General features: G+C 63.2%; 41 protein-coding genes and 1 tRNA gene. 26 read left to right on the top strand and 16 right to left on the bottom strand.

Going from position 1 to position 42,172, the window contains the following annotated elements; genetic code table 11:
* The first annotated feature begins 158 nt into the window (after window positions 1–158).
* Entirely contained in the window at window positions 159–1,538 is a 1,380-nt protein-coding gene (locus K0F86_RS09905) for a sodium-dependent transporter (RefSeq protein ID WP_219134219.1), read from the top strand.
* Here K0F86_RS09905 and K0F86_RS09900 read toward each other — a convergent pair whose 3' ends face one another.
* From K0F86_RS09900 to K0F86_RS09870, 7 genes are all read right to left on the bottom strand, one after another.
* Window positions 1,539–2,153, bottom strand: a complete 615-nt coding sequence (locus K0F86_RS09900) for a M15 family metallopeptidase (protein ID WP_219134218.1) — start codon at window positions 2,151–2,153, stop codon at window positions 1,539–1,541.
* Window positions 2,153–3,055: a LysR family transcriptional regulator gene (locus K0F86_RS09895; RefSeq protein WP_219134217.1), complete on the bottom strand. Its 903-nt coding sequence runs from the start codon at window positions 3,053–3,055 to the stop codon at window positions 2,153–2,155. The genes K0F86_RS09900 and K0F86_RS09895 overlap by 1 nt, the downstream gene beginning before the upstream one ends.
* Window positions 3,056–3,138: 83 nt before the next feature.
* Window positions 3,139–3,939, bottom strand: coding sequence for an N-acetylmuramoyl-L-alanine amidase (locus tag K0F86_RS09890; RefSeq protein WP_219134216.1), 801 nt, complete (start codon window positions 3,937–3,939; stop codon window positions 3,139–3,141).
* Between the two features lie 30 nt (window positions 3,940–3,969).
* Window positions 3,970–4,917: an N-acetylglucosamine kinase gene (locus K0F86_RS09885; RefSeq protein ID WP_257572069.1), complete on the bottom strand. Its 948-nt coding sequence runs from the start codon at window positions 4,915–4,917 to the stop codon at window positions 3,970–3,972.
* Window positions 4,918–5,011: 94 nt separating this feature from the next.
* The gene (locus tag K0F86_RS09880) at window positions 5,012–6,673 is read right to left on the bottom strand and encodes a glycoside hydrolase family 10 protein (protein ID WP_219134214.1); all 1,662 of its coding nucleotides are present in this window, start codon (window positions 6,671–6,673) and stop codon (window positions 5,012–5,014) included.
* Window positions 6,674–6,764: 91 nt separating this feature from the next.
* Window positions 6,765–8,063: an MFS transporter gene (locus K0F86_RS09875; RefSeq protein WP_219134213.1), complete on the bottom strand. Its 1,299-nt coding sequence runs from the start codon at window positions 8,061–8,063 to the stop codon at window positions 6,765–6,767.
* Between the two features lie 45 nt (window positions 8,064–8,108).
* On the bottom strand, window positions 8,109–8,990 hold the full coding sequence (locus K0F86_RS09870; RefSeq protein WP_219134212.1) for an N-acetylmuramic acid 6-phosphate etherase: 882 nt from the start codon (window positions 8,988–8,990) through the stop codon (window positions 8,109–8,111).
* A 186-nt stretch (window positions 8,991–9,176) separates the two neighbouring features.
* On the opposite strand from K0F86_RS09870, the gene K0F86_RS09865 reads away from it, so the two are divergent.
* Together K0F86_RS09865 and K0F86_RS09860 are read left to right on the top strand one after the other, a co-directional pair.
* On the top strand, window positions 9,177–10,235 hold the full coding sequence (locus tag K0F86_RS09865) for a helix-turn-helix transcriptional regulator (RefSeq protein WP_219134211.1): 1,059 nt from the start codon (window positions 9,177–9,179) through the stop codon (window positions 10,233–10,235).
* A 142-nt stretch (window positions 10,236–10,377) separates the two neighbouring features.
* Window positions 10,378–11,511: a nuclear transport factor 2 family protein gene (locus K0F86_RS09860; protein ID WP_219134210.1), complete on the top strand. Its 1,134-nt coding sequence runs from the start codon at window positions 10,378–10,380 to the stop codon at window positions 11,509–11,511.
* A 2-nt stretch (window positions 11,512–11,513) separates the two neighbouring features.
* Here K0F86_RS09860 and K0F86_RS09855 read toward each other — a convergent pair whose 3' ends face one another.
* Window positions 11,514–12,254, bottom strand: a complete 741-nt coding sequence (locus K0F86_RS09855; RefSeq protein ID WP_219134209.1) for a GntR family transcriptional regulator — start codon at window positions 12,252–12,254, stop codon at window positions 11,514–11,516.
* Window positions 12,255–12,584: 330 nt separating this feature from the next.
* On the opposite strand from K0F86_RS09855, the gene K0F86_RS09850 reads away from it, so the two are divergent.
* The 11 genes from K0F86_RS09850 to K0F86_RS09800 all read left to right on the top strand — a co-directional run bounded on the left by K0F86_RS09850 (window position 12,585) and on the right by K0F86_RS09800 (window position 25,358).
* The gene (locus K0F86_RS09850; protein ID WP_219134208.1) at window positions 12,585–13,871 is read left to right on the top strand and encodes a D-amino acid dehydrogenase; all 1,287 of its coding nucleotides are present in this window, start codon (window positions 12,585–12,587) and stop codon (window positions 13,869–13,871) included.
* Window positions 13,872–13,942: 71 nt separating this feature from the next.
* Window positions 13,943–14,392 (top strand): YchJ family protein, encoded by a 450-nt coding sequence (locus tag K0F86_RS09845; protein WP_219134207.1) that lies wholly within the window; start codon window positions 13,943–13,945, stop codon window positions 14,390–14,392.
* Window positions 14,393–14,432: 40 nt separating this feature from the next.
* Window positions 14,433–16,055: a carboxyl transferase domain-containing protein gene (locus K0F86_RS09840; RefSeq protein WP_219134206.1), complete on the top strand. Its 1,623-nt coding sequence runs from the start codon at window positions 14,433–14,435 to the stop codon at window positions 16,053–16,055.
* A 13-nt stretch (window positions 16,056–16,068) separates the two neighbouring features.
* Window positions 16,069–16,857, top strand: coding sequence for an enoyl-CoA hydratase/isomerase family protein (locus K0F86_RS09835; RefSeq protein ID WP_219134205.1), 789 nt, complete (start codon window positions 16,069–16,071; stop codon window positions 16,855–16,857).
* A gap of 45 nt (window positions 16,858–16,902) precedes the next feature.
* Entirely contained in the window at window positions 16,903–18,243 is a 1,341-nt protein-coding gene (bioA, locus tag K0F86_RS09830) for an adenosylmethionine--8-amino-7-oxononanoate transaminase (RefSeq protein WP_219134204.1), read from the top strand.
* A 1-nt stretch (window position 18,244) separates the two neighbouring features.
* Window positions 18,245–19,441 carry an 8-amino-7-oxononanoate synthase gene (gene bioF, locus K0F86_RS09825; protein ID WP_219134203.1) on the top strand — a complete coding sequence of 399 codons (1,197 nt, stop codon included), beginning with the start codon at window positions 18,245–18,247 and terminating at the stop codon, window positions 19,439–19,441.
* A complete protein-coding gene (gene bioD, locus K0F86_RS09820) occupies window positions 19,431–20,222 on the top strand; it encodes a dethiobiotin synthase (RefSeq protein WP_219134202.1) in 792 nt (263 codons plus the stop codon). Before bioF ends, bioD begins: the two co-directional genes overlap by 11 nt.
* Before the next feature lie 33 nt (window positions 20,223–20,255).
* Complete coding sequence (gene bioB, locus K0F86_RS09815) at window positions 20,256–21,302, top strand: biotin synthase BioB (RefSeq protein WP_141171161.1); 1,047 nt, start codon at window positions 20,256–20,258, stop codon at window positions 21,300–21,302.
* A 159-nt stretch (window positions 21,303–21,461) separates the two neighbouring features.
* The gene (locus tag K0F86_RS09810) at window positions 21,462–23,489 is read left to right on the top strand and encodes an acetyl/propionyl/methylcrotonyl-CoA carboxylase subunit alpha (protein ID WP_219134201.1); all 2,028 of its coding nucleotides are present in this window, start codon (window positions 21,462–21,464) and stop codon (window positions 23,487–23,489) included.
* A gap of 11 nt (window positions 23,490–23,500) precedes the next feature.
* Window positions 23,501–24,433, top strand: coding sequence for a glyoxylate/hydroxypyruvate reductase A (locus tag K0F86_RS09805; RefSeq protein WP_219134200.1), 933 nt, complete (start codon window positions 23,501–23,503; stop codon window positions 24,431–24,433).
* 1 nt (window position 24,434) lies between these two features.
* A complete protein-coding gene (locus K0F86_RS09800; RefSeq protein WP_219134199.1) occupies window positions 24,435–25,358 on the top strand; it encodes a hydroxymethylglutaryl-CoA lyase in 924 nt (307 codons plus the stop codon).
* Window positions 25,359–25,527: 169 nt separating this feature from the next.
* On the opposite strand, the gene K0F86_RS09795 is transcribed toward K0F86_RS09800, so the two are convergent.
* Window positions 25,528–25,604, bottom strand: a tRNA-Pro gene (locus tag K0F86_RS09795).
* A gap of 166 nt (window positions 25,605–25,770) precedes the next feature.
* Here K0F86_RS09795 and K0F86_RS09790 point away from each other — a divergent pair.
* A complete protein-coding gene (locus K0F86_RS09790; RefSeq protein WP_219134198.1) occupies window positions 25,771–26,400 on the top strand; it encodes a hypothetical protein in 630 nt (209 codons plus the stop codon).
* A gap of 59 nt (window positions 26,401–26,459) precedes the next feature.
* On the opposite strand, the gene rsmI is transcribed toward K0F86_RS09790, so the two are convergent.
* The gene (rsmI, locus tag K0F86_RS09785) at window positions 26,460–27,368 is read right to left on the bottom strand and encodes a 16S rRNA (cytidine(1402)-2'-O)-methyltransferase (protein ID WP_096232747.1); all 909 of its coding nucleotides are present in this window, start codon (window positions 27,366–27,368) and stop codon (window positions 26,460–26,462) included.
* Window positions 27,369–27,533: 165 nt separating this feature from the next.
* Here rsmI and K0F86_RS09780 point away from each other — a divergent pair, with 165 nt between their 5' ends.
* From K0F86_RS09780 to K0F86_RS09750, 7 genes are all read left to right on the top strand, one after another.
* Window positions 27,534–28,730, top strand: coding sequence for a penicillin-binding protein activator (locus K0F86_RS09780; protein ID WP_219134197.1), 1,197 nt, complete (start codon window positions 27,534–27,536; stop codon window positions 28,728–28,730).
* An 11-nt stretch (window positions 28,731–28,741) separates the two neighbouring features.
* Window positions 28,742–29,101, top strand: coding sequence for a YraN family protein (locus K0F86_RS09775; RefSeq protein ID WP_219134196.1), 360 nt, complete (start codon window positions 28,742–28,744; stop codon window positions 29,099–29,101).
* Between the two features lie 57 nt (window positions 29,102–29,158).
* A complete protein-coding gene (locus tag K0F86_RS09770; protein WP_219134195.1) occupies window positions 29,159–29,755 on the top strand; it encodes a phosphoheptose isomerase in 597 nt (198 codons plus the stop codon).
* A complete protein-coding gene (locus K0F86_RS09765; protein WP_219134194.1) occupies window positions 29,748–30,422 on the top strand; it encodes a BON domain-containing protein in 675 nt (224 codons plus the stop codon). Before K0F86_RS09770 ends, K0F86_RS09765 begins: the two co-directional genes overlap by 8 nt.
* A 70-nt stretch (window positions 30,423–30,492) precedes the next feature.
* A complete protein-coding gene (locus tag K0F86_RS09760) occupies window positions 30,493–31,005 on the top strand; it encodes a peroxiredoxin (RefSeq protein WP_219134193.1) in 513 nt (170 codons plus the stop codon).
* A 101-nt stretch (window positions 31,006–31,106) separates the two neighbouring features.
* The gene (locus tag K0F86_RS09755; RefSeq protein ID WP_219134192.1) at window positions 31,107–31,694 is read left to right on the top strand and encodes a sigma-70 family RNA polymerase sigma factor; all 588 of its coding nucleotides are present in this window, start codon (window positions 31,107–31,109) and stop codon (window positions 31,692–31,694) included.
* A complete protein-coding gene (locus K0F86_RS09750; protein WP_219134191.1) occupies window positions 31,691–32,386 on the top strand; it encodes an anti-sigma factor domain-containing protein in 696 nt (231 codons plus the stop codon). Before K0F86_RS09755 ends, K0F86_RS09750 begins: the two co-directional genes overlap by 4 nt.
* Window positions 32,387–32,432: 46 nt before the next feature.
* Here the strand turns inward: K0F86_RS09750 and K0F86_RS09745 are convergent, their stop codons facing one another.
* Window positions 32,433–32,855, bottom strand: coding sequence for a PaaI family thioesterase (locus K0F86_RS09745; protein WP_219134190.1), 423 nt, complete (start codon window positions 32,853–32,855; stop codon window positions 32,433–32,435).
* Window positions 32,856–32,945: 90 nt separating this feature from the next.
* Window positions 32,946–34,103, bottom strand: a complete 1,158-nt coding sequence (locus K0F86_RS09740) for a PepSY domain-containing protein (RefSeq protein ID WP_219134189.1) — start codon at window positions 34,101–34,103, stop codon at window positions 32,946–32,948.
* Window positions 34,104–34,317: 214 nt separating this feature from the next.
* On the opposite strand from K0F86_RS09740, the gene K0F86_RS09735 reads away from it, so the two are divergent.
* The 4 genes from K0F86_RS09735 (at window position 34,318) to K0F86_RS09720 (ending at window position 38,328) form a co-directional block, all read left to right on the top strand.
* Window positions 34,318–34,863, top strand: coding sequence for a YbhB/YbcL family Raf kinase inhibitor-like protein (locus K0F86_RS09735; RefSeq protein ID WP_219134188.1), 546 nt, complete (start codon window positions 34,318–34,320; stop codon window positions 34,861–34,863).
* Window positions 34,853–35,674: a helix-turn-helix transcriptional regulator gene (locus K0F86_RS09730; protein WP_219134187.1), complete on the top strand. Its 822-nt coding sequence runs from the start codon at window positions 34,853–34,855 to the stop codon at window positions 35,672–35,674. Before K0F86_RS09735 ends, K0F86_RS09730 begins: the two co-directional genes overlap by 11 nt.
* Before the next feature lie 67 nt (window positions 35,675–35,741).
* On the top strand, window positions 35,742–36,080 hold the full coding sequence (locus K0F86_RS09725) for a hypothetical protein (RefSeq protein WP_219134186.1): 339 nt from the start codon (window positions 35,742–35,744) through the stop codon (window positions 36,078–36,080).
* 91 nt (window positions 36,081–36,171) lie between these two features.
* Window positions 36,172–38,328: a TonB-dependent receptor gene (locus tag K0F86_RS09720; RefSeq protein ID WP_219134185.1), complete on the top strand. Its 2,157-nt coding sequence runs from the start codon at window positions 36,172–36,174 to the stop codon at window positions 38,326–38,328.
* 61 nt (window positions 38,329–38,389) lie between these two features.
* On the opposite strand, the gene ung is transcribed toward K0F86_RS09720, so the two are convergent.
* The 4 genes from ung to K0F86_RS09700 all read right to left on the bottom strand — a co-directional run.
* Window positions 38,390–39,058, bottom strand: a complete 669-nt coding sequence (gene ung / locus K0F86_RS09715; protein ID WP_219134184.1) for a uracil-DNA glycosylase — start codon at window positions 39,056–39,058, stop codon at window positions 38,390–38,392.
* 142 nt (window positions 39,059–39,200) lie between these two features.
* A complete protein-coding gene (gene lipA, locus K0F86_RS09710; RefSeq protein WP_219134183.1) occupies window positions 39,201–40,217 on the bottom strand; it encodes a lipoyl synthase in 1,017 nt (338 codons plus the stop codon).
* Window positions 40,218–40,254: 37 nt separating this feature from the next.
* Window positions 40,255–40,959, bottom strand: a complete 705-nt coding sequence (gene lipB, locus K0F86_RS09705) for a lipoyl(octanoyl) transferase LipB (RefSeq protein WP_219134182.1) — start codon at window positions 40,957–40,959, stop codon at window positions 40,255–40,257.
* A 75-nt stretch (window positions 40,960–41,034) separates the two neighbouring features.
* Window positions 41,035–42,172: PLP-dependent aminotransferase family protein (locus K0F86_RS09700; RefSeq protein ID WP_257572068.1), on the bottom strand; the 1,138-nt coding region annotated here is incomplete at its 5' end.

Here is a 42,172-nt window from a genome sequence, read left to right as displayed (position 1 = left end):
GGTGATCCTCAAGTGCCGCATTTGACTGCGTCTCATTGGGGAGGCGAACTATAGCAAAGCGCCCCGCCAGTAGCAAGGCTTTTCCGGGGTATTTGCGGCCAACTGCTACAATTTCGCCCCCTCAGCGCAAATTCGCGTCCCACCATAGAAGATTCACCATGAAACAACAAGCTCAAGGATCAGGCCTGACCCTGAAACGAGCTGGCTTTACCACTGGCTTCGGCGTGCTCGCCGCCACCCTCGGTTCCGCAGTCGGTCTCGGCAACATCTGGAAGTTCCCCTACCTGACGGGCGCCAATGGCGGCGCCGGCTTCCTGCTCATCTATCTGCTCGCCACCTTATTAGTGGGATTGCCCGTGATGATCGCGGAAATCACCCTGGGCCGCCGCGCCAAGGTCAATCCCATCTCCACCATGGAACAGCTGGCACCGAAGGGCAAGCCCTGGTGGCTGGTCGGCGTGATCGGCATGGTCGCCGCCTTCCTGATCGTCGCGTTCTATTCGGAAGTGGTGGGCTGGGTGTTTGCGTATATCGCCAAGGCCATCGATGGCTCCATCCTCAGCAGCGACAAGCTGGTGACGGAAGCGGCCTTCGCCTCACTGATCAGCAATCCTTTCCAATCGCTGTTGTGGCAATGGGGCGTGCTGCTGTTTATCGGCGGCATCCTGATGCTGGGCGTGACCAAGGGTATCGAGGCGATCGCCAAGAAGCTGATGCCGCTGCTATTTCTGTTACTACTGCTGCTCTGTGCGGTCAGCCTGTCGCTCGATAAAGCGGGCGAAGGCCTGGCCTTCCTGTTCCGTCCTGATTTTTCCAAGCTGACGGCTTCCGTCGTGCTGACGGCCATGGGCCTGGCCTTCTTTAAATTGTCCGTCGGCATGGGGACGATGATGACGTACGGTAGCTATTTCCGCGATGACCAGAATATCCCCGTGACGACTTTACGCGTGATGGCGGCCGACCTGGGCGTCTCCATGCTGGCTGGCATCGCCATCTTCCCTGCCGTGTTCACGTTTGGCTTCGCCCCCAGCGCGGGACCGTCGCTGGTGTTCATCACGATTCCCGCCGTGTTCTCGCAAATCCCGATGGGGCAAGCGCTGATGGTGGTGTTCTTCATCCTGGCAGCCGTGGCCGCCACGGGGGCGATGCTGTCGCTGATGGAAGTGCCCGTGGTGATCTTCCATGAACGCTTCGGCTGGACGCGCACCAAGGCCACCGTGGTGACCATGCTGCTGCTGGCCGTGCTCGGTTCCGTCTGCGCCCTGAGCAACAGCACCCTGGCGGACTTCAAGCTGTTTAATTTGAATATGTTTGATCTGTTCGACTTCGTCTCGTCGAATATCTTCTTGCCCGTGGGCGGCATCGCGATTGCCTTGTTTACAGGCTGGGCCTGGGGCAAGCAGCATTTCATCGAGGCGATCAGCAATCATGGCCAGTTGCAGAACAGAAAACTGGCGCATGTGCTGCTGTTCCTGCTGCGCTTTGTCTCGCCTGTATTGATCCTGATCGTGATGCTGAAGGGATTAAAGGTCTTTTAATCAGAGTACCCGGGTGTAGGTCTGGCGCACCAGCACCCGGTCGCCGCAATCGAAATGCCACCATTCGCTGTTGATGCCGAAGAAGCCCGCCTGGAACATGGCGTCGCGCAACAAGCGGCGGTGCGCCACCTGCTCCTGCGTAATCTCCCCGCTTTCCAGCAAAGCCAGCTCCAGCGCCGGATGCGAGCGCTCACTCAAGTCGTCAAAGCCCGTGCCCATGTCCAGTTCCTGCCCGTCCGGTCCCACGATGGTGATGTCGAGCGCCATGCCGAACGAGTGAATCGAGCCGCGCGACGGCTCGGCGATATAACCCAGCAACTCGGTTCCCTGCAACGCATCCCACAGTTGCTGCTGCACCCGTTGCGGACGCAGGGCGTCGAGCACCAATAAATGATGCTCGGGGCGATGCGCGGCCAGCCAGGCCACGGCCTGTTCCAGCGCGGCGGCCGCGTCGCGGTGCAGCCAGGCGCAATCGATGGGGCTGTATAAGTCGCGGCCGACGAAATTGTCGGGCGTGGCGTAGCGCAAGTCGACGGCAATGCCGGCGATGCTGCTCAGGTGGCGAAATTGCGGATCGCTGCCCACCGCTTCTAATTGCAAACTTGCAACAGACATCAGACTCCTCTTTCCAGACACTGACGCGCCGCCACGCCGATGCTGTCGGCCAGGCGCCGCGCGCCATGCGACAGCGGCGAGTGGCTCGCCGTCAATAAATACAGTTGGATCGGTATCGTGGGTGCCCAAGGACGGCGCTGCAGCCGCTCGGGCAAGCCGGACGCGGCCGTAAACGGGTCGACCACGGCCATGCCGGCGCCCGCTTCCACCAGGGAACGGGCAATTTGATAGGTCTGCACCACGGTAGAAAACACGGGGTGGATGTCCTGCGCCTCGCAGGCGGCCACCACCAGTTCGCCCAGCGGGTCGTTGTCCGCATGGCCGATCAGCTCGCCGTTCAAGCCCTGCGCCGTCAACGGTGTGCCGCAATCGGCCGCATGCCAGGTGCCGGCCGGCGCGATCACCGTCATGACACCGTGCGCGATCGGTTCGGCCACGATGCCCGGATGGCGCGGGTCTTGCAGCGACACGGCCAGGTCCGCTTCACCGAGGCGCAGGGTATTGACGATCTCGCCCGTGTGGTGAGTGGCCAGCTGGCAACGCGTATGGGGAAAGTCGCGCCGCCACTCCGTCATGGCAAACGGCAAGACGCTGATGGCGAGCGTCGGCGTGGACACCAAACGGATGGTTTCCACCGCATGGCCCTTCAGGCTGGCCGCCAGGCGGCGGATGCCCAATAAATCGCGGTTGAGCTTTTCCGTTTCGACAAACAAACGGTGCGCCTCGGGCTTCGGATACAGCTTGCCCCGCACGCGCTCGAACAGCGGCATGCCCAGTTGCAACTCGCAATGCTGCAAGACCTTGGTCACGGCCGGTTGCGAGATATGCAGCACCTGGGCCGCACCGCTGATGGTGCCAACTTGCATGATGGCGTGAAACACTTCGATATGACGCAGCCGCATGAGCTATTCCTTTACCTTGCCGTGGCCGTCTGGGCCGTCAACGTTCAGCATATAAGAAAAAGTCATGGGCTGGAACGGCCGTGCTACTTTGCTACAACAGCTGCGGCCGGCGTCGTCAGCACTTCCAGCAGGGCTGCCGTCTCGCCATCGGGCATGCCGTCAAAGCGCGTATTGCGGTACTTCATCTGGAAGGCGATCAGCACATTGCGCGTCGCTTCGTCGAAGACGCCCGTATTCGGCGTCGCGTAACCATGCTGGGCCAGCTTTTTCTGGAACCAGACGGCATCCGGCACTTGCTGCTCAAAAATGGCTCGTTGCGCGGCCACGCGGTTGGCATCGGGCCAGACGATCAGGCCCGCATCGGCCAGCTGGCGCCATGGAAACAGCGGCCCCGGATCCTGCTTGCGCTGCGGGGCGATTTCGTTGTGACCCAGGATATTTTCCGGCGCGATGTTATAGCGAGCCTGGATATCTTTCAACAGCGGAATCAGTTCATCGATCTGTGCCTGCGGGAATGGATACCAGAGGCGGCCTTCCGGCGTGTCCTTGTAGCCAGGATTGACGATCTCGATGCCGATCGAGCTGACATTCAGCTGTGTATAAGTCTTCCAGTTACTCACACCCGCGTGATTGGCCTGGCGCGATTCGTCGACCAGCACGTAAAACTTCGGCTTGTCCGTATCCGTCAGCAAATAATGGCTGCTGACCACTTGTTCCGTCAGGATCTTGATCGAGCGGGGCAGGTCGCTGACCGTGTAATGGATGACGATGAATTTGACGCGCGGGCTCTGGCTGCGCGCCGTCAAGCTATGGTCGAGGTGCGGCGCGGGCGTGGTACAGGCGGAAAGCAGGGCCACCAGCAGGGCGAGGGCGATTTTTTTCATGAAAGATCCATGTTCGGGTTAATAAAATAGTCAGTCTTTGCCGGCATACACGCTGGCCGTCCTGGCTGCCAGCTTGGCAGCGGCCTCATGCGAGCGGGCAATTTTTTGCTCCATCTGCAACGATACAGGCAAAGCGGCGCGCATGGCAGCGGCGATGGCCGGGTGCAACTGCGCCGCGCGGCCCGCCAGCACCACGGGACGCGGGCCGTAGCGCGCCGTCAGGGCCAGCGCCAAACGCGCCAGCTCCTGGCCCGCGCGCTGCAAGATGTCCAGCGCCAGCGGATCGGTGTCCGCACTGGCGGCCACGGCCAGCGCCAGCCGGCCGATGGCGCCCCGGTCCTGGCCATACATGAAGGCGCGCGACAGCGACCAGTCGCTGCCTCCCAGTTGCGCAAACACGGCCTCGGCCATGGGCGAGCTTTGCCAGCTGCCGGGCGCCTCGTCTTCGCGGCGCCAGATGTGGCGCAAGGCTTCACGGGCGATCCAGTAACCGCCGCCGCCATCGTCGAGCAGCACGCCACGCCCGCCCGCCCGATGAAACACGCCCTCCGCATCGATCCAGGCGGCGATCGAGCCCGTGCCAGCGTAGACCAGATAACCCTGACCTGGTTCAAAACTGTCGCGATACGCAATGTCGATATCGTTGCCGATGCTGACGTTGCCGGCGTCCAGCGCCAGCAGGGTGGCCAAGGTTTGCGCCAAAACGGCATCATCGCCGCCAAAACCCGTCAAGCCCGCCACCACGGCACGCGGCTGGCCGATGGCCAGCACGGCTTGGCACAGCCCGGTGAACGTGGCGTGCACGGCTGCGCGGCCCGCATCGCTGCTCATTTGCAAGGCAGACAAGCCTTCCACGGCGCCGTCGGCCACGATGACGCCGTCAACGGTGGCCAGGGCCCAGCGCGTCTGCGTGCCGCCCGCGTCGATGCCCAGGCCCAGCACGGGCACCGCATTATTGGCTGTAGGGAAGGAAATCATGGCAAGAGTGTAAAGCCAAGCTGGGCTTGCAGGCATGAAAGCTTGCGCATGTTTCATGCCTGCAGGTTATGGACTACCGTTGAACGGTCAACAATTACTTGGCGGCGACCGTAAACGGTGTGCGCACGGTGACGCGGGGGCTTTCATTGCCGAGACGGTCCACGGCGCTGACCACCACCGCGTTGACTTTACCAATGGCATCATCGACCAGGGTCAGCTCGCCCTGCACGCCCGTGACCACGCTAAAGCGCCAGTCTTCGCCGTAGCGGGCCCAGACGGCATATTGCGCCACGGGTTTGCCGCCACCCGACGTCAACTTGACGTTCAGGCTGGTGGAATCGCGGCGCAAGGCCAGCACGGGCGTGCCCGGCGCGTCCTTGCCCAACCACGGCGTGGCGGGAATCAAGGCCGGGCTCTGGTACACCATGGCCTTGAGTTGCTCGCTGACACCCTTGCGGTTCTGCATCAGCGGCGCCATGCTGAAATGCACTTGCCCATTCGCGCCGGGGCGCGTGCGCGTTACTTCGATCTGCTTGATGATCTCTTGCGGCGTGAAGGACTTGGCGGAATTGTCGATGCGGCTCGTATATAAACCCGGCCACACGTGGCGGCCATACGGATTTTGCGCCAGCCAATAGTCGAGCAGCACGCCAAACGCCTGTGGTGCCTGCGCCACGGGCCAGTACAGCTGCGGCGACAGGTAATCGAGCCAGCCCTTGGCCAGCCACAGTTCCGCATCCGCATACAATTTATCGTACTGGCTGAAACCGACGATGCCGGCAGGGCGGCGGTCGGGACGGCCGATGCCGAACGGGCTGATGCCGAAACGCACCCAGCTCTTTTCGCGGTGGATACCGGTATATAAGGCTTCGATCAGCTGGTTGACGTTCTGGCGGCGCCAGGAAGGGCGGTCCAACTGGCCACCGGCCAGCAGATATTGCTGCCAGGAAGGCTCATCGGGAAACGGCAGTTCGCGCTTGGCGCCGCCATTGCCCGCGTCCAGCGCGGCTGTTTCCGCACCGGCGCCGGCGCCAGGCGCATCGATCGGATACGGATAAAAGTAATCGTCGATGTGCACGCCATCGATATCGTAGCGGCGCACCACGTCCAGCACCACGTCCGTCGTGTGCTTCGAGGCGGCGGCGTCGCCCGGGTCCATCCACAGGTAGCGGCCATATTGCTTGACGGATGCCGGGTTGGTGGACGCGAAACTGTCGCGCGCCAGCGGCGACTTGGCCGTCGCGTGACGGGCACGGTAGGGGTTGAACCAGGCGTGCAATTCCAGGCCGCGCGCATGCGCCTGCGCCACCCAGAAAGCCAGCGGGTCATACATGGGCAACGGCGGCTGGCCTTGCTTGCCAGTCAGGTATTCCGACCACGGTTCCAGTTGCGACGGGTAAATCGTATCGGCGCTGGGCCGCACCTGCAGCACAATCGCGTTCAGATTCAAGAACTTGGCGCGGTCGAGGATGGCGATCGCCTCGGCTTGCTGCTTGGCGACAGGCAAATTGCTGCGGCTGGGCCAATCGATATTCGCGACCGTCGAGACCCAGGCGGCGCGGAACTCGCGCGGCGCTGGCGGCGGCACTTCGCCCGTGATGTGCTGCACGGGCGGCACGGCCGGCAAGCCCGCTTCGCCTGGCGTCACTGCGGAGGGCAGTTTGGTGCTGGTACAGCTGCTGAGCAATGTGGCGGTGGCCAGCGCGGCCAGCACGCCAGCCGTGGTGCCCAGGCGTTTTTTCAAAGTAGACAACAAAACAATTCCTTGCAGTGGTGAAGCGCAGGTGTATCGGTGCGGGCATTTTACTGTGCGCCCGCCATCCTTGCGGGCGCACGGTTCAAAAGAATCAGGCCTCGGCCTTCTTGCCGAATTCCGGGTCGATCTTGACCAGCGCAGCCATGATGAAAGCAGGAATGGTGGCGATGCAGACCCAGATGAAGAAGTGCTGGTAGCCGAGCATTTGCTGTATCCAGCCGCTGGCCATGCCCGGCAGCATCATGCCCAGGGCCATGAAACCCGTGCAAATGGCGTAATGGGCCGTTTTATGCGCGCCATCGGACACCATGATCATGTACAACATGTAGGAAGCGAAACCGAAGCCATAGCCAAATTGCTCCAGGGCGATGCCCCCCGCGATCACATAGATGCTGCTGGGCAAGGCGCTGGCCAGGTAGACGAAGACCAGGTCGGGCAGGTGCACGGACAGCACCATGATCCACAGGCAGCGTTTCAAGCCGAAGCGGGAAATGATGAATCCGCCCAGCAAGCCACCGAGGGTCAGGGCAATCACGCCGATGGTGCCGTAGACGAGGCCCACCTGTTCCGTGCTCAGGCCCAGGCCGCCCTTGGTGACGGGGTCGAGCAGGAAGGGCGCGGCCAATTTGAGCAGTTGCGCTTCGCCGAGGCGGAACAGCAGCAAGAAGCCGAGGATGACGACAATATCCTTCTTCTTGAAGAAGGCGGCAAAGGTGGCGACGAACTCTTGCAACGGGGAAACACCGGCGTCCTGGATGCTGGGGCGGTCATCTTTCGGTTTCGGCAAGACAAAATAGTGGTACAGGAACAGGGCGATGAACAGGCCCGCCAGAATCGCGAACACGACGGACCAGGCCAGCTGCACATTGCCCGTCGCATGCGTGAGATAGCCGGCCAGAAACACCAGGCCACCCTGGCCCGCGATCATCGCCAGGCGATAAAACGTGCTGCGCACGCCGACAAAGGCCGCCTGCTGGTGCTCTTCCAGGCCCAGCATATAAAAGCCGTCGGCGGCGATGTCATGCGTGGCGGAACTGAAGGCCATCAGCCAGAAGATAGCCAGGCTGATCTGGAAAAAGTGGGGCAAGGACGTCGTCAGGGCCACCAGCGCCAGCGCGGCGCCGATCACCAGCTGCAAGCCGACGATCCAAAAACGCTTGGTGCGGTACATATCGATAAAGGGCGACCACAGGGGCTTGATGACCCAAGGCAAGTACAGCCAGCTGGTATACAGCGCGATATCCGTATTGCTGAAACCATAGTTCTTGTACATGATCACGGACAAGGTCATGACCACTACATAGGGAATGCCCTGGCCGAAATACAGGGATGGGATCCACAGCCACGGCTTGTTCGCGCGCGCCGCGGTGGTTTGTTTCACTAGCTCCATACATCCTTCTTTGTCTCCCAGACAGAAGAATGCCGCGCCATCGGATCAGGCCGCCAGTGCCACCCGCACACTGCCGTCCGCGCCGGCCAACAATGCCTGTGCCTGGTTTGTGTTGATTTTTTTTATCAAGGCAACTATCGCCACCTTGACGTGATAGTGGCATTGCTCCAGCACGGTCCTGGCCTGCGCCTCGCTGGCGCCCGTGGCATGCATGGTCAGACGCACGGCCCGCCAGATCAGCTTGGCGTTGGTCGGCTTCAAGTCTACCATCAAGTTTCCGTAAGTTTTGTGCAAACCTACCATCAAGGCGCTGGAAATCGTGTTCAGGGTAATTTTTTGCGCCGTGCCCGCTTTCAGACGCGTGCTGCCGGAAATGACTTCCGTGCCGGTGTCGAGCACGATGCCGCATTGCGCCTCATGCGCCACGGGAGCGTCCACATTGTTGGCGATGCCTATCGTCAAGGCGCCCGCCTTGCGCGCGGCCAGCAGCGCGCCCAGCACGTACGGCGTGGCGCCGGAGGCGGCCAGCAGGATCACCACATCGTTGACCTGCGGTTGCAAGGCCAGCACATCCCGCTCGCCTTGTTGTACATCATCTTCCGCCCCTTCGACGGCCGCAAACATGGCGCCCGCGCCGCCGGCCAGGATGGCGACGGCCCGCTCGGGTGGCCAGGAAAACGTGGGAGTCAATTCAACGCTGTCGAGCACGCCAAGCCGGCCCGACGTGCCGGCGCCCACGTACAGCAGGCGGCCGCCGGCCGCGATGCGGGGCAGGGCGGCCGTGATGGCGGCCGCTATCTGCGGCGAGGCCAGCCGCACGGCTTCGACGGCCCAGAACTGGTCATCAACCAGCGCAGCCACCAGTTGCTCCACCGGATACAGGTCCAGATCCGGATGCCGCCGGCTCGGGGTTTCAGTTTTCAACATGATTTTCGAACATAGTTGAACGTGAAACCAGTTTAATACCAACGGGCAAGATCAGCCATGAAAGCTTGGTGGGCGGGCATAACGGGAGTTTATGGCTGGTGCAGGAAGGTGGCTTACTACTTGTACTTCGATACGCTCCCGTTTGTGTCTATACTTCGATTCGACGTCCTAATCCACGACACGCCCATGATCGCTCGCCAATTGCTGTTCCTGTTTAGCGCCCTTGGCGCCATCAACGGTATTTTCCTGGCCGTCTATTTTTTCAGCCGTCGGCCCCGCAGTCTGGCCGACTGCATGCTCGGTGCATTGCTGCTTGCCGTCGGAGTGCGCACCGCCAAATCCGCCTTCCTCTACTTCAACCCGGCGATCGCCATCGAATTTCGCCAGCTGGGCCTGTCGGCCTGCCTGCTGATCGGTCCCTTGACCTATCTCTATGTGCGCTCTTTCATCGCCGGGCTTACACAACAGCCAGCCGGACAACAATGGCGCTGGCATCTCGGCCTGTCCTTCCTGCTGATAGTCATAGGCGTTGCCTTTCCGTATTCCGCGTATCGTCGTGTGTGGGACCTGTCGAGTCATGCCATTCATGTGTTCTGGCTAGGCTACCTGCTGGCAACTGCCAAGTTGCTCTGGCAAAGCCGCCATGCATGGCTGAATGACGGACAGCGGATGGCGACCAGCAGCGTGCTACTGCTGAGCGTCTTTGCAGGCAGCGCTATCATGCTGGCGGCGTACGCGAGCACGCCGTTCACGTCGTATATTGTCGGCGCCTTGTCGTTCACCTTCTCGCTGCATGTCGCGGTCATGGTCTTTCTGCTGAGAAAGGAAACCTCGACGCCTGGCGACCTGAAGCAGAAGTACCAGAACAGCCGCCTGACACACGACGATGCGCTGGCCGTGCTCGCTGCGCTGGAACAACAGATGAGCGGGCAGAAATCCTATCTGAATCCGAATCTGACCCTGGCCCAACTGGCCAAACGGGCGGGATGTACGCAGGCGCAGGTGTCGCAGGTGCTGAATGACAAGCTGAGCAAGAGCTTCACTACCTACGTCAACGCATACCGTATCGCCGAAGCGCAACAGGTATTGATAGACGAACCGCAACTGAACATGGATACCGTTGCCGAGCGCTGCGGCTTCAATTCCAGCTCCACCTTCTACTCAACCTTCAAGAAAGTTGCTGGGCAGACGCCCGCCAGCTTCAGGGCCCAACCCAGTCAGGCGGCCAGGACCATTTCCGCATAAAACCGCTCCGGAATCGCCATTCCGGAGTCTGAAATCATGTTTGGCGACATTAATTTCCCTGCATTTCGATAAATTATCGACCATCAACGACCTGAAATAGTCGTTGCTCCGATAAACGCCGTTCTACATGCAGGGTAAATCCATGATTCAGTTTTTATTGCGAACGATACTCGTTTGTTGCTTGCTCAGCAGCGCCGCCGCCGGCACCGCCGCCACCGCCGACCAGGACGAAAATGCCATCCGGGAGACCGTGCGCTTGTATCTGCATGGCACCAGCTTCAACGTACCGGACGAGATCAACCAGGCCTTCCATGCAAGCGCCCGTCTTTACCTGGACGGCAAAAACGATGCGGAATGGGAGCTCAGTGGTCCGGAATACGCCAAACTCTTTTCCCAAGAGAAAATAGGGCAATTCAATGGGCGCCACGGGCGACTGATCAAGGTGGAGGCGAGCGGCAAGGTGGCCACCGCCAAGGCCGAGATCCACATTCCCCAGCACGGGGTGCGCTATGTGGATGTATTTCTGTTGAAAAAGATCGCCGGCAACTGGAAGATCATCAGCAAGTCGGCCGATCGCGAGCCGGCAGCCCCGCGCCGCGCACGCAAAGTGCTGCTGGTGGTGTCGAATGTGCATCAATATCCGGGCACGAAAATTAACGCTGGCAATAATTTCCCCGAGCTGGCCTATACCTATGATGCCTTTCGCAAAGCAGGGTATGCGGTCGACTTCGTCAGTCCCGACGGTGGCGCCATTCCTTTGGAAATGATCGTCACGTCGGATGAGTTGCTCAAGAAGCATCTGTACGACAGTGATTTCATGTGGGCACTGGCCCATACCAGGTCCGTCGCCGAGGTCAGGGCAGACGAGTATGCGGGCATGGCGTTCGTCGGCGGCGGCGCGGCCATCGTCGGCATCCCGGACAACAAGCCGCTGCAAGACATCGCTGTGCGCATCTACGAACAACAGGGCGGGGTGATCGCGGCCATCTGCCATGGCACCGAGGGCATCAAGAATCTGAAGCTCAGTGACGGGACTTTCCTGATCCAGGGCAAGGTGCTCACCTCGTTCCCCGATGCGTATCTCAACAAGGAATCGCCGGTATACAAGGCCTATCCCTTTTCGGCGGAAGCGAGCATCAAGCGCCATGGCGGCATCTTCAGGCACGGCGCCAACGGCAAGAGTCACGTCGAGGTCGATGGCCGGCTGGTAACCGGCATGAGCTGGGAGTCGTCCGTCGGCGTGGCCGAATCCATGATCCGCCTGCTCGATCAGTAGATTCAGGGAGCGCGGCGCATCTCCGCCACAAAATCGTAATGATCGCTGCGGCAATACGAATGCGTGAGTTCCACCGCCTCGCCCGATTCCAGGTAGGCGATGCGCGTAATAAATAGCACGGCCTGGCCATCAGGGATGCCCAGCTGCTTGGCCAGCACGTCCGTCGCGTTCATGGCGCGGATGTGCTGCAAGGCACGCACGGGGGCCTTCTTGATGCTGTTCAAGTATTCGTACAGCGAATCGCCCACGGCGGCCGGATCCGGCACCACGCTGAATGGCAGCACGCTCACTTCATACGCCATCACCACATCGTCGGCCAGGCGCAAGCGCTCGAGGCGCGCCACTTTCGTGTTCTGCGCCAGGCCCAGGCTCAGCTGTTCATCGCTGCTGGCGATGACGACATCGCGCTTGAGCCAGCGCGAGCCGGGGCGGTAGCCGCGCTGCTGCAACTGCTCGGAAAAGCTCGACAGGTTCGACAGCGGCTGTTCGATGCGCGGGGCAATATAGTTGCCCGAACCACGGCGGCGCACGACGAGGCCTTGCTCGACCAATTGATCGATGGCCTTGCGGGCAGTCACGCGCGATACGTCGAGCAGTTCGGACAGGGTTCGTTCGGATGGCAGGGCCTGGTCTACCTGGTAGCGGCCGTTGCGTACGTCATCGCTCAGCTTGCGGGCGATCTGCATATATAAAGGCGAATTGTCATTTAAATCGACCTTGAGTTCTACGCTGGTCTGGCTCATACAGTTCTCCTTGTCCTCCTAGTGTAATAGCGATGGCGCTTGCGCGTAGCCCGTCCACCCATGAATAAATGGAAAATGGCCATAAATAACGGTTATACACTTAAAAAAACGATGTTTTACCGTACGTATCGCTTTGCATTATAGATAAATAAGCAATATTTATTGGCGTAGTCAAGCATCGCGCCCTATGCTGGTGGCGCCTCCACCACACCGCGAAACAGGGAAACATGCACATGACGGGATTACTGGAATGGTGCATTCCTGAAAGTTATGGCTGCACCATGATGTTTCATTGGCTGCCGTGATGGCCAGCCCCTAAGCTCTCATCGAATGCTCCCGCACCATGGGAGCGCAACGCAGCGAGGCAACATGCAGCAACACGTCATCATCATCGGCGGCGGCGTCGTCGGTCTGACATCGGCCTGGTGGCTGGCCGAGGCCGGCTACAAGGTCACGGTACTGGAACGCAATGAACAAGTGGCGATCGCCGCCAGCTACCGCAATGGCGGCCAGCTCAGCTATCGCTATGTGGCGCCCCTGGCGGACGCGGGCGTGCCGTTCAAAGCCCTGCAATGGTTGCTGCAGAAAGATGGCCCGCTGCGCTTCCGGCCCGAAGCGGACTGGCGCCAGTGGCGCTGGCTGGCCAGTTTCTTGCGCAATTGCAATGCTGCCAGCAATGCCCGCACGACGGCCAAGCTGCTGCAGCTGGGAGAATGGAGCCGCGCCGGCATGGCGCAGCTGGAGTTGACGGTGCCGCCCGAGGCGTATGCCCGGCGCGATGCGGGTAAACTCATCGTCTACCGCTCGCCCGCCATCTTCCAGCGGGCCGTGGCGCGGCCGGAATCGGAAGAGGCGCGCGTCGTGCTGTCGCCGCAGGAAGCGGTGCAGCGCGAACCGGCGCTGGCCGCCTTGCAGGGCGCCCTGGCGGGCGGCATCTTTACCGAAGGCGAAGCGGTGGCCGATTGCCACGCCTTTTGCCTGGCCCTGGAAGCGCGCCTGCTGCGGCACCCAAATTGTTCACTCATATTGAAAGGCGAGGCGCGCCGCCTCGTCACGCACAGGGGCAGGATCGCGGGCCTCGACACCAGCCTGGGCCTGTTGCAAGCGGACCACTATGTGCTGGCGGCCGGCATCCAGAGCCGCGACCTGGCCGCCACGGCGGGCATCTACCTGCCCCTGTACCCGCTGAAGGGCTACAGCCTGACGGCGCCCATCCGCGCGCAAGACCGGGCGCCCGAGATCAGCATCACGGATTTCGAGCGCAAGGTGCTGTATGCGCGCATCAAGGGCGACTTGCGCGTGGCCGCCATGGTCGACATGGTGGGCACCGACAACAGCATCGATTGGAACCGCATCGCGGGCCTGACGCGCCTGGCGCGCGAAGCCATGCCGCACGGCGCCGATTACGACCAGGCCACGGCCTGGGCCGGCCTGCGCCCCGCCACGCCGAACAGCGCGCCGCTGGTGGGCGCCAGCAAAGTTGCGAACCTGTGGCTCAACGTGGGCCATGGCCCGCTGGGCTTTACCTTTGCCGCCGGCACGGCGCGCATCCTCGCCGATCTCATGGCCGGCAAGGCGCCACCGTTCGCGCTGGACTTCCTCAGCCCTGAAAGATAGCGCGCTGGCGACCGGCGCCGCCTTTATGGCGGATAATTGCGGAACTTTCCTGTTCCCCTATCCGTTACCGCATGCCCACACCTTCGACATCTGCCGCCTGCCCTTGCGGCGGCGCCTCCTACGCCAGCTGCTGCGGCCCGTATCTCGCGGGCGACGCCTTGCCGCCCACGGCCGAAACCCTGATGCGTTCGCGCTACACGGCGTTTACCTTGCGCGATGAACCCTACCTGCGCGCCACCTGGCACGCCAGCACCCGTCCCGCCGACGCCTTGTTTGCCGACGAAGAAAAAGTCCACTGGCTGGGACTTGAGGTAAAATCTGCTTTACGTTTACGTCAACGTAAAGCAGAATCAGACTATCAAGCCGAAGAGATACACCGCGATACCGTGGAATTCGTGGCCCGCTACAAGGTCAACGGCCGCGCGCACCGCCTGCATGAGGTGAGCCGCTTCGTGCGCGAGGCGGGCGAGGGCGGTGGTGCCCTGCGCTGGTTTTATCTCGACGGCAGTTTTCCCGAATAGCGCGACCCGAGAGACCGGGCGATCATAAAAAGGAACCGCAATGCCGCACATCGAAAGCAAACTCAATCCGCGCAGTGAAGATTTCAAGGCCAATGCCGCGGCCATGCAAGCCATCGTCGACGATTTGCGCGACAAGGTGGAAAAGATCGCGGCCGGCGGCGGCGAGGCGGCGGCGGCCAAGCACCTGGCGCGCGGCAAACTGCTGCCGCGCGACAGAGTGCAGATGCTGCTCGATCCCGGCACGCCTTTCCTCGAGTTTTCCCAGATGGCGGCCTACGCCATGTACCAGGACGCCAAGGGCGTCGATGCGGCCCCTAGCGCCGGCATCATCACCGGCATCGGCAGGGTCTCCGGCCAGGAATGCGTCATCGTCTGCAACGACGCCACCGTCAAGGGCGGCACCTACTACCCGATGACGGTGAAAAAACATTTGCGCGCCCAGGAAATCGCCGACCAGAACAACCTGCCCTGCATCTACCTGGTCGACTCGGGCGGCGCCAACCTGCCGAACCAGGACGACGTCTTCCCTGACCGCGACCATTTCGGCCGCATTTTTTATAACCAGGCGAATTTGTCGGCCAAGGGCATTCCGCAGATCGCCGTGGTGATGGGTTCTTGCACGGCCGGTGGCGCCTACGTGCCGGCCATGAGCGACGAGTCGATCATCGTCAAGGAGCAGGGCACTATTTTCCTCGGCGGCCCGCCGCTGGTGAAGGCGGCCACCGGCGAAGTGGTGACGGCGGAAGACCTCGGCGGCGGCGACGTGCACACGCGTTTGTCCGGCGTGGTCGACCACCTGGCGCAGAACGATTTGCATGCGCTGTCGCTGGCGCGCACCATCGTCTCGAATCTGAACCGTAAAAAACCGCAGCAGATGGCGCTGCGCGAGTCCGTGGAACCGACATACCCGACGCAGGAACTGTATGGCGTGATCCCCGTCGATACGCGCAAGCCGTTCGATGTGCGTGAAGTGATCGCGCGCATCGTCGACGGCAGCGATTTCGACGAATTCAAGGCCCGCTACGGCACCACCCTGATCTGCGGCTTTGCACACATCTATGGCGTCAAAGTGGGCATCATCGCCAATAACGGCATCCTGTTTTCCGAATCGGCCTTGAAAGGCACGCATTTCATCGAATTGTGCTGCCAGCGCAAGATCCCGCTGGTCTTCCTGCAAAACATCACGGGCTTCATGGTGGGCCGCAAGTACGAAAACGAAGGCATCGCCCGCAATGGCGCCAAGATGGTGACGGCCGTGGCCACGGCCGCCGTGCCGAAATTCACGGTCATCATCGGCGGCAGCTTCGGCGCCGGCAACTACGGCATGTGCGGCCGCGCTTTTTCCCCCCGTTTCATGTGGATGTGGCCCAATGCGCGCATTTCCGTCATGGGCGGCGACCAGGCGGCATCCGTGCTGGCCACCGTCAAGCGCGACGGCATCGAGGGCAAGGGCGGCGCATGGAGCGCGGACGAGGAAGCGGCCTTCAAGCAGCCGATCAAGGATCAATATGAACACCAGGGCCACCCGTACTACGCCACCGCGCGCCTGTGGGACGATGGCGTGATCGACCCGGCCGACACGCGCATGGTGCTGGGCCTGGGCCTGTCGGCCGCCTTGAACGCGGAAATCCCGGACACGAAGTTCGGCGTGTTCCGCATGTAAGGGAGAGAAAACCATGGAATTTGAAACCTTAAAGCTGGTCATCGAGGGCAATGTCGCCACCGTGACCCTGAACCGCCCGGACGTGCGCAACGCCTTCAACGAGACGACGATCGCCGAACTGGCGCGCGCCTTCGAGGGCCTGGGGCGCAGCGACATGGTGCGCGCCATTGTGCTGGCGGCGAATGGCGCGGCCTTTTGCGCCGGCGCGGACCTGAACTGGATGAAGAAGATGGCAGGCTACACGCATGCCGAAAACCAGGCCGACGCGCTGCAGCTGGCGCAGATGCTGCGCACGATTTACCGGTGTCCGAAACCCGTCGTGGCGAAGATCCAGGGCGACTGTTATGCGGGCGGCATGGGCCTCGTCGCCGCATGCGATATCATTCTGGTTGCGGAAGACGTGCATTTCTGCCTGAGCGAAGTGCGGCTGGGACTGATCCCGGCCACTATTTCACCGTATGTCATCAAGGCCATGGGCGAAAACGCGGCACGCCGCTATTTTCTGACGGCGGAGCGATTCTCCGCCCAGGAAGCGTTGCGCATCGGCTTTGCCCACGAGGTAGTCGCTGGCGACGCGCTGGACGCGAAAACGGCCGAGGTGCTGAAAGCGCTGACGGGCAACAGCCCGCACGCCGTGGCGCAAGCGAAAACGCTGGTGCGCGAAATCGTTGGCCAGCCAGTCGATGACGCGCTGCTGGCGGACACCGCCGAGCGCATCGCGCAGATCCGCGCCTCGGAGCAGGGCCGCGAAGGCGTGCAATCGTTCCTCGACAAGCGCAAGCCGGGTTGGCTCATGGGCTAGTTAATAGTCTAGAGCTCATGGACTAAGAAAATCATTGGAGCAGTTTTGAAAGCAGAAAAACAATCGGGCTGGGTCGAACGCAGTCTGCGCAGCGTGTGGCACCCTTGCACACAGATGCAGCATCACGCATCGGCTAACGACGCTGTACCGCTCATCCCCGTCAGCCACGGCCGCGGCGCCTGGCTGTATGACCACGAAGGACGACGCTACCTGGACGCCATCAGCTCCTGGTGGGTGAACCTGTTCGGCCACGCCAATCCGCGCATCAATGCGGAACTCAAGGACCAACTGGACCGGCTGGAACACGCGATGCTGGCCGGTTTCACGCATGCACCAGTGGTCGAACTGTCGGAAAAGCTGTCGGCATTGACCGGCGGCGTGCTCGGTCACAGCTTTTACGCGTCCGACGGCGCGTCGGCCGTGGAAATCGCCCTGAAAATGAGCTTTCACGCCTGGCGCAACAGCGGCAAAAGTGAAAAGCAGGAATTCGTCTGCCTGAAGGGCAGCTACCACGGCGAAACCATCGGCGCGCTGGCCGTCACCGACGTCGCGCTGTTCAAGGATGCCTATGGCCCCCTGCTGCGCGCATCAACGACGGTGATGTCGCCCGACTTCCGCCAGGCCGCCGAGGGCGAATCCGCCGAAGACGTGGCGCGCCGTGCGGCGGCCGACATGGAACGGCTGTTCCAGGAAAAGTCGGACAAAATCGCCGCCATCATCATCGAGCCGCTGGTGCAATGCGCCACCGGCATGGCCATGCACGACCCGCTGTACCTGTCGCTGGTGCGCGCCCTGTGCGACCGCTATCAAGTCCATTTGATCCTCGACGAAATCGCCGTCGGCTGCGGGCGCACGGGCACCTTCTTTGCGTGCGAACAGGCCGGCATCTGGCCCGACTTCGTGTGTCTCTCCAAGGGCATCAGCGGCGGCTATTTGCCCCTGTCCCTCGTGATGACGCGCGAAGACATCTACCAGGCGTTCTACAGCACCGACGTGCGCCGCGGCTTCTTGCATTCGCACTCTTACACGGGCAACCCGCTGGCGTGCCGCGCGGCGCTGGCGACCTTGTCGATCTTCGAGGAAGACGATGTGCTGGTGGCCAACCGCGCACGCGCCGCCAAGATCACGCGCGCCCTGGCGCCGCTGGCGCAGCACGAGCGCGTAAAGCACTTCCGCCAGCAGGGCATGATCTGGGCGTTTGACGCCGTCGATGCGGCGCCCGATTTTTCGCGCCGCTTCTTCAGCACGGCGCTGGAACACGAACTGCTGATGCGCCCCATCGGTTCGACCGTCTACCTGATGCCGCCGTACATCCTCGACGACGCCGAAATCGCGGGCCTGGGCCAGCAGACCTTGGCCGTCTTCAACAAAGTGATCGGAGCCTGAGATGGAACTGATCGCGCAATTGCAACAGCAGCTGCAGGGACTGGAAGAGCGCAGCCTGATGCGCCGCCGCCGCACCGTCGACACGCCGTGCGCGCCGCGCCTGACGGTGGACGGGCGCGCCATGCTGGCCTTTTGCAGCAATGACTACCTGGGCCTGGCGTCGCATCCACGCATCGTCGCCGCGCTGAAAGAGGGCGCCGACCTGTATGGCGCCGGCAGCGGCGCTTCGCACCTGATCAGCGGCCACAGCCGCGCCCACGCGCAGCTGGAAGAACGCCTGGCCGCGTTTGTCGGCGCCAACCTGGAACAGGCGCGCGCCCTGTATTTCTGCACCGGCTACATGGCTAATTTAGCCGTGCTGACGGCCCTGGCGGCGGGCGACGCGGACACCGAGATCTTCTCGGAAGCGCTGAACCACGCCTCGCTGATCGACGGCACGCGCCTGGCGCGCGTCAAGACGCACGTGTACCCGCATGCGGACCTCGATGCCCTGACGGCCCTGCTGGCGGCCAGCAAAGCCAAGACCAAGATCGTCGTCACCGACAGCATCTTCAGCATGGATGGCGACCTGGCGCCGCTGCCCGCGCTGCTGGCCCTGTGCGAGCAGTACGGCGCCTGGCTGGTGGTCGACGACGCGCACGGCTTCGGCGCGCTGGGAGCCGACGGCCGCGGCGCGCTGGAACACTTCGACCTGCATTCGCCGCACCTGGTCTACGTGGGCACCCTGGGCAAATCGGCCGGCGTGGGTGGCGCCTTTGTTTGCGCGCATGAAGCCGTGATCGAAACGCTGATCCAGAAGGCGCGCCCCTACATCTTCACCACGGCGGCCGCGCCCGCGCTCGCGCATGCGCTGCTGGCCAGCCTGGACATCATCGCCGGTGATGAAGGAAAACAACGCCGGATGCACCTGGCGGCGCTGGTGGCGCAATGGAACGAGGGCTTGCAGCTGCAGCGCTGGCAAGCCTTGCCATCGCTCTCCGCCATCCAGCCCGTCATCATCGGCGACAACGCGGACATGCTGGACATCGCCGCCCAACTGTACCAGCAGGGACTATGGGTCGGCGCCATCCGCCCACCCACCGTGCCAGCGGGGTCGGCGCGCCTGCGCGTAACCCTGTCGGCCGGCCACACGGCGCAGGAAGTGGCGCAATTGATCAACGCAGTCAACACCCTGGAAAGGACTCGCCATGAGCCTTGATGACCCCATCGTGGCCGAAGTGCTGGCGGACCTGGCGCCGGCCATGCAGCCGGCTCCGGCAGCCATTGGCCTGCCCTCGCGCTTTGCCTGTTTCGTCACCGGTACCGACACGGAAATCGGCAAGACCCTGACCTCGTCGGCCCTGCTGCACGCGCTGGTGGTGCGCGGCGTGCGCGCCTGCGGCATGAAGCCCGTGGCCGCCGGCGCCGAGATGCGCGACGGCGAACTGCATAATGAAGACGCCGACAGCCTGATCGCCGCCGGCAACGTCACCATGCTGCGCAATATCACCACGCCCTACATGCTGAAGGAAGCGGCCGCGCCGCACATCGCCGCCGCGCTCGAAGGCGTGAGCATCGAATCGGTGCCGATCCTGGCCGCCTACCTGGAAATCGCCGCCGCCTCGGATGCCGTCGTGGTCGAAGGCGTGGGCGGTTTCCGCGTGCCGCTGTCGCCCGGCTTCGATTCGGCCGACCTGGCGCAGCAACTCGATCTGCCCGTGATCCTGGTGGTCGGCATGCGTTTGGGCTGCATCAGCCAGGCCTTGCTGACGCTGGAAGCCATCGAAGCGCGCGGCCTGACGGTCATCGGCTGGGTCGCCAACACCCTGGAAGTGGAAATGCGCTTCCTCGACGAAAATATCGATGCGCTGATCGAGCGCATCCCGGCGCCGCTGCTGGGCAAGGTGCCGCGCCTGGCGCAGCCGAGCGCGCAAGCGGCGGCGGCGTATCTCGATTTCACCGGCTTGCCCAACTGGCCGGCGCAACATCCCAACACTTAAACGTATCCAAAAAAATAGAAACGAAGGAATCACATGTCTCACGTCCAAGAAGCAGCAAAAACCGTCGAACTGCACCGCCCTGCGGCGCGCATCACCGTGCCGGAAGCGGCCACCTGGCCCGTCGCCGATGTACTGGCCCTGTTCGACCTGCCATTCAATGACCTGATGTTCAAGGCCCAGCAAACCCACCGCATCAACTTCCCCGATGGCGACGTGGAACTGGCGACCCTGTTGTCGATCAAGACGGGCGGCTGCGAGGAAGACTGCGGCTACTGCCCGCAGGCGGCCCGCTATGACACGGGCGTGGAAGCGAAAAAAATCCTCGACATCGACACGGTGCTCGACGCGGCGCGCCAGGCCAAAGCCAACGGTGCCACGCGCTTCTGCATGGGCGCCGCCTGGCGCAGCCCGAAAGAGCGCGACATGGAAAAAGTCGAAGAGATGGTGACCAAGGTGAAGGCGCTGGGCCTGGAAACGTGCGCTACTTTGGGCATGCTGGAAGAGGGACAGGCGGACCGCCTGAAAAACGCGGGCCTGGACTTCTACAACCATAACCTCGATACGGCGCCCGAGTTCTACGACAACGTCATCTCCACGCGCGAATACCAGGACCGCCTGGACACTTTGGGCCGCGTGCGCGAAGCGGGCTTGAAAGTGTGCTGCGGCGGCATCGTCGGCATGGGCGAGACGCGCTTGCAGCGCGCGGGCCTGATCGCCCAGCTGGCGAACCTGAACCCGTATCCGGAATCGGTGCCCGTCAACCACCTGGTGCAAGTGGAAGGCACGCCTTTGTTTGGCCTGGAAGCGCTCGATCCGTTCGAATTCGTGCGCACGATCGCCGTGGCCCGCATCACCATGCCGAAGGCGCGCGTGCGTTTGTCGGCGGGCCGCCGCCAGATGGGCGAAGCCGTGCAAGCGATGTGCTTCCTGGCTGGCGCCAATTCCATCTTCTACGGCGACAAGCTGCTCACCACCGACAACCCGGAAGCGGAAGACGACCGCGTCTTGCTGGGCAAACTGGGCTTGCAGACGCGCGGCGCCATGCTCGACTCGGTGCAGAAAGAGAAGTGTGGCTGCTGATGACAGCCTTGTCGGGTTACGCCGTGCCGGCTAACCCGACCTACGAATACCGCCTCACCATGCGTAGGTCGGTTTAGCGCGTAGCGCGTAAACCGACAAACCAGCAGAACAGGTCCATTAAGAGACAGCTGCCCCTTTTTGAGAGAATAGAGAGAGACCATGTTCACTAAAATCCTGATCGCCAACCGCGGCGAAATCGCTTGCCGTGTCGCCGCTACCGCCCGCCGCATGGGCATCCAGACCGTCGCCGTATATTCGGAGGCGGACGCCAACGCCAAGCACGTCGCCGTGTGCGACGAAGCGGTGCTGATCGGCCCCGCGCCGGCCAAGGAAAGCTATCTGTGCGGCGACAAGATCATCGCCGTGGCGCTGGCCACTGGTGCGCAGGCGATCCACCCCGGCTACGGCTTTTTGTCCGAAAACGCCGACTTCGCCGACGCCTGCCACGCGGCGGGCCTGGTCTTCATCGGCCCGCCGGCATCGGCCATGCGCGCCATGGGCTCGAAATCGGCCGCCAAGTCGCTGATGGAAAAGGCCAACGTGCCGCTGGTGCCCGGCTACCACGGCGAGGAACAGGATGCGGACTTCCTGCACGGCCAGGCCGACAAGATCGGCTACCCCGTGCTGCTGAAGGCCTCGGCCGGCGGCGGCGGCAAGGGCATGCGCGTCATCGAAAACAGCGCCGACTTCAAGGCCGCGCTGGCCTCGTGCAAGCGCGAAGCGATCAGCTCTTTCGGCGACGACAAGGTGCTGGCCGAAAAATACCTGTCGCGTCCGCGGCATATCGAAATCCAGGTGTTCGCCGACATGCTGGGCAACTGCATCTACCTGTTCGAGCGCGATTGTTCGGTGCAGCGCCGTCATCAAAAAGTGCTGGAGGAAGCGCCGGCGCCGGGCATGCCGGCGGAGCGCCGCGCGGCCATGGGCGAGGCGGCCGTCGCCGCCGCCAAGGCCGTCGGTTACGTGGGCGCGGGCACGGTGGAATTCATCGCCAATCAGGATGGCTCGTTCTACTTCATGGAGATGAACACGCGCCTGCAGGTGGAACACCCGGTGACGGAAATGATCACCGGTACCGACCTGGTGGAATGGCAGTTGCGCGTCGCCTTTGGCGAACCGCTGCCGAAGAAACAGAACGAATTGACGATCCACGGCCACGCCATCGAGGCGCGCATCTATGCGGAAAATCCGGAGAAGGGCTTTTTGCCATCGATCGGCACCCTGCGCCACATGCAGTCGCCATCGGCCGTCACGTTCGAGCTGGGTGGCACGCTGGTACCGGCCGCCGTGCGCATCGATTCGGGCGTGCGCGAAGGCGACGCCATCTCTCCGTTCTACGACCCGATGATCGCCAAGCTGATCGTCTGGGGCGCGGACCGCCGCGAAGCGCTGGCGCGCATGGCGCAGGCGCTGTCGGAATACCAGATCGTGGGACTGGCCAGCAATATCGCCTTTTTGAAACGCCTGGTCGAAGGCCAGGCATTCAGCTCTGCCGATCTCGATACGGGCCTCATCGAGCGCAATCAGGCGTCGCTGTTTCCCGCCCTGCAGGCGGCGCCCGATACGGCCCTGGCGCTGGCGTCCGTCGCCCTGCTGACGCAAGAAAAAGCCGCGTCCGAAGCGCAGTCGAGCAACCCCGCCGACCCGTGGGGCAATGCCCTGGGCTGGCGCTTGAACAGCACCCTGGGACGCAGCCTGGCGTTTGCCGATGAATTCGCGCTGGCTGGCGACAGCAAGGCCTATGCCGCGCGCATCGCCTACAAGACGGATGGCTGGCGGTTCAACGGCCAGCCCCTGACCCTGACGGCGCACCAGGGCAACGAGCTGCACATCAAGCTCGGCGAGCGTGCCGTGCACGGCACGGTGCTGCGCGACGGCGAACAGTTCCACGTGTTCACCAATGGCTTGCACTACACCCTGCATTACAGCGACCCGATGGCGCATGCGGGCGAAGTGGAAGCGGAAGGCGGGCGCCTGACGGCACCGATGCCGGGCAAGGTCGTCGCCGTGCTGGTGAACAAGGGCCAGGACGTCAGGAAGGGCGAGCCTTTGGTCATCATGGAAGCGATGAAGATGGAGCACACGATCGCCGCGCCGCACGACGGCCTGGTGGAAGACGTGCTGTACGCCGTCGGCGACCAGGTGGCGGATGGCGCGCCGCTGCTGGCCTTCAAGGCTGCCGCATAGAGGCTGGCACGATGCGCATCCTTTTACAACGCGCGGATGGCAAGGAAGCGGCGTGGATCGCCGATTTCAAGGACTTGCTGCCCGAAGCCGAGATTGTCTTCTGGCGCGAAGGCGAGACGTTCGCGCCATGCGACTATGCCGTCGTGTGGCAGCCGCCCGCCGCCATGCTGCCCGCATTGCGCGAAGTCAAAGCCATCTTCAACACGGGCGCCGGCGTCGACGCGCTGTTGAAATTCGGCGACGCGCTGCCCGCCCATGTGCCGCTGGTGCGCCTCGATGATGCGGGCATGGGCGTGCAGATGGCCGAATATGTGAGCCACGCCGTGCTGCGCCACTTCCGCCGTTTCGACGACTACGAAGCGCAGGGCCGCGCCGGCATCTGGCAGCCGCTGCCCGCCTTCGACAAGATGGATTTCCCCGTCGGCGTGCTGGGCATGGGCGTGCTGGGCACGCGCGTGCTCGAAGCGCTGGCGCAATTTGAATTTCCTTTGCGGGGATGGAGCCGCAGCCGCAAGCAGCTCGATGGCGTGCAATGCTTCGCGGGCGAGGAGGGGCTCGATGCCTTTTTGCGGGGCACGCGCGTGCTGGTGTGCATGCTGCCGCTCACGCCGGACACGCACAACCTGCTCGACCGCGCGCGCCTGTCGATGCTGCTGCCGGGCGCCTACGTCATCAACGTGGCGCGCGGCGCGCATCTCGCCGAACCTGATTTATTGACGTTGATCCGCTCCGGGCATATCGCCGGGGCGACACTCGACGTGTTCCGCAACGAGCCGCTGCCGCAGCAGCACCCGTTCTGGCAAGAACCGCGTATCACCATCACGCCGCATATTTCGGCCGCCACCCTGCGCCGCGAAAGCGTGGCGCAGATCGCCGCCAAGATGCGCCGCCTGCACGCCGGAGACTCAGTCGCCGGTATCGTCAACCGTTTGCAAGGATATTGAGATGAGCAATCAACCGCATTTGCCGCAACAGGTCAAGATCGTCGAAGTGGGCCCGCGCGACGGCCTGCAAAACGAAAAGGACACCATCAGCGCCGCCGTCAAGATCGAGCTGGTCGACCGCCTGACCCTGGCCGGCTTCGCCAACATCGAGGCGGCGTCCTTCGTCTCGCCGAAATGGGTGCCGCAGATGGCCACCAGCGCGGAAGTGATGGCAAAGATCGCGCGCCGCCCGGGCACCATTTATTCGGCGCTGACGCCAAACATGCAGGGTTTCGAGGCGGCGCTGGCGGCGAAGGCCGATGAAGTGGTGATCTTCGGTTCCGCCTCCGAGGCCTTCTCGCAAAAGAACATCAACTGCTCGATCGCCGAATCGATCGCCCGCTTCGAAGGCGTGGCGAAAGCGGCCAAGGAACACGGCCTGCGCCTGCGCGGCAGCATCAGCTGCGCCTTCGGCTGCCCCTACCAGGGCGACGTGCCGCTGGACGCCGTGGCCGACGTGGTGGGCCGCATGCGCGACCTCGGTTGCGACGAGATCGACATCGCCGACACCATCGGCGTGGCCACGCCGAGAAAAACGCAGGCGGTGATGCAACGCGCCATCGCGGCTTTCCACGTGGGCGGCCTGTCCGGCCACTTCCACGACACCTACGGCCAGGCGCTGGCGAATATCTACGCCAGCCTGGAGGTGGGCATCGCGATTTATCACTCGTCCGTGTCGGGCCTGGGCGGCTGCCCCTACGCCAAGGGTGCCACCGGCAATGTGGCCACCGAAGACGTGCTGTACATGATGCAGGGGCTGGGGATAGACACCGGCATCGACCTGGACCTGGTGGTCGATGCGGGGCAGTTCATCTCGCAGCAGCTGGGGCGCAAGGGGTCGAGCCGCGCGGGTAATGCCATTGCGGCGAAACGCCTCGCGGCGTAGGTCGGATTAGCGTGGCGGAGCCACGCGTAATCCGACAACAGTGTTTGCCATGACCCTGGTGGTGTCGGATTACGCGCTTGCGCGCTAATCCGACCTACCCGACCGGCGTGACCCGTACAGACGAAAAAAAACCCAAGAGTCGAAACTCTTGGGTTTTTTTCTACAAATTTGGTCGGAGTACAAGGATTCGAACCTTGGACCCCCTGGTCCCAAACCAGGTGCGCTACCGGGCTGCGCCACACTCCGAAGACCAAGATAATACAGGCCGTATCGACTTCGGTCAAGGGTCAGGTGAAACTCTGTGTAAATTATTTACGCGCGGCACTGCGACTCATGTATTTTTCAAAACGATACAAGTATGCGACACTCGGTTTGCAAGTTTTCCCGATCAGACATGAAGGCGACGACGGCAATGGATTTCAGTATTGAAAGAAGCGACGGCGGCCAACCCTTGCCGAACCGCCGCGGCATCGCGCTCGGCGTCGGCGTGTCCTTGCTGCTGCATGGCGCCTTGATCTACTTGTGGCGCCACGTGCAGCCGTCTGTGCCACCGGACACGGCCCCGCGCGTGGAATCGATCGCCGTGTGGATACGCCCGCTGGCCGCCAGGCCCCCGCCGCCGCCTGTCGAGGTGGTCAAGCCGAAGCGGGAAGCCAAACCCGTCAGCAAGCCAAGACTCGCCGCTGCCCGCGAAACACCGGCGGCGGCATCCAGCCCGCAAGCCATCACGGTCGTGCCCGCATCACCGGCCACGCCGGCGGCCAGTCCCGATACCTTCAGGCAAGAAACTGCGGAGACGCCAAAGTTCGACATGGAAGCAGCCAGGAAGACGGCGCGCAAGATGGCGGGCGAACGCGACCCGTCCAAGGTGGGTACGGCCGTGGGGCAAATCCCCGACAAGCCGCTGCAAACGGAAAGCCAGCTGGCGCGCGACATCGCGCAAGGCAAGCGCGGCGATTGCCGCACCGCTTATGCAGGGGCGGGCTTGCTGGCGCCCGTGCTGATGTTGCTCGATAAAAAGGATAGTGGTTGCAAGTGGTGAAAATTTAACAACATACCCACTTGGGCATGATCCCACCCAAAATGGGTATGTCGGAAAAATTATTCCTGCCCCTTCAACTGCAACGCCCGTTCATACAGGGCGTTTTTCTTGCGGCCCGTGATTTGCGCCGTCAGATTCGCCGCCTGCTTGACGCTGCATTCGGCCAGCAGGATGTTCAGGATGCGCTCCGCTTCCACGTCTTCCGCGTCCTGCGCTTCGGTCGCGCCTTCCAGCAGGACGACGAACTCTCCCTTTTCGCGGTGCGCGTCGGCGCGGATCCAGCTTTCCGCTTCGGACAGGGGGCAGCGGTGGATTTCCTCGAACATTTTCGTCAGTTCGCGCGCAAATACCACCTGGCGCGTGGGCTCGAACGCTTCCACCAGGGCCGTGGCGCAATCGAGGATGCGGTGCGGCGCCTCATAGAACACCATCGTCGCCGTCACGCCGCGCAGGCTGTGCAAGATGTTTTCGCGCTGCTTGGCCTTCGCCGGCAGGAAGCCGACAAAGTAAAACTGGTCATTCAACAGGCCGCTGGCGGAAATGGCCGTGATCGCCGCCGACGGACCGGGCAGGGGTAGCACGCGCAAGCCGGCCGCGCGCACGGCGTCGACGATGCGCGCGCCCGGGTCGGACACGGCCGGCGTGCCCGCGTCCGAGACGAGGGCGATGCGCTCGCCCGCGTGCAGACGGGCAATCAGCGTTTGCGCCACCTCGCGCTCATTATGTTGATGCGCCGCAATCAATGGCTTGTTCAGGCCGAAGCGCGTCAGCAGGTGCGCCGTGTTGCGCGTATCTTCACAGGCGACGGCGTCGGCAATGCTCAGCAAATGCAGCGCGCGCAGGCTGATATCGGTCACATTGCCGATCGGCGTGGCCACTATATACAATGTTGCGATAGGATAGACCTGATGCGCCGCCTCTGTCATGATGGGCAGGCTGGCGATGGAACTGATTTCTTGTACGGTCATTTTGGAGGTTAAATGCTTGCTAATAGTGTGAAGTTACTGCTTGTTTGTGCCGCGACCGGCATGCTGAGCGCTTGCAGCACGCCTTGCGACGCGCCCGGGCAATTGTGCGCGCCTATTGAATCTAACACAAGGGCGCTACCGCCACCGAAGCCGCTGCCGCCGCCCGTGCCGCCGAAACCGCCCGCGCCCGAACCGGTGACGTTTGCCGTGGCCGTGCCCGATATTACCGCGTACGACGGCAACGGCGCGCCGCTGCCGCCCATCAGCACCAAGCCGGCGACGGGCACGCCGCAAGACATGCCGGCCGCCACGGCGCCGTCCGATGGCAAGGTCCACCACATCGGCCTGCTGCTGCCGCTGCGCTCGGCCTCCCTGGGCCCGGCCGCCGAATTGCTGCGCACCGGTTTCATGGCCGCGTATGAGCGCGACCGCAGCGGCTTCGAAGTGACGGTGATCGACACGGGCGACGGCAGCACGGATATCCTGAACAAGTTTGCGCAAGCGCAAGAGGAACAGGACGTCGTCGTCGGGCCTTTGTCGCGCTCGGCCGTGACGGCCGTGGCGAATAGCGATCTGGTGCGTAAGCCGACGATCGCCCTGAACCACCCGGACAACCGCGGCGAGGCGCGCCTGCCGGCCAAGCTGCTGGTGATGGGCCTGTCGATCGAGGCGGAAGCGCGCCAGGTCGCCGCCTGGGCCGCCAGCGAACAGCCGGGCGCCAGCGCGCTGATCCTGTCGGCCGGTTCGCCTTCGCAGCGCCGCATCAGCGCCGCCTTCAAGCAGGAATGGCTGCGCCAGGGCGGCAAGGTCGATGCGATGGACTTGACGGCCACGAACGGCTACCTGAGCGATGCGGAACTGGTGCAGCTGCGCGCACGCCTGGCCGCGACGCCGCCGGGCCTGCTGTTCGTCGCGCTCGACGCCGACCAGGCGCGCCAGCTGCGCGTGGCCATCGGCAGCGATCTGCCCCTGTATGGCACCTCGTCCTTGAATCCCGGCGCCGGACGCGGCGCCAGCGGCCCCGAGCTCGACGGCGCGCGGCTGCTGGATTTGCCATGGCAAGTGCAGCGCGACCATCCGCAAGTGATGGTGTATCCACAGCCGCCGCAGCCTGCCGAACGCCGCCTGACGGCCGACATGGAACGCCTGTATGCGCTGGGCATCGATGCCTTCCGCGTGGCGCGCGAAGTGGCGCTGCGCCCGAACACGCCGTTCACGCTCGATGGCGTGACGGGCCGTCTGGCTGTACGCTTTGACGATGATCAAAGCGTGTTCGAACGCACGGAACAAGCCGCCACCTACCAGCAGGGCATGCTGGGCACCTGGCCGCCGGCCGCGCCGGCCACGCCACCGGTACAGTAAGGACATGCGCCATGCCGCCCTTCGCTTTCTGGAACAAACGGGAACGGGGACGGCAGGGAGAAGACGATGCGCTCGCGTATCTGCTGCTGCAAGGCCTGGTGCTGCTGCAACGCAATTATCTGTGCAAGGGCGGCGAGCTGGACCTGATCATGCGCGATGGCGCCTGCATCGTTTTCGTCGAAGTGCGGCTACGCAGCAGTGCAGCCTACGGCGGCGCCCTGGCCAGCATCACGCCAGCCAAACAGCGGCGCATGGTGCTGGCCGCGCAAACCTGGCTGCAGGCGCAAAAGACTTTGCCGCCGTGCCGCTTCGACGCGCTGGCCATCGATGGCGGGCGCATCAGCTGGCTGCAGAACATCCTCGATATGTAAGCATTTTTAACAGTGCTTGTCCGCCATGCCGCGCGCCTGCACTATAATCGGCAGACTATGAATAATCAACGCATCCTCTCGCACTTCCACGAAAGTGCCGAACTCAAGATCCAGGCCGCCACCGTGCTGGCGCCACCCATTGCGCAGGCGATCGACCTGATGTTTTATGCATTGTCCAACGGTAACAAGATCCTCGCCTGCGGCAACGGCGGTTCCGCCGCCGACTGCCAGCATTTCGCGGCAGAGCTGGTGGGACGTTTCGAACGCGAGCGCTTTCCGCTGCCGGCCCTGGCGCTGACGACGGACACCTCGATCCTGACGGCCGTGGCGAATGACTACAGCTACCGCGAGATTTTCTCGAAGCAGGTGCAAGCGTTCGGCCAGGCCGGCGACATCTTGCTGGCCATCTCCACATCGGGCAATTCGGCCAACGTGATGGCGGCCGTGGAAGCGGCGCTCGAGCGCGAAATGCGCGTCGTGGCGCTGACGGGCAAGGACGGCGGCGCCATCGGCAAGATGCTGACGGACGCCGACGTGCATATCTGCGTGCCGGCCGAGCGCACGGCGCGCATCCAGGAAGTCCATCTGACTACCATACATTGCATCTGCGACGGCATCGACGTCGCGCTATTCGGAGGAGACGTGAATGACTAAATTCGGTACTGGCCCAGGCTGGAAACGCGTACAACGCCCATTGGCGACAGCACTGCTGTGCGGCGCCATGCTCACCTCGCTCACCGGCTGCATCGAACTGATGGTCGGCGGCGCAGTGATGGGCGGCGTTGCCGCAGCGGACCGCCGCACCCTGGGCGCCCAGACCGAAGACAAGTCGATCGCCCTGAAAGGCGAGTCGCGCATCCCCTCCATCGTCGGCGATGCCGGCCATGTGAATGTCACCAGCTTCAACCGCCGCGTCCTGCTGACGGGCGAAGTGCGCGATGAAGCGATGAAAAATGCCGTCGAACGCGAAGTGCGCAATATCGAGGGCGTGGGATCGGTGGCCAATGAACTGATCATCGCCGGCCCGGCCAGCTACACCTCGCGCTCGAACGACGCGCTGATCACGGCCAAGGTCAAGGCCAGCCTGGTCGACATGAAAACCATCTCGGCCGCCTCGTTCAAGGTCGTCACGGAAAACGGCACCGTCTTCCTGATGGGCCGCGTTACCCAGCGCGAAGGCACGGTCGCGGCCGACGTGGCGCGCGGCGTGGGCGGCGTACAGAAAGTGGTCAAGCTGTTCGACTACATTTCGGAATCGGAATTGAAACAATTGCAGCCGGACCCGGCACCTGCACGCGTCAACAACTCCGTCGGACAGTAAAGCCCCTAGGCCGTGAACAGAACGATGTGGCTATAATGTCCCCATCATTACGTTATCTGGTGTGAAAACTATGTCAACATCGACTGCCAAATCCTGGAACAAGCCCGCGCTATTTTGTGTGGCGTTGATGGCTGTCGCTGCGATGGCGGCGTTTCTGAACAACAAGCAAAGCGCGCCGGATGTGACTTTCCACGGCATCCATGGCGAGAAAATCACTTCAAACAGCCTGCGCGGCAAAGTGGTGATGGTCAATTTCTGGGCCACCTCGTGCACCACCTGCGTGGCGGAAATGCCGGAGATGATCGACACCTACAACAAGTACAAGGGGCAGGGACTGGAATTTGTGGCCGTGGCCATGAAATACGATCCGGCCAACTACGTGCTGAACTTCGCCGAAACGCGCCAGCTGCCGTTCAAGGTGGCGCTCGACGTGACGGGCGAAGCGGCCAAGGCCTATGGCGACGTGGCCCTCACCCCCACCACCTTCGTGCTCGACAAGCAGGGCAAGATCCTCAAGCGCTACGTGGGCAAGCCGGAATTCGCCGAACTGCACAAGCTGCTCGAATCTGCGATCGCCGGCTAATTGCGCGGCCATCGCACACGCGACAAAACCTTGTTGCCAAGTGTTGCCATACTGTTATAACCTTCCCAGGCGTGATCCGATTCACCTTGTGAAGGCCAGCCGTGCCCCTAGCCGCTCCACCCGACCCGCAACAACTGAAAGCCTGGCTGCTTGCCGCCGGCAACAAGGACGCCATCGCGTTCCGTCAGCTATATAACTGCACATCATCGAAACTGTTTGGCTTCGCTCTGCGTATATTGCATAAGCAAGAGCTCGCTGAAGAAGCCTTGCAAGAGGGTTTCGTCGCCATCTGGAACAATGCCGCCACCTACCAGAGCCATCTGGCAGCGCCCATGACCTGGATGGCCACCATCGTGCGCAACAAGGCGTTCGATGTGCTGCGGCGCAGCGACGATACCGTGGAAATCGATGCCGAACAGTTTGATAGCGAAGTCATGAATGCACTGCGGGATCCCCAGGCCACGCCGATTGAATCACTGCAACTGAGCGGTGACGCCAAGGCGCTGGCGTTTTGCATGTCGGCCCTGGAAGGGCTGCACCGGCAGGTGGTGGCCCTGGCGTTCTATCACGACCTGTCGCACAGCGAAGTGGCGCAGCAGATGTCGCTGCCGATCGGCACCGTGAAGACGTGGATACGCCGCAGCCTGGAACGGCTGCGCACGTGCCTGGAGAAACGGGAGGCATCATGAATATCCGCGGCAATGACGCGCTGCGTCAGAAACTGGCGTCCGAATACGTGCTGGGCACCCTGAAAGGGGGCGCGCGGCGGCGTTTCGAAGGCTGGCTGCACAACGACGCCGATTTGCGCAATATCACGGCCGAATGGCGCCAGCGTTTGGAACCGATGGCGGAATTCGCCACGCCCGTGGCGCCGCCCAAGCGCGTGTGGCAGCAGATCGAGCAGCGCCTGCACCTGAAGCCGCAGGGCGGCTGGTCGCTATGGCGCGATTCGCTGTCGTTCTGGCGTGGCCTGGGCCTGGCGTCGAGCGCCATCGCCGCGCTGCTGGTGATCGTCGTGGCCACGCGCGTGATGGACGCGCCGCAGATCAGCTATGTCGCCAGCCTGACGGACGAGAAAGCGCAAACGGCCCTGCTGCTGACGGCCGACAGCCGCCACGGCGCGCTCGATGTGCGCATGGTGGGCAACGCGCCCGTGCCTGCCGATCGCGACCTGGAACTGTGGGCCGTGCCCAAGAGCGGCAACCCGCGTTCCCTGGGTTTACTGGCCGACAAGGGAAACGTGACACTGGCCCTGTCGCAGCGCGCCATCGGCAACGACGTGGCCTTGCTGGCCGTCACCCTGGAACCGAAAGGCGGTTCGCCGAATCCGAACGGACCGACGGGGCCCGTTTTGTATAAAGGTAACTGGGTCAGGCTATAAGGAAATGTCGGGTTACGCAGCGCTGCTGCTAACCCGACCTACCGGCCTATTTCGGATACAGAATCATCTGCGTGCAACGAAACAGGGCAATCGTCTTGCCCGTTTCCTTGTTTTTCACCACGGCATCCCACACTTGCGTGTTGCGGCCCTTGTGCTCGACCTTGGCCGTGCAGGTGAGCGTGCCTTCCCGGACCGTGCCCAGGTGGTTCGATTTCAACTCGATGGTGGTGAAGTTGTTCGCGCCTTCGGGCAGGTTGACGATGCAGCCATAGCCGGACGCCGTGTCGGCCAGGGTCACGACGCTGCCCGCGTGCAGATAGCCGTTCGGCGCCAGCAAATGCGGCAGCACGGGCAATTCCGCCGTCAGCTGGCCGTCGCCCACGGCCGTGATGACGATGCCCAGGTGGCCGGGCAAGCGGCCGGTGCCGCGCTCATTCAACATTGCTACGGTGATATCGGGATTGCTCATGCTGGTCCTTGTGCGGGTGAATCCGGACAGGAGATGCGCCGGAAAATACTATGATGATAGCAACTTTCCCCACATCGGTTTGACGGCCGCCTATTTCCGGCCGCGCCGCCGTTTCCACCACACCAAACTGCCCGTCAACAGGAACAGCAGCGGCATCAAGCCAAATACCGTAATAAAGGCGCGCCCGGCCACGCCGAACGCCTGGCCCGAATGCAGGGGAAATTGCCAGCCCAGCAAGCGCTCGCCATACGAGGCCATGAGCGGATCGCGGATGCGCAGGGGCAAGCCGCTGCGCGCGTCGAGGGTGATGCGCGTGGCGCCGTCGCCGTGGGCGATTTCGCCAGGCTGGCGCACGCGCACGTCATACGGCTGGTCCTTCCTGGCCGGCAGCACGATGCGCGACACGCGCGCCTGCGGATACAGCAGTTGCGCGGCAGCCATCGCCTGGCCCGCATCAAGCAGGGCGCCGTCCTGGGCCACATTTTTCAATTTTGCCGTGTCCGGCACCGTCGACACGAGCGCCACCAGCGGCACGATCAATTGCGGCAAATTGAAATAGATGCCGGAAAAGGCGAGCACGGCCAGCACGGGCGCGGCAAAGAAGCCCGCCGCCTTGTGAAACGTGTAATAAAAACGGGGCCAGGAGCCACCATGCGACACGGTCAGCGCGCGCTTGATCGCCGTCCACTGCAGGCGCGGCCACCACAGATAGATGCCGCTCAGCGCCATCATCAGCAGCATCACGCCGGAAATGCCCGTGATGGTCTTGCCCGCATCGCCCGACAATACATAGCGGTGCAAATGAAACATGCCCGACATCAATAGCGGACGCGTGAAGCCGAAACGCCCCCAGTCACGCTCGCCTTTGACTTGCAGGGTGTAGGGGTCGACCATCACCTGGCGCACGATGGCCTGGCTGAACGGGGACGGCTTTCCCGCCTGGCGGTACGAGGCCACGTACACGTCGCGCGCATCGGCGGGCGGATTGAGCTGGGCCGGCTTGCCGTAGGCGGGGTCGGCCGTGAGTGCATCCACCACCGCCTGCACGGAGCGCGGCGTCACCTGGAACACCTGGCCGGGCGCGGGCGTGCTCGCCTGCAACAAATTCGGATTCAGATACGCGTCGAGTTCCGGCATCCAGGCGATGGCGGAACCCGTCAAGCCCAAGAGGACGAACAGGGCGCCAAACCACAGGCCCGCATACAGGTGCAGTTTGCTGAGCAGATACTTGATCGAGCGTTGTGACATGGAAACTTTGGGGAACAGGGCTGCGGAACGATAGCATGAAAGCCCCACAGTGAAAATCATGCGCATCAAGAAAGGGAAGAACCGCATAGTACGCTCATGGGAACGTCGGATTCGGATAAAAACGAGCGTTTCAGCACTATCAGCGAGCGCATCGGCATCGCGGGTACAGCTTGCACGGCATACACTTTCCCCTATACTTATCGAAAGGAAAACCATGACCACTTCCCGCCTCCTCGCCGTCACGCTGGGTTTCGCCCTTCACCTGGGTGCCCACGCGGCCGATTTCACCGTCACCAGCACCGACATCGCTCCCGGCCAGAGCCTGGCGAGCGCGCAAGTATTCCAGGGCTTCGGCTGCACGGGCGGCAATCTGGCGCCGCAATTGTCGTGGAGCAATGCTCCCGCCGGCACGCGCAGCTTTGCCATCACCCTGTACGATCCCGACGCGCCCACGGGCAGCGGCTGGTGGCACTGGAGCGTGTTCAATCTGCCAACCAGCACCACCTCCTTGCCTGCGGGGACGACAACGTCCACCTTGCCAGCGGGCGCCGTGCAAGGACGCAACGATTACGGCGACAGCGCCTACGGCGGCGCCTGCCCACCACCGGGCGACCAGCCGCACCGCTACCAGCTCACGGTGTGGGCCTTGAGCGTGGAGAAGCTGCCGCTGGACCAGCACGCCAGCGGCGCCATGCTCGGCTACATGCTCAACGCCAACGCGCTGGGCAAGGCACAGCTGACGGGACTGTATGGCCGATGACATGGACGCGGTGGCCCTGAGCGAGCTGCGCATCGCGCACGGCACCATCGAGGCGCGCCGCGCGCAGACCCTGCGCCGCGTGCCCGTCTTCCAGAGCGCCCTGTGCCGCGTGCGGCAGGGAACGAAACTGCTGGAGTGGGGCGCGCGCCAGGCACGCGCTGGCATGCACGATGTAGTGCTGATGCCGGCGGGACAGGAACTGGGCGTGGCCAACCTGCCCGGCGCGCAAGGCTACCGGGCGGAAGTGCTGAGTTTTTCGCCGGCCCTGATCGCCCGTTTCCGCGCGCGCCATGGTGGCCTCGTCGATACCCAGCTGCGCCAGGCGTCCACGGCCAGCCTGTGCGTGCCGCTCGATGCCCACGCGGCACTGGCCTGGGACCAGCTGACGGCCAGCCTGGCGAGCAGCACACCGCCCGCGCTGCTGGCGCACCAGGCGGAAGGCTTGCTGCTGGCCCTGGCATTGGGCGGCCATTGCGGCCCGCTCTTGCTGGACCGCCGCGATCCGCTGGCCGCGCGCGTGCAGCAAGTGCTGCTGCTGGACCCGGGCGCCGACTGGAGCGTGGCCAAGGTCGCCAGCCATCTGCACCTGGGTGCGTCCACCCTGCGCCGCCAGCTGGCCCTGGAGCAGCGGCACTTCCGCGCCATCCTGGAAGACGTGCGGCTGGGACTGGCCTTGCAGGAATTACAATCGGGAATCTTGCCCATCGGTGACATCGCGGCCGCCTGCGGCTACGCCTCGCCATCGCGCTTCGCGGCCCGTTTCCGCCAGCATTACGGCCTGTCGCCGCGCGACTTGCGCGCCACCGTGTAAGCCCGCTCTGGCGCAAATCACGCAACAAGCACTGACAAGGCGGCGATTTTCTTGCTACTATGCGCCCATGTCTTCCCGCCAGCCCACCCGCAAGCCTTACCCGGCGTCCGCCCTCGCGCGCACGCCGTGGCGGCTGTGCGTGGCTCTGTTCAGTGCGCTGGCCCTCGTGTTCCTGCTGTCGACGGCCGCCTCGCACCTGCACAAGACGACGCTCGACGCGGAAGAGTGCGCGCTGTGCGCCACCGTCATCGACAAGGTGGCCGATCTCGCCGTGCCGCCGGCCATCACCGAGCCGCCCGTCCAGTTACTGCCGTACCGTCTGCTGGCCCTCGCGCCCGCCACCCTGGCGCCCGTCGCCGCCCTCGTCCTGCCGCCCGTGCGCGGCCCGCCTGCCGCCTCACTGTAGTTCCCACGCCGTTTTTCCTTTTTCAGGCTGCCCCTTGTCGCGCTTGCATGCGCGCCGGGCCGCCTGGCGTTGACTATTTTCGAGGTTTACCATGCAACACACACCACGCCTGAGCGCGCTGTCGCTCACCCTTGCCAGCCTGTTTAGCTTTTCCGCCCACGCCGCCGAACCTGCCGAGGCCAATACCGATGCCGCCCCACAAGACATGCAAAAGGTCGAAGTCACCTCCGCCCATCTGAAAAGCGCGCGCATCGAGCTGTCGCCGAAAGTCGGCACCACCATCTACAGCATCGACAGTCACATGGTCGACATGCTGGGCCAGGGCGACAACACGCCATTCAATGAAGTGCTGCTGCGCCTGCCGGGCGTATCGCAGGATTCGAAGGGCTCCGGCGCCCTGCATGTGCGCGATGACCATGCCAACGTGCAATATCGCATCAATGGCGTGCAACTGCCCGAAAGTATCAGCGGCTTCGGCCAGTCGATCGACACGCGCTTGATCGATCACACGGATTTCATGACGGGCGCCTTGCCGGCCCAGTTCGGCCTGCGCACGGCGGGCATCGTCGATATTGAAACGAAGGAGGGTGGCATGACGCCGGGCGGGCGCATCGGCATCATGCTCGGCAGCCACGACCATGTGGAGCCGAGTGCCGAATTTTTCGGCAGCGTGGGCAAGTTCAATTACTACCTGTCCGGCAGCTATCTGGGCAATGCGCTGGGCGTGGAAAACCCGCAGGCCACGCGCAGCGCCCTGCACGACAAGACGCGCCAGAATAAATCGTTCGGCAGCCTGTCATATTTCCTTGATGATAATACCCGCCTGGGCGCCATGTTCGGCACCTACAACGGCCGCTTCCAGATCCCGAACAACCCGAACCAGGCGCCGGGCTTCTCGCTCGCCGGCCACAGCGATGCGCAGGCGGGCACGTCCACCTTGCCGTCGTCGCAGCTGAATGAAAACCAGCGCGAAGTGAACCGTTTTCTGGTGCTGTCGCTGCAAAAAAGCCTGGGCGACATCAATTACCAGGTGTCCGCCTTCCACCAGTATTCGGAACTGCACTTCACGCCCGACGCCATCGGCGACCTGATCTACAACGGCGTGGCCTCGGATGCGCGCCGCGCGAACAGCGCCTCGGGTGCCCAGTTTGACATCAGTTACAAGCTGCACCAGGACCACACCGTGCGCGCGGGCCTGGCCTACACGCGCCAGAAGACGAGCAGCGACAACACGGTGGCCGTCTTCCCCGCCGTGGACGGGGCGCAAGCCTCCACCACGCCGGTCAGCATCCTGGACAACAGCGGCAAGACGGGCACCCTGGCCAGCTTTTACCTGCAGGATGAATGGCATATCAGCAAACCTTTGACCCTGAACTATGGCGCGCGCTTCGACAAGGTCTCGGCCTACACGAGCGAGCAGCAATGGAGCCCGCGCGTGAATCTGGCGTATCAACTGGCGCCGGGCACGGCCCTGCACGCGGGCTATTCGCGCTACTTCACGCCGCCGCCGCAGGAACTGGCGGCGCAAGCCAGCATCGACCTGTACGCGAACACGACGAATGCGCCGGCAATCGGCCAGTCGGACAACGTCAAGGCCGAACGCACGCATTACTACGACGTGGGCATCAGCCACCAGGTCAATTCGAAACTGACCGTGACGGCCGATGTGTACTATAAAAAGATCAACAACCTGCTGGACGAAGGCCAGTTCGGCCAGGCATTGATACTGACGCCATTCAACTATGCGGACGGCTACGCCAAGGGCCTGGAATTGTCGGCCATCTACAGCGAGAAAAACTGGGGCCTGTTCCTCAACGCCAGCACGCAAAAGGCGCAAGGGCGCAACATCAATTCGGGCCAGGCCCTGTTTGGCGCCGATGAGTTGAACTACATCAGCTCCCACTATGTCTATCTCGATCATGACCAGAAATACACGCTGTCGGGCGGCGGCCATTATCACTTCGGCGACTCGCAAGTGAGCGCTGACTTCCTCTACGGCAGCGGCCTGCGCATGACGCCGGACGGCGGCGCGCCCAATTCCGGCCATCTGCCGAGTTACCTCACCGTCAACACGGCGCTCACGCACACGTGGAAAAACACGCCCGTGGGCAAGGTGGAAGGACGGCTGGCCCTGATCAACCTGTTCGACAAGTCGTACCTGCTGCGCGACGGTTCCGGCGTGGGCGTGGGGGCACCGCAGTACGGCGCCCGCCGCAGCCTGTACGCAGGTCTGTCCACAAGCTTCTAAAAGTTACGCGCGAAGACAGCGGCAGGGTGCAACGCCTGCCGCTGTCGGTTGCCGTCATGCTTCAGCTATCGCCCCAGACGATGGGCGCCTGCCCGTGCGCCTGCAGGTAGGCATTCGCCTGGCTGAACGGCTTGCTGCCAAAGAAACCTTTGCTGGCCGACAAGGGCGAAGGGTGGGGTGCCGCCAGCACAAGGTGCTTGCCGGGGTCGATCAGGCTGCGCTTGGCTTGCGCATAGCCGCCCCACAGGAGGAACACGAGGTGTTCGCGCTCGGTGGACAGGTGGCGAATGGCGCTGTCCGTCAGCTTTTCCCAGCCCTTGGCCGCATGCGAGCCGGCTGCCCCGGCGCGCACGGTCAGCACGCTGTTGAGCAGGAACACGCCTTGCTCGGCCCAGTCGGACAAATCCGTGCGCGTGCGCGCCACGTCCACGTCAGCGGATAACTCCTTGAAGATATTCTGCAGGCTCGGCTGCGCGGGATGGCCATCCGGCACGGAAAAGCACAGCCCCATGGTGGCGCCCGGCGTGTGATACGGGTCTTGCCCCAAGATCACGACTTTGACTTGCCCGAACGGCGTCAGGTCGAAGGCGCGAAAAATGGTTTTACCGGGCGGAAAACACGGCCCCGCCGCATACTCTTCCTTCACGAAGGCCGCCAGGCGTTCCCAGTACGGCTGGGCGAATTCCCCCTCCAGCCGCGCCTTCCACGATGCGTCGATGCGTACGTCCATGCCTCACCTCATAGCTTATTCACCAACCATGCTTTTTCAGCACGCCAGTATAGGACGCCCAGCCGCATGAAGTGGACACGATACGAACAGGCAAAAAAAAACCGCCAGCGTGAGCGGGCGGCTTTGATCTGGCGTAAAGGGCTTAGAAATTCAGCGCCGATTCCACGCCGGCGCTGTGCGCCTGTTCATCCGCGTGGTACGAGCTGCGTACCATGGCGCCCACGGCGGCGTGGGTGAAGCCCATTTTATAGGCTTCTGCCTCGAACATTTTAAACACGTCCGGGTGCACGTAGCGGCGCACGGGCAGGTGGCTGTTCGATGGCGCCAGGTACTGGCCGATGGTCAGCATGTCGATATCGTGCTCGCGCATGTCGCGCATGACTTGCAGGATTTCCTCGTCCGTCTCGCCCAGGCCCACCATGATGCCGGACTTGGTTTTCACGTCCGGGTACATGGCCTTGAAATCCTTCAGCAGTTTCAAGGAATGCATGTAGTCGGAACCGGGACGGGCTTCCTTGTACAGGCGCGGCGCCGTTTCCAGGTTGTGGTTCATGACGTCAGGCAAGCCATCCTTGAACAAATTCAACGCTTTTTCCAGGCGGCCACGGAAGTCGGGCACCAGCACTTCGATGCGGGTGTTCGGCGACAGGGCGCGCGTTTGCTGGATGCACTCGACGAAATGGCCGGCGCCGCCGTCGCGCAAGTCATCGCGGTCGACGGAGGTGATGACGACGTAGTTCAGGCGCAGCTTGGCGATGGTTTTCGACAGGTTGGCCGGCTCTTCCTTGTCCAGCGGGTCCGGACGGCCGTGGCCGACGTCGCAGAACGGGCAGCGGCGCGTGCACTTGTCGCCCATGATCATGAAGGTGGCCGTGCCCTTGCCGAAGCACTCGCCGATGTTCGGGCAGCTGGCTTCCTCGCACACGGTGACGAGCTTGTTTTCGCGCAGGATGTCCTTGATTTCATAGAAACGGGTCGAAGCCGACGCGGCCTTGACGCGGATCCAGTCCGGCTTTTTCAGGCGCTCGACTTGCTCGATCGGAATGATCTTGATCGGGATGCGCGACGTCTTGCTGGCGCCTTTTTGCTTTTCGCTCGGGTTGTACGCTGGAGCGGCAGTAGCGGCGGGGGCGGTGCTGGAAATGGTCTCAGAAGTCATGGCTGCAAGCCCTTGAAGGGCGTGTTGGTTTGTTTGCTCAGGCATCCGCTGCCTGAGGCGCGCCTGCGGCGCTGTTTACTTCGCTTACATCGAGTAATACGGTCAATTCCTGGGCCAGGGCCCGCTGCACGTCGGCCAGCGGCGCCAGCACGCCCATGCTGCGCATGTCCACCGTCTTCAGACCGGAATAGCCGCAGGGGTTAATCCAGGAAAACGGCGCCAGGTCCATCGCCACGTTGAGCGATACGCCATGGTAGGTGCAGCCGTTGCCGCGCACTTTCAAGCCCAGCGCGGCGATCTTCGCACCCTTGTCTGGCCCGCCGGCGATATAGATGCCAGGCGCGCCATCGATGCGCTCGCCAGCAAGATTATACGCCGCCAGCACGTTGATGATGGCTTGCTCGATTTTATGCACGAACTGGCGCGCATACAGCTTGCCGCCCGGCTTGTTGCGGCGCAAGTCCATCAGCAAATAAATCACCACCTGGCCGGGGCCGTGGAAGGTGACTTCGCCGCCACGGTCCGTCTGCACCACGGGCACATTCTCCGCGCCGGCCAGCAGGTGGCCGCGGTCGGCCGCCAGGCCCAGGGTGAACACGGGCGGATGCTCGACGATCCACAGTTCATCGCGCGTGTCGGTCGTGCGCGCGTCGGTAAACGCGCGCATGGCGGCAAAGGTCGGCTCGTAATCGACGCGGCCCAGCTCGCGGATCAGCGCCGTTTCGGTGCGGGTGGTGGTCATGACAGATTCTGTAATCAGCTGCCGGCGCCCTGCGGACGCTGCGGCGAAGCCGTGATTATAAGCCAGGCCGCCGTTTCATTCCGGGGCGGACTCTGGCAACAACAGCAATCTGCCCAATTTTTGTGCAGCATGGCGTATCTGGGCCCCATTCAGGGCCGTGTAGCCGAGCAGCACGGCCGGCGCCAATTTTGCGCTGTGGCAAAAATCGCCGAGCGGCTGCAGCGCCAGCCCGTCCTGCGCGGCGCGCGCGCAAAACGCCCGTTCGTCGCTGTCCGGCGGCAGCCACAGCACGCAATGAAAGCCCGCCTGCTGGCCGGAAATCGTGTAACGCCCGGGCGCCGTCTGCTCGAGGCAGGCCAGCAACAGGTCGCGCCGCTCCTTGTACGCCAGCCGGGCCTGGCGCAAATGACGCACGAAGGCGCCTTCCTCCATCCAGGCGGCCAGCGCCAGCTGCTGCGTCACGCCCACGGAGCGGCCCGTCAACTGCACGATGCGCAACAGTTGCGGGCGCAAGGGGGGCGGCAGCACCATGAAGCCCACGCGCAGGCCGGCAAACAGGGTCTTGTTGAAACTGCCGCAATAAATCACGCGCTGGTACTGGTCCAGCGCCTTCAGGGCCGCCAGCGGCGCGCTCTGGTAATTGAATTCGCTGTCGTAATCGTCTTCCACCACCCAGGCGCCGCTGTCGTTCGCCCACTCCAATAACGCCAGGCGGCGCGTGACGGACATGGTCACGCCCAGCGGCGACTGGTGCGCCGGCGTCACATACGCGAGGCAGGCGTCGGTGTGCGCGGCCAGGGCGGCGCAATCGATGCCCTCGGCGTCGACGGTAATGTCCACCGGCACGGCGCCGGCCAGGGCGAACAGGGCGCGCGCGGCCGGGTAGCCCGGTTCTTCCAGGCATACCTTGTCGCCATCGCGCACGATGCCGCGCGCCAGCAAGTCGATCGCGTGGCGGATGCCGGTGGTAACAACGATGTCTTGCGGGTCGCAGCGGATGCCGCGGTATTTGGCGAGGAAGTCGGCGATCTGCTGGCGCAGCTGGAGCAGGCCGGCCGGATCGGCGCTGCACAGCTGCTCCGGCGTGGCGGCCGCCAGCGCCCGCGTGGCGCACTTGGACCAGGCCGCCATGGGAAACAGGCTGGCGTCGGCGCGCCGCGCCACAAACGGCAAGCCGTCGCGCACGCCCGTATCGGACACAGGTACCGGCTCG

It is taken from the genome of Janthinobacterium sp. UMAB-60, assembly GCF_900095235.1.
In the GTDB taxonomy this organism is placed as follows: domain Bacteria; phylum Pseudomonadota; class Gammaproteobacteria; order Burkholderiales; family Burkholderiaceae_D; genus Janthinobacterium.
Note: the sequence above shows the minus strand (reverse complement) of the source record. Positions and strands in the feature narration are given on the sequence as shown.

What these genes read in the sequence shown, in the direction of transcription:
- K0F86_RS09905 (WP_219134219.1), top strand. Translation starts at nt 159, where the DNA reads ATGAAACAACAAGCTCAAGGATCAGGCCTGACCCTGAAACGAGCTGGC.
- K0F86_RS09900 (WP_219134218.1), bottom strand. Translation starts at nt 2,153, where the DNA reads ATGTCTGTTGCAAGTTTGCAATTAGAAGCGGTGGGCAGCGATCCGCAA.
- K0F86_RS09895 (WP_219134217.1), bottom strand. Translation starts at nt 3,055, where the DNA reads ATGCGGCTGCGTCATATCGAAGTGTTTCACGCCATCATGCAAGTTGGC.
- K0F86_RS09890 (WP_219134216.1), bottom strand. Translation starts at nt 3,939, where the DNA reads ATGAAAAAAATCGCCCTCGCCCTGCTGGTGGCCCTGCTTTCCGCCTGT.
- K0F86_RS09885 (WP_257572069.1), bottom strand. Translation starts at nt 4,917, where the DNA reads ATGATTTCCTTCCCTACAGCCAATAATGCGGTGCCCGTGCTGGGCCTG.
- K0F86_RS09875 (WP_219134213.1), bottom strand. Translation starts at nt 8,063, where the DNA reads ATGGAGCTAGTGAAACAAACCACCGCGGCGCGCGCGAACAAGCCGTGG.
- K0F86_RS09870 (WP_219134212.1), bottom strand. Translation starts at nt 8,990, where the DNA reads ATGTTGAAAACTGAAACCCCGAGCCGGCGGCATCCGGATCTGGACCTG.
- K0F86_RS09865 (WP_219134211.1), top strand. Translation starts at nt 9,177, where the DNA reads ATGATCGCTCGCCAATTGCTGTTCCTGTTTAGCGCCCTTGGCGCCATC.
- K0F86_RS09860 (WP_219134210.1), top strand. Translation starts at nt 10,378, where the DNA reads ATGATTCAGTTTTTATTGCGAACGATACTCGTTTGTTGCTTGCTCAGC.
- K0F86_RS09855 (WP_219134209.1), bottom strand. Translation starts at nt 12,254, where the DNA reads ATGAGCCAGACCAGCGTAGAACTCAAGGTCGATTTAAATGACAATTCG.
- K0F86_RS09850 (WP_219134208.1), top strand. Translation starts at nt 12,585, where the DNA reads ATGCTCCCGCACCATGGGAGCGCAACGCAGCGAGGCAACATGCAGCAA.
- K0F86_RS09845 (WP_219134207.1), top strand. Translation starts at nt 13,943, where the DNA reads ATGCCCACACCTTCGACATCTGCCGCCTGCCCTTGCGGCGGCGCCTCC.
- K0F86_RS09840 (WP_219134206.1), top strand. Translation starts at nt 14,433, where the DNA reads ATGCCGCACATCGAAAGCAAACTCAATCCGCGCAGTGAAGATTTCAAG.
- K0F86_RS09835 (WP_219134205.1), top strand. Translation starts at nt 16,069, where the DNA reads ATGGAATTTGAAACCTTAAAGCTGGTCATCGAGGGCAATGTCGCCACC.
- bioF (WP_219134203.1), top strand. Translation starts at nt 18,245, where the DNA reads ATGGAACTGATCGCGCAATTGCAACAGCAGCTGCAGGGACTGGAAGAG.
- bioD (WP_219134202.1), top strand. Translation starts at nt 19,431, where the DNA reads ATGAGCCTTGATGACCCCATCGTGGCCGAAGTGCTGGCGGACCTGGCG.
- bioB (WP_141171161.1), top strand. Translation starts at nt 20,256, where the DNA reads ATGTCTCACGTCCAAGAAGCAGCAAAAACCGTCGAACTGCACCGCCCT.
- K0F86_RS09810 (WP_219134201.1), top strand. Translation starts at nt 21,462, where the DNA reads ATGTTCACTAAAATCCTGATCGCCAACCGCGGCGAAATCGCTTGCCGT.
- K0F86_RS09805 (WP_219134200.1), top strand. Translation starts at nt 23,501, where the DNA reads ATGCGCATCCTTTTACAACGCGCGGATGGCAAGGAAGCGGCGTGGATC.
- K0F86_RS09800 (WP_219134199.1), top strand. Translation starts at nt 24,435, where the DNA reads ATGAGCAATCAACCGCATTTGCCGCAACAGGTCAAGATCGTCGAAGTG.
- K0F86_RS09790 (WP_219134198.1), top strand. Translation starts at nt 25,771, where the DNA reads ATGGATTTCAGTATTGAAAGAAGCGACGGCGGCCAACCCTTGCCGAAC.
- rsmI (WP_096232747.1), bottom strand. Translation starts at nt 27,368, where the DNA reads ATGACCGTACAAGAAATCAGTTCCATCGCCAGCCTGCCCATCATGACA.
- K0F86_RS09775 (WP_219134196.1), top strand. Translation starts at nt 28,742, where the DNA reads ATGCCGCCCTTCGCTTTCTGGAACAAACGGGAACGGGGACGGCAGGGA.
- K0F86_RS09770 (WP_219134195.1), top strand. Translation starts at nt 29,159, where the DNA reads ATGAATAATCAACGCATCCTCTCGCACTTCCACGAAAGTGCCGAACTC.
- K0F86_RS09765 (WP_219134194.1), top strand. Translation starts at nt 29,748, where the DNA reads ATGACTAAATTCGGTACTGGCCCAGGCTGGAAACGCGTACAACGCCCA.
- K0F86_RS09760 (WP_219134193.1), top strand. Translation starts at nt 30,493, where the DNA reads ATGTCAACATCGACTGCCAAATCCTGGAACAAGCCCGCGCTATTTTGT.
- K0F86_RS09750 (WP_219134191.1), top strand. Translation starts at nt 31,691, where the DNA reads ATGAATATCCGCGGCAATGACGCGCTGCGTCAGAAACTGGCGTCCGAA.
- K0F86_RS09745 (WP_219134190.1), bottom strand. Translation starts at nt 32,855, where the DNA reads ATGAGCAATCCCGATATCACCGTAGCAATGTTGAATGAGCGCGGCACC.
- K0F86_RS09740 (WP_219134189.1), bottom strand. Translation starts at nt 34,103, where the DNA reads ATGTCACAACGCTCGATCAAGTATCTGCTCAGCAAACTGCACCTGTAT.
- K0F86_RS09735 (WP_219134188.1), top strand. Translation starts at nt 34,318, where the DNA reads ATGACCACTTCCCGCCTCCTCGCCGTCACGCTGGGTTTCGCCCTTCAC.
- K0F86_RS09730 (WP_219134187.1), top strand. Translation starts at nt 34,853, where the DNA reads ATGGCCGATGACATGGACGCGGTGGCCCTGAGCGAGCTGCGCATCGCG.
- K0F86_RS09725 (WP_219134186.1), top strand. Translation starts at nt 35,742, where the DNA reads ATGTCTTCCCGCCAGCCCACCCGCAAGCCTTACCCGGCGTCCGCCCTC.
- K0F86_RS09720 (WP_219134185.1), top strand. Translation starts at nt 36,172, where the DNA reads ATGCAACACACACCACGCCTGAGCGCGCTGTCGCTCACCCTTGCCAGC.
- ung (WP_219134184.1), bottom strand. Translation starts at nt 39,058, where the DNA reads ATGGACGTACGCATCGACGCATCGTGGAAGGCGCGGCTGGAGGGGGAA.
- lipA (WP_219134183.1), bottom strand. Translation starts at nt 40,217, where the DNA reads ATGACTTCTGAGACCATTTCCAGCACCGCCCCCGCCGCTACTGCCGCT.
- lipB (WP_219134182.1), bottom strand. Translation starts at nt 40,959, where the DNA reads ATGACCACCACCCGCACCGAAACGGCGCTGATCCGCGAGCTGGGCCGC.